Genomic DNA, 55,188 nt, shown 5'->3' with positions numbered 1-55,188 from the left:
TACTACAACCAAGACCGCATAAGCCTCAGACTGAATGGCTTGAGTCCGGTACAATTTCGTATCCAGACGCTGAATCAATAGCGTCCCTGTCCAACATTCGGGGGGCAGTTCACGTAAGGGCGGAACCCTAAGTGGCCGTGACCGCAGCAACGGATATGTACACAACCCCAGAAAGGAGTTGTGTAGATACCTATAGCCACCGCAGGCAAGCTCGCCCTCACCGTGTGAACCTTACAAACTGATCTGCCCCCGCTCCTCATCCGTCAGCCGTGCCTTGGCCTGTTCGCTCAACGGCCCCGCCCCCAGCACCTGCACCGGGCTGTCGGGGTTGTAGGTCGGCGCCCGGCGTGCTTCTTCCTCCCGGCGTTGCACCGGCTCGGTGCCAAACCCCAGCACTTCCACCGTGACGATCGACGCCCGGCCCTGGCGCGCTGCAGCCTGTTGGTTGCGGGCCGCGTCTTCGGCGGCCTGGGATGCCGCTGCCCCCGCCGCGCTGGCTGAGCTCATGGCCGCGGTGTTGACCGCCGCCGACACCGGCACCCCGGACGATTTACCCTGGGTCTGGATATTCGCCGCGTTGACCACCCGCAGCGCGGCAATGTTGATATTGCCCGACACACGAATCCCCGCTTCACCGGCGTCGATGGTGCCCAACGGCGCAATCAGGTCGATGTCCCCTGCCGGCACTTCCGGGATCGGGTTAAGCGTGGCGATCCCCGCACCGGTACTCGGCACCGACGGCGACAGGCTGACGTTGCCCCAGTTGTCATACACACGCCGTGGCGGGGTGTAGACCACGGTGGTCTTGGAACCCCGCCCGGCGTTGATATCGCCTGCGGCGGACCAGCCCATGATCGAGCCGCCAAAGGTGGTCATAATCCGGCTCTGGCCCAGCAGGATGCTGTCCAGGGAATACAGCTGGATATCCCCCGCGCCCTGGGTAATGACCCCGGCGGTGGACGGCGGTGCCGCCCCCTCGATGCCGAATGTCTGGCCACCACCCGGGGTGAGCATCTGGATCGAGCCACCGAAATTGGTGTGCACCCCGGCACCGCCGAACAGGGTGATATCGCCCTTGTAGGCGATGGCATTGCCGGCCACGTCCTTGTCCGGGAACAACCCGGCAATCGCCGCCCGCCCCCGCACATAGCTGCCCTCGCGCACGCCGCCAGCCTGGTTGTATTCGCGACCGGCGGCCTTGAGTTCGGCAAAGTACACCTCACGGGCAAACACCCGCTGCTGCTGCGCCGACAGCGCCGCGTAGTAGGCGCGGGCCTGTTCACTGTCACCGACAAACCCGAAGCGCTCGGCCAGCCACCCGGCCAGTTCGCGTTCGTAGGTCTTGGCGACTTTGCCTCCCAGCAGCGTCAAAGGCTCGCCCGTCTGCAGTTGGTTCTCAGGATTCAGGTAAGTCTCGACAAAGCGCCGGTAGTCCGGACCGTTGGGGCCAACACCCGCCAGCATGACGATGCTCGCGCCGGGACGGCTGTCACCTGCGGCCACGGCGCCAAGGCTGTTGACGCTGACCTTGTCCTCCATAAGGAGGTTGCGCCCTGCCGTCAACTCCAGGGTGCCGGGCCCTGCGACATTGAAGTTGCTGTAGAGCATGTCGCGCCCGGCACTGACAATGGAGATGTCAGTCAGGCCGTTATGCACGAACAGGTTGGCGTCGAAGGCATATTCACCGGTATCCACTTCGCCACCGCTGGCGCCCCCCAGGCGCGTGCCGCTGCTGACGATGTCACGCCCCGCCCGCATCCAGACCGGGCCTGCGCCCTCATAAAACGTTTGCCCCACACGCGGGTCTCCGGCGCTGGTGATGGTCAGGGCACGCCCACTGTTGACGCCCAGCAGGTCACCGCTCAACGCATAAAAACGCGCAGGTTCCAGGGTATCGCCCCACGACGTGCTGGCCGTGTTGGCACCGAAGGTGAACAGCGGGAAAAGCCCCAGGCGCGCAATGTTGCTATCGCCGGAAAGGTTGCCGCTGCCCGCGATGGGCAGGGAGTTGACGAAGCCCAGGAACGCCGGGTTGAGGATCGTCGCCATGCTGTCCGGCGCGGCGCTGGAACGGCTGACGGTGAGGTCGCCGCCATAGATCGAATCCCCAGCCAGCAATTGCAATTGACCGTTGGCCGATGGCGCCAGCACCAGTGCCGCCAGCGGTGGCAGCGAGCCAGGGTTGGCGGTCGCGGCACGCCCGTAATACAGGCTGCCGCTGGCGGCCACCGCGCGCAATGTGGCGGGATAGACCGCCGCCATATCCGTCTCCAGCGTTTGCGTCAGCGGCGTAAGGTTGCCACCGGCCGAAAACAGGTCCACTGCCGTGTTGCGGGTCCACAGGCTGAACCAGCTCTGCCCTACGCCGTTGACCCCGTCGTTAACGTAGGCCAAGGCATTTGTCTGCGCGACGCGCCCTGGATCGGCCACATCCTGCAGCACCAGGTCGCCACGGGTGGCCAGGTTGAAGGTGGCATCACCGGGTAACAGGCTCAAGCCACCGGCCGCCGCGGCTGACGTGGCGCGCAGTGGATCATAGGCGCGGACTTCGCCGGGGCTCTGGTCGATCACCCGGCTGCCATAACGCAAGGTCAGGCTGCCCAGGGCGCCGCCGGTCAGTTGCACGTGCCCACGCAGGTTTACCAGCGTGCCGTTGAGGTGGTCCTGGGTAATCTGACTGCCTGGGTTCACGGCACCGCCGACCCGCAGGTTCAAGTCGCCACCGCCGGTCAACTGCAGGCTGCCGTCAGGCGCCACGCGCCCGGTGCTGCCCACCGCCAACACCAACCCCTGGCTGCGCAAGTTCACCGCCTGGGGCACATAACCGGCAGCCAATGGCCGGATGATCCCGGCATCGCCGCCCACGTCGACATTCAGGTTGCCCCCGCCCAACGTACCGAAGCCGGTGAAGCCCACCATCTGGTCGGCGCCCCCCGCCAGGGCAAGGTTGCTGGCGTAGGTACCAAAATTGATCCACCAGGCCGTCGCTTGTGCCGCCGAGCCACTCAAACCATTGCCCTGGCGCCATAACCAGTTGCCGACATTCGCCGAATCCTGGCCGCGATCGTTGCGGACCGGACGCCCCGAGGCACTGAGTGACGGGCTGGTGATGTTACCGGTCAGGTTCCCACCCACTTTCAACGACAGGTTGCCGCCTGCCTCCGGATACCAGGCGCGGTACACACTGTCTGCGCTGCCATTGACCAGTTTCTCGTTGCCACCCACGCTATTGCCCAACACCTTGGCGTTTTCGCCAAGCGCCCGCGGCAGGTTGTAGGGGTCGTTGGCCGAGGTACCCGTGGAAGAACTGCCAGCGGTGTAGACCCCGTACAGCGATTCCATGCTCAGATTGCCAGCGGCCAGCAAGTCCAGGTCGGCGGCGCCGGTGCGGACCACGCTGAAACGGCTACTGCCCCCCGCCACCAGGCTGTAGGCATCACCGCCCGACTCACAGGAGCCGGGGTAGTCCGTGCAGGTTCCAAGGTTGCCAGGGCTCACGGGCTTGCCGACCATGCTGGTGTCGCCGTAATTGTCGATGGAACCCTGCTCGGTCCAGACCAGCACGCCCTGGGCGAACATGCCGTAATGGCTGTCGGCCAGACGCAGGTTGCCGGTCACTGGAGAAACTTGCAGCCTGCTACTGTCGGCCGCCTGGGTGTCGGCCCCGGCCACCAGGCGGATCTCCCACGCCTGGGAGCCTTCCGTCAGCATCGGCGCAACGCCCCAGTTCTTGCCCTGGCGGCCGGCCTCCTCGACCCGCAATTTCACCGACTTCGCATTGCCTGCCAACTTCACATTGGTGCCGGCCGGCAACAAGGCGCCACGGGGCAGTGCCTTGCTGCCATTGAGGGTCACGAACGCAGTGCTGCCCAGACGCCCGGGCAATGGCACGCCCTTGGGCCAGATCATCGCCCTGACACTGGTGTTGCTGGTCAACAGGGTACCGGCCCCCAGAACCGTGCCGGCCTCCAGGGTCTGGCTCTGGCTCAGCAGCGTCCCCGCCGCGAACAGCTGCGTGCCCGAGCCGTCGAGTATCGCCGCCGCCAGTACCGTACCGGCAGGCAGTACCAGGGGCTGGCTGAGGGTCACCGGCACCGGCAACCGCGTACCGTTCGCCAGGCTCAGGGCCTTGATCGACACATCGAAGTTGAGGATCGCGCCCGCCGGAAACCTGGTGCCGTCGGCCAGGGTCACGCCCGTGCCTGGCACTACTTGGGTGCCGCCGGTGTAATTGATCCCGGGGAGCAGCACCCAGCCGTTGTCATCGTCGCTCGGCGGTGGCGGGGCAAAGCCGTCGTTGATGCTGCCGTAGATATTCAAGTCGCCGCCGGCGCGCAGGGTCAAGCGGCCGACTTCGCCGGAGCCATACACATCCGGGTTTTTCTGGGTATGTGGGTTGAGGCTGGCGTAGCGATAACCGGACAGGTCCAGGTCGCCCTGCACCACCAGGTCACCCTGGGGCGTCTTGCTGACAATCTCCACCCCCGGCCGCAGATGCAAGGCGTCGGCGTACGTGGCGTTATTCAGGCCCGCGAGCTTGTTATTCAGTAGGTCGTGGTTGCTGAGGGCTGCGTTGATAAACAGCACGCTCAGCTCATGTTTTTTGTCCAGGTACTTCTGGTCGATCACCTGGTACGGACGCCCACTGGCCGTGGCATCGGTCTTGGTCGGCGCATCGTCGTAGCTGATCATGCCGTTGAGGGCAATCGAGCGCGCGCCCTGGATATCCAGGCGGCCACGGGCATCAATGGCAATGTCATCACTGTTCAAGCGCGGAGCATTGAGCTCCAGGGTGCCACGGCTGCGACCGTCATGGCCCACGCCCCCATCGGTCCCATGGCGCAGGTCGATACGCGCGCCATCGGCCAGGGTCAACTGGCCCTGGCCCGAACCCAGCACCACCATGGCGCGGTTCGGCGCGTCGATGATCTGGCCATGGCTGTCCACCCGCAACTGGCTGCCATGGGCATCGAGCACGGCGCTGCCGTCCAGGGTCAGGCCGGTCTTGGCCGTCAGGTTGATGCTGCCCACCCGCTCGCCACTGGCATCCACCCGCCCGGTGACGCGCAGGCTGCCATTGTCCAGCGAGACACTGACGCTGTTGGCCTTGACCTCATTGCCGATGCTCAGGTCGCCCTGCTTGAGCTGGAAGCTGCGCGCCCCAAACACCTGGCCTTGGTTGAGCCGTTGGTTGAGGGCGGCAAACTGTTCGTCCAGGATGCCGCTGGTGCCCAGGCGCTGGGCCTGGATTTCAACCGTACCGGCCAGGTACGGCACTCGGGTGCCGCCGGCATCGTAATAACCGCTGCTGCCTGCCAGAAGCTTGCCTGCCAGGTCAACCACACCGCCTGTGTCACCCACGGCCACGGCCCGCAGCTTGCCCGCCTGGTTGTGCTGCGCCGACAGGTCGATGGTTGAGCCGGTGGCCTGCAGCACATTGCCTTCGCGGCTTTGCAGCGATACCTCACCCCCCACGCCATATTTAGTCAGGTCGTTGAAGACGATGGCGCGACCGGCCACATCAATCAGTGCGTCATCGGTCAACACCACGTCGCCACGGGCGTCGAGGGTGACCTTGCCGCTGGGCAGCACCACCGCGCTGGCCAGGCGAATGCTGTCGCCCTGCAGCGACAGCTCGCCGCCCAGGCCCTCGACCTTGCCCCGGGCCCCCGCCGAGGCGCCGATATCCAGGGTGCCGCCGGCGGTGATGCGGTTTACCGAGCCCGCCTCGCCGGTCAGCAGTGGCGTGAGAATGCTCAAGTCGCCGCCGGTATAGGCAAAGCCCTTGAGCGGATCATAGGCCCCCTGGCGCTGATAGACCGACAGGCTGCCCTTGTGGTTGGCGGTGATGCGCTCACTGGCACTGAGGTTGACGTGGGCAAACCCCAGCGCCAGGCGATCGAAGCGCTTGGTCGTGCTCGGCTGGGCAAAGTCGCCATAGCCGAACTCGATGCGTTCGGCCTGGATATCCAGGCGCCCATTACCGCTGCCGGCGCCGCCGTCGATGGCGGCAACGGCCGGCGTTTCAGCGCCGAGCCAGATCAGGTTGGCGGTGTGGATGCTCGCCACATCACTGGCGCTGCCGGCCCCGTAGATCGCCGGGGCAGCCAGCATCAGGCGGCTGAGCAACGACTTGCCGGTCACCGCGTCATAGGTGTCGAGGGCACTGGAGCCATAGAAGTTGAAGCTGTCGCGGGCCGAGAGTTGCAGGGTTTCCAGGGCCGGCGCGCCGAACTGCGTGTCACCACGCAACAAGCGGTCCAGCACCTGCTGGGTCAGGGTCATGCCGGCCGGCAGGCGATTGCCGGCCGCCGCTGCAGCCAGGGCTTCAGGGCTGCCGACGTTAATGCTCGCCAGCCCCAGGTTGAGGTGACGGGTGCCGTAGCGCACCTCATCCCCCATCTGCAACGTCTTGTCGGTCAGGGCGACGATACTGCCCTCGGAATACAGGGCAGTCTGGCCGCTACAGGGCGCGCTGTTGCACGCCCCCAGATTGATCCCGCCACTGGCTGCGCCGCCGGCTTGCACGGCGTTGACCACGTTGAGCAAACCGTTGGAGACCGCCAGCATATTCGCCACCTGGTAGACGAAACCGTCTCGTGCGTCATAACTGGCCTTGCCCCGGCCAAGGGTATTGATCGAGGCGCCCTGCTCCATGACGATCTCGCCGGTGGAGCTCACCAGGAACACTTCCGGTGCGGCCAGGCTCGCCCCTTCACGCAAGGTAATAGAGCTACTGTTGGCGCCGACCACGTTGATGTAGTTACCGCTCTGGCCATACGAAACCTGGGTCATCCCGCCAATCATCAGGCGTGCCGCGCCCAGCGCATTGAGGCTGGCCGCCCCCACGCTGACGCCCTCGAACCCCTCCGTGGCGGCCTTGCCTGGCGCCATTACTTCGATCCCGCCGGTTCCCATGTTCATCACTGCAACAGTGCCGGCAAAACCGTCGGTGGCCGCCTCAAAGCGGCCGATACCGGCGAACGAAAAGGCGTTCGCCCCACCACCGGGGTGCAACGCCAGTTTCAGGGTCTTGGCATCCACCGGCAGCAACGCCCGTGGCACGCCGAGCTTGGCCGCATCAGCCACGGCGAACTGCGCATAGCCGGTTTCGTTGTACTGGGAGTAGCGGCGCAGGGTGTCGGCCGAGGTCAGGATTACCTGGCTGGCGACCCGGTTACTGATCCCGGTGTTGACGATGGACAAGCGCCCGGCAGCCGACCAGGAGCCATTGCGCAGCGCCTGTGGCACCTCTTCGGTGCCGCGCCCCGCGAGGCCGTTGATTTCGACACGGAACGCCCCCGGCATCAGCGCATAGGTGGAGGGCATCAGGGTATAGGTGCCTGCGGCCAGCCCCGGGACGCCAGCGTCCAGGGTGATTTGCTGGCCGAGCAACGGATCGACTGCGCCCCCCTCCGGGGCCACCGGGGCATAACCCGGTTGCGCGCCGGGCACGATGGCGTACACCGGGTTACTGCCCAGGCCCGGCAGGACAAAGCCGCCGTGGGTGCCGACCTGCATCAGTGGGTTATAACGCGCATCGGTGGAGCCGCCACGGCCGGAAATAAACCCGGCACCGAGCAGTTCGCCGCCGCCGGACAGGTCCAGCGTGGCCTCTGGCAGCACCGCCACCGATTGCCCACCGAGGATTACCCCCACGCTGAGATCGCCATTGAGGTTGGCAATCGCCCCCTGGCCGAGGAACGACACCGTCTTGCCGTTGTACTGGTAGACCTGGCCATCCACCGTGCCGCCGTAGGGCAGCACCAGGCCCTTGCCGCTCACCGAAGTCAGGCTGCCGGGCAGCAGTTCGACCTTGTGGGTGCCCAGGATGCCGACCTCGATCAACCCCAGGGGCGCACGCACCACCCCGCCCTGCCTGATGCTCGGGCCGCCCAGTTGCAGGCGACCGAAGGCCGAGTAAGGCACCGCGCCCGTCTCGTTGCCGGCACGGGCGATGGTCAGGGTGCGCGTCGGGTCGTAACCGTCAACCCCATCCAGGTAACCGGCCAGCACCCGCGCGCCGACTTCGGTGGCCGGGTACAACTGCGCGGCCTGCAGGGTCATGTCGCCCCGGGTCATGATCTGCGTACTGATCCCCTGGGCGACCGCATCGGCGCTGGCCCCCGCGAGAAAACGCAGGTCGCCCTGGCTGCTCAGCTGCACGTCATCGAAACCACGGCGGTCGACGCTCAACTGGCTGTTGTCGGCCTGGGTCAGGTTGCTCTTGTTGCCGAACAACACATTGCCGCGCACCTCCAGCAGATTGGCACTGGCAGTGAACTGCGCCTGGCTGGCGCGTTGCGACATGGCGCTGGTCAACACCGGATGCTGGTATTGGTCCTTGGCCTCCAAGGGCGCAAGGATGCCCGCCAGCAGCAGGTGCGGTGCCGACAGATTGACCCGGGCATTCTGCGCAGCCTGCTCACTCAGCCCCAGAGCGCCACTGTACAGACGCAGGCTCTGGCCCATGTGCAGCGACAGATCACCGTCAACATTCAGCAGACCATTGCTCAGCAAGGCCAGGTTGTCGAACCCGCCGGCGCTGACCTGGTCCACGCCCAGGCGAGCATGCCCGTACTCCAGCTCCGCAGCCGCGGCCTCGGCAGTGCCCGCCAGCGTGCTGGGCTGGTGGGTCTGGCTGAGTAACAGTTCCCGCGCCTTGAGCACGCGGTCGCTGACCGCGCTCCTGAGGTAGTAAGGGCTTTCCAGGGCCAGGGCCAGGCTGCCGCCCGAGGCCCCGGCACCACCGGCCCGGGCCACAAAGCGCCCGTCCAGGTACAGGCCATTGTTGGAGGCAAGGCTGATACTGCCGCCATTGCTGGCCACCGGTACCCGGCCCTGGCCCGGCAGGTCCAGGTCCGCCTGGGCCCCGGACGCCTCCAGGCGCGCACCGTCACGCACCACCACAAACACATCACTGGCCTGGGCAATGCCGGTAGCGAGGTTGATCGTGCCACCGAGGCTGATACTGCCGCCATTGCGTACCAGGCCATAGTGGCGGCCACGATTGTCCACGGCGCTTGCCGCCCGCGCCGCCACGTCGATCAGCGCCTGCTCGCCGACCCAGATCGAACGCCCATGACCTGCGGCATTCACCGCCTCGGAACTGGCCACGTTCAGCCCGCCCAGGCTGACGCTACCGCCCCAGGCGTTGAGCGAACCGTTGACGGTCAACTGGCCGACGCTGCGCAAATTGATGGCCTGGCCCGGATCGACCGTGATAACCGCGCCCTGGCCGACGCTCAGCGCGGTGCTGGCCAATTGCGCAGCGCTGGAGTCGAGGTGCCCGGCCGTGAGGCTCAAGCTGGCACCGCGCCGCTGGCTCAGCACGCTCTTGAGCGCGTCCTGCTGATACAACTCAGGTGTCCACACCTGCATCAGGCTCGCCGGATCAGTGCCACTCGGCAGCGTCTGCACCTGCTCGCCAACCCGGTACACCGGCACCTCGACCCCGACCTGAGTGCCGTCAGCAACAATCAACCCTTCGTTGCCGGTGATGTCATACGCCGAGAACCCTTTCTTGAAAAAGTCCCCCGCCAGGTGCAGGGTGCCCGCGTCCGGGCTGCCTGCATCGCCGATCAATACCTGGCGCGACTGCAACGCCAGGGTGCCGCCACCGCTGACGCCATAACCGCGAATCTCACCGCCCAACACCAGGGCGCCCTGCGCGCCCAACGTCACGCTGCCGCCCTTGCCACCGCTGACCTTGCCATCCTGGCCGACCGTAGCGCCCGAAGACACCTGCACCAGGCTCTGTGCCCCCAGGCTCACATCGCCGGTGCCACGCAGCGCCACCTTGCCGCCATTGGCATAAGCCACACCCTCGGTGAACGACGGCTGCAGGGCCAGGTTGTTCCAACGCCCGGACGCATCCAGCACCACCCCGGCGGCCACCGCGACGTGCCCGCTGCCCGCCAGAATCACCTCTTCAACGGCATTCTGCCGATTGAGGTTGACCTGACTGAGCACGTTGCCGGCGTGGAGGCTGCCACCGTGGGCGGTCAGATTGGCGTTGACCGCCACCTGGGGCCCGTACAGGGTGATATCGCCACCGTCGGCCACCGACAACCCACCATTGACCGTAATCTGCTGCTTGGCGCCGACCTTGATCGCGCCCAACTGGAAGCCGTTGAGTTGCGCGCTGTCGAGCACCAGCGTGCCCTGGCGCCCGGCCGGCAGCGCGGTGCCCAGGTCGAGGCCGGCGGCGATTTTTTGTGTGCCGCCTTCGATCAGCACCTGCTCCATACCCGGCGTCAGGGCGTAACGCAGAGTGCCGGTGCTTTTGTTGAAGATCGGCGTGTACTGGCCAATGATCAGTTGCGCACGTTGGGCCTGGGCCTTCTGCGACTGTTGGTAACCGTCGAGGTTGATGTTCGGCGCCTGGGTCTGGCGCTCGCCCTGGAACACATCACTGATCAACTGCCCTTCAAGCACCGCATTGCCGGTACCGATCACCAGCTTGCCGGCATCGCGGCCCACGGTATAACCGGCCTCGAAACGTCGCTGGGGGGCGATCAGCGGGTTGTAGTACAGGTCGGTACGGCCCCAGCGTTCGCTGGTGTCTGCAAAGCCTTTGTAAAGCCCGGCGTAGAGAATATCGCCCGGTGCCTTCGACAGCTCATACAAGCGCCCGTCCGAGCCCTTGAGCCAGGTTTGCTGGACATAACCGCCCTGCACATCCACGGTGCCGCCCGACAGATTGATCTGCGCACCCTGTTGGGTTACCACGTCATCCCCCGTGAACGTCACGCTACCGCCCTGGGCCATCCACTCGCCCACCGAGTGCCCTTGCGTGCCCAGATAGCCACCGACTTCCAGCAGGCCGCCGGCGGTGTACCAGCGGTCCGTCGCGTAGCCGTTGGTACCCGCCGGTACAAACACCAACTCGCGCAGATCGACCCACACATCGTTGTTGATCAATTGCCCGCCATCGCGGTTGACCGGCGCATCGCGCTGCTCGTTGCCCTGCACGTTGATCTTGATGTTGTTGGCTTGCATCGCCACCTTGACGCCGATGGCGCCGGACACGTCGATCATCGCCCCCTCGCGCACCAGGCTGCGCTGGCCGGCGCTGACCGCGACCTGGCCACCGGTGGCGAGGGTTATCGAGCCTTTCTGGAAGTCCACGGTGCCGCCGCTGACGATCTCGATGCGCGACTGATCGGTACGGTCGGCCACCCTGCCCAGGTTATTGAACTGCCCGCTGGCCTGGGGGTTCACCAGACCGTCGAGATTGACCAGGCCATTTTCGCGCTGGTTGTTGAGCGCGGTGGTGCCGCTGCTGTCGAGCAGGATCGCAGTGGTGCTGCCTTCGCCCAGGCTGACGCTGCCGGTGGTGTCGCTGGCCGAGTTGAGTAAGTGAAGGGTGCCACGGGTGTCCACCGACGTGCTGGCCAGGGCTACGCCGTTTTGCTGCACGGTGTGCCCGGTCAGGGTGATGTCGCCGGTAGCGGCCATGATCAGCCCGCTGTTGGTCACGCTGCCCGCGCTGCTGCCGGCCTTGAGGCTGCTGGCGACTTCATTGCCGCGTGTGGTGGAACGGGCATTGCCGGCGGTACCCACGCCCTTGCGGATGTAAAAACTGTCGCCGGCGGCCAGGGTCGTCTGGCCTTTGGCGGTGATGAGGGTGCCGGCGTTTTCCACTTCCGTACCCAACAGCAAGGCATAGCCACCGGCATCGGTGGACGTCGCCGCGTCATGGGTCTGGATCAGCGCCCCCCGCTGCACCTGGACCTTGCCCGCGGCATCGGTGAACGTTGGCTGGGTGCCAGTGGCGTCGAAGTAGATCCCGCGCTGGGTGAATTGCTCGTCGGTGATCGCCGCCGCCGCCGCCACCAGGTTGCGCACGTTGACCTGGCTGCTGCCGCTGAACACCACGCCATTGCGGTTGATGATCATCACGGTGCCAGCGCCCTTGATCTGGCCCTGGATTTCACTGGGGCGCGCGTTGGGGTCATTGACGCGGTTGAGCAAGGCCCAGTTGGACTGCTGCTGGAAGTCGACGGTGGTGTTGCGCCCGACGTTAAAGGTTTCCCAGTTGAGGATGGCCTTGTCGGCGGTCTGTTCGATGCTCACCGTGGTCTGGCCACCGGCCTGGCTTTGGGTCGGGCCCTTGGCGTTGATCCAGCCTTGGGTCAGGCTGTTATCGACCTGCAAACCGCCCTTGCCCAAGCCGTCGGGAATCGTCGAGACCTGGCCCAACGCGGCCTGGCGCCCGGCCGCCTGGGCAGCCTGCTGGGCGGCAATCGCCGCTACGCTGTTGTTGAGGGTGCTCAGTGAGCGCTGCATCTGCTGGTTGACCCGCGCCTGCTGGGACAACGGCGGCGGCATCCCCGGCACCTGCGCCCCCGGCCGCGCCGCCGTGGCTGCCTGGGACGCGCCCTTGGCGGCAAACCAGCCGGAACTGAACGCCGTAGCCCCCTGGGCACTGCCCGCCACCAGCAACAAGGCAATGGCATGGGCCAGCGGCTTGAGGCGCAAGACAGTCTGGCCGCTCGGGCCGCGGGCATTCAGGTTTACCGGTGGTTTGCAGCGGACCATCTGGAATCATCCTTCTGTGTGGAGATGCACATCACGTATGGGAGGTAGGCGGTTGGCGAGGGGCAGCACTGAACTTCTGTCATGGAAAATTCATCTGGGCTCGGCAGCGGCTACGGGGTGAGCCAATAAAAAATCAGCAACGGCACAGGCCGTTGCTGATCAGGGGTTGCAGGTCGAGGAACGCGGGCGTTACAGCGGACGACCGATACCGTTGCAGACGTCGGTCTTACCGATGCTCAGCGGGTTGCTGGCGGTCAGGAAGCTGCTGCGGATCGCGCTTTTCCAGGAGTCTGGCAGTGGCACGAAACGGTTGGCGCGGATGGCGTCATCGTTGTTCACGGTCTCGCCGTAGTGCTGGGCAAAGAAGTCACGGACCTGGTTGGACTGGGTGCCGTTGATATAGCACTGGCTGAAGATCAGGTTGGTGAAGCCCAGGATCGGGTAGCCCGACGTTGGGTAAGGCACCACGCCGGCCACGCCGTTTTTACCGAACACAGGTACCCACTTGTCCGGGTTGCCACGGTCAGCCACGGCGGGCACCGAAACGTTATCAATCGCCTCGGAAACGTTATCCGGAGCAGGCGATACACCTTCGGTGTTGCTTGCCACGTCCTTGCCGACGCGAGCGACCTTGGTCGCGTCGTCCAGGCCTTCCAGGGTGGTGGCCGCGTAGTCAGGGCTCATGTAGGTGATACGGCCTTCGGCGACAGTCGTATCGTTCAAGGCACTCATCACGCCCTGGCTGCCGGCAGCCGCAACGGCACCGGCCGGCAGGCCACCGCTGTAGCTGTTGGCAAAGGTGGTGGTAACGGCGAAGCTGCCGGTTTCAGCGCACTTGGCGTTCAGGAAGCGCGTGAACAGTTCGGTGGTGCCGCTGCTTTCGCTGCGGTAAACCACGGTGATTGCACCGCTACGGCCAGCGCCGGTGATCTGGCTCCAGTTGTTGATACGCCCGGAGAACACACCGCACAGCTCGTTGACGCTCAGGTCAACCGCATTGGCACCGCTCTTGCGGAAAGGAATGGCCACCGAAGTGGCCACCGACGGCACCTGGATCAGCTTGCCCCAGCCTGGCTGCTTGGCAGAGGCATAGGTGGACAATTCAGTGGCGCTGAGCTTGGAGTCGCTGCCGGCCCAGTGCACGTTCTTGGTGGTCACGCCGGGTACGAGCTTGTCGTATTTGTTTTCCAGGAACGCGGCCTTGCCGTTGCCGCTGCCGACACCGATGTAGGCGGCGAAACCGGCAGTCAGTACGCCGGGCGTCTGGTACAGCGGCTGTGGCAGGGTTGCGCCACCGCCGTTGACATCAGCGAATGCAGCCTGGGCCGAGCAGAGGGCCGCGAGGGTCATGGATACCGCGAGAACGTTGCGCTTAAACATGAAGAAGCTCCTTTCGTCGTATTCATACGTTGAGGTAGATGGCTCTTGCATGACGCCATGGCACTCGGTTCACACGCCGTGATCCAGCGGGCTTGCGGGGCGAGGCCATGGACACGAAGGTCGCAGTTTCCGATGACAGATAAGGGAAAAAACCTCGGGAGGAACAGCTTGATTTTTAAAAAGATTCTCGGGTGTTTTGGCAATGATTGTGGCTTTTATCGGGGTGGGTGACAGCGAGGTTTCAGGGAGTGTTTCGACGATGGCGGGCGGGCCGTGCGCAGGGGGGCAAAGATGACGCAATGACGAACCCGAGGCGGGGTGATGGGCGGGTCGGGTAATTGACTTGCAGCCAGTCACCACCGATACAAATGTGGGAGCTGGCTTGCCTGCGATAGCGGTGGTTCAGTCACTGTTTCTGCCGGCTGATACGCCGCCATCGCAGGCAAGCCAGCGCCCACATTTGCACCGGCGCAATCTTCACAGGTCAGGTAACCAATTGGTTGATCTCGATGATCGGCAACAGCACCGCCATCACGATCACCAGCACCACCGCGCCCATCACCACGATCATCAACGGCTCCAGCAATGCAGTCATGCCCATGGCCCGCCGTTCGATATCCCGCGACAGGGTCTGCGCCGCCCGCTCCAGCATCGGCGGCAGGGCGCCGGTTTTTTCGCCGCTGGCGATCAGGTGGATCAGTACCGGCGGGAAGACCTTTTCCACCGCCAGGGCCGGCGCCAGGTTAACCCCTTCGCGAACCTTGGCCGTGGCATCGCTGACACACTGGCTCAGACGGTCGTTGGACAGGGTCTGGCGCGCCGCTTCCAGGGCGCGCAGCAAGGGCACGCCGGCACCGCCGAGGATGGCCAGGGTCGAGGCGAAACGCGCGGTGTTGAGCCCCAGCACAAACCGCCCGAGCAGCGGCAGGCGCAAGACCCGGCTGTGCCAGTTCAAGCGCGCCACGGGGTTGCGCAGGTACAGGCGCCAACTCCAGAAGCCCGCGACCAGCCCGGTAAAACACAGCCAGCCCCAGGCGCGGATAAAGTCACTGGCGTTGAGCATTGCCAGGGTCAGCCCCGGCAGGTCCTGGCGCGCCTGGGAAAAGGCGCTGACCACCTGCGGCACCACGTAGCTCAGGAGGAAAATCACAATGCCGATGGATACCAACCCCACCACCCCTGGATAGATAAAGGCCGTGAGAATCTTGCCCCGCAGGTTGTTGCGCTCTTCGATGTAGTCGGCCAGGCGCTCCATGACCTGGGCCAGGTCGCCGGACTCCTCCCCCGCCGCAATCAACGCCCGGTAAATCGATGGGAAGTCCCGTGGCCGCGCAGCCAATGCATCGGCCAGGCGCATGCCGCTGCGCACATCGGCGCGCACTGCGCTGAGGGTCTGGGCGATATGCTTTTTTTCCGCCTGCTCCACCGTGGCACTCAGCGCCGCCTCCAGGGGCAGGCTGGCACCGAGCAGGCTGGCCAGTTGGCGGGTGGCCCAGGCCAGGTCGTTGTCCGACAGCTTGGCGCTGAACAGGCTGCTGCCTGCCACGTTGGCGTTGCCTTCGAGCTGCACCAGCAACGCGGTCAGGCCACGGCTGCGCAGGCTGGCAAAGGCCGCGCCCTGGCTCTCGGCCTCGAGGTGCCCGGCTTCCAGTTTGCCGCTGGCATCGGCGGCCTCATAGCGATAGCGATTCATCAGGCGTCCCGTGTTACACGCAAGATTTCTTCCGGCGCAGTGGCACCGCTGCGCACCCAACGCTCGCCATCCTCACGCATGCTGAACATCCCGGCGTGGCGCGCGGCGACGCGTATCTGCTGCTCGCCGGCCCCCTGGTGGATCAGGCCGCGCACCGCGTCATCGACGCAGAACAATTCATGGATGCCGGTGCGGCCGCTGTACCCGACCTGGTTGCACTGGCCACACCCCACCGGGCGCCAGGTGCCGGGGGCCGCCGGGTCAGGCTGTTTGCAGTACGGGCACAGGCGGCGCACCAGGCGCTGGGCCAATACACCGAGCAGCGACGAGGCCAGCAGGAACGGCTCGACCCCCATGTCGATCAGGCGATTGACCGCCGACACCGCGTCATTGGTGTGCAACGTGGCCAGCACCAGGTGCCCGGTGAGTGAAGCCTGCACGGCGATCTGCGCGGTCTCCAGGTCGCGGATTTCGCCGATCATGATGATGTCCGGGTCCTGGCGCAGGATCGCACGCAGGGCCAGGGCGAAGGTCATGTCGATCTTGGCGTTGACCTGGATCTGGCTGATCCCCGGCAGGTCGTATTCCACCGGGTCTTCCACGGTGAGGATATTGCTCGTGCTGGCATCCAGCCGCGCCAGGGCGGCGTAGAGGCTGGTGGTCTTGCCGCTGCCAGTGGGCCCGGTGACCAGAACGATGCCGTGGGGCTGGCGAATCAGGCCATCGAGACGCGCCAGCAGCTGCGGGTCCATACCCAGGGTTTCCAGTTGCAGGCGCCCGGCCTGTTTGTCGAGCAGGCGCATCACCACCCGTTCGCCATGGCCGGTGGGCACCGTCGACACCCGTATATCAATCGGCCGCCCGGCAACCCGCAGGGCGATGCGTCCATCCTGGGGCAGGCGTTTTTCGGCGATATCGAGCTGGGCCATGATCTTGATCCGCGACACCAGCGCGCCATGCAGGGCTTTGCGCGGCGACACCACATCGCGCAGGGTGCCGTCGACGCGGTAGCGCACCACGGAGTGGGTTTCGAAGGGTTCGATATGGATGTCACTGGCCTCGTCGCGGGCGGCCTGGGTCAGCAAGGCGTTGATCATGCGAATCACCGGGGCGCCGTCCTGGGTGTCGAGCAGGTCGGTGATTTCCGGGATGTCCTGCATCAGGCGGTCGAGGTCGACTTCGTTTTCGGCGGCGCCGACCACGGCGGCGGCGCTGCCGGTATCGGCGTAGGCACTGGCCAGCAGGCCGTCGAGCTCATCGTCGCGCACCTGCTCGATGGCGGCCTCGCCGAATTGCCGGTGGACCTCGCTGATCGACCAGCCGGGGGTCGAGGGGCAGATGGTCAGGCGTGGGCCTTCGGGGGTGGGCTGCAAGAGGATGCGTTGGGATTTGGCCCAGGCGTAGGGGAGCAGGCTCATAGGGACCCGCCCTTGCGGCGGCTCAGCGCACAGTAAGCCAGGGCTGCGCCCATGCTCGGCAGCCCGATTCTCGAGGCGACCGCATCCCCCTGTGGGAGCTGTCGAGCCCCACAGGGGGAATGGGTGCGACTCACGGGCGTGTACTCCCCGGCATCGCCTTCTCCACCGCCGGCAACTGCGGCGCCTGCACATCCGGCAGTGCCCAGCTGTGCTGCGGCTGCAAGCCACCCTGGGCGCGGCGCATAAAGTCGTAGCGATTGCGCGTAATGCTGCGCCCCGCGCCGCTGTCGCGAATGATGTAGGGCCGCAGGAACACCATCAGGTTGGTCTTGTTCACACTGCGCGACTCGTTGCGAAACAGCGCGCCCAATCCCGGGATGTCTGATAGCCACGGCACTGCGTCGTTGCTCTGGGTATAGCCATCCTGCAACAGCCCGCCCAGCACCATGATCTGCCCGTCATCCAGCAAGATGCTGGTATCAATCGCGCGCTTGTTGGTCACCGTGCGCGCATCCCCCGACGCCCGGGTATCGACGCTGCTGACTTCCTGGTAGATATCCAGCTTCACCGTACCGCCCTCGGAAATCTGTGGCCGTACGTTCAACTTGAGCCCCACTTCCTCACGCTGCACGGTCTGGAACGGGTTATTGCTGGTGCCGCCCCCGCCGGTCACGTAGCTGCCGGTGATGAAGGGAATGGTCTGGCCGACGAAGATACTCGCCGCCTCATTGTCCAGGGTCAGCAGGTTCGGCGTGGATAACACATTGGTCCCGCCCTTGCTCTTCAACGCCCGCGCCAGGACTTTGAGGTCCAGCACCCGGCCGATCCCTGGAATATCCACGGTACCGTCCACCAGGCCGATGTTCAGGCCCTTGGGCAGCACGTCAATGCTGGTCTTGCTGGTGGGGGTGCCGTTGATCCCGCTGCCGCCCAGGTTGACCCCGCCAAAACCACCCTTGCCCCCCAGGTTGCCGGCCTGCCACTGCACGCCGAATTCGCTGGCATCGTCTTCGTTGACTTCGACGATCAGGCTTTCGATCACCACCTGGGCGCGGCGCTGGTCGAGCATGTCGATGACTTCGCGCAGGTTGCGGTACAGCGGATCCGGGGCGGATATCAGCAGGGTGTTGGTGGTCGCATCGGCCTGGATCGTCACACCGCCGGCACTGAAGGCAGTGTTCTGCTCACTGCCGGCAGTGCTTGCGCCGGTGCTGTCCTTGGCATAACCGCTGGATGGCGCCGCGCTGGCGGTCGGCGTGCCGCTGCTGTTCTGGGTGCTGCCCTGGCTGGTGCTACCCGCGCCGCCCATCGCACTCAACTTGGAGCGGGCCTCGTCACTGACGCCACTTTCGCTCTCTCCGGTCAGCATGCCGCGCAGGGATTGGGCCAGCTTGCCTGCCTGGGCGTTGCGCAGGTACACCACGTGCATGTTGCTGGGGTTGCTCTGGGCATTGTCGAGTTTGTAGATCAGGTTGCGCGCCAGCTCCGTGCGCTCGGGGCTGCCGGCACGAATGATGATCGAGTTGGAACGCGGGTCGCCGATCACGGCGATTTTCTGGGTCTGGTCGTTGCCCTGGGTTTCCAGCAACTCGGCGACCATTGCCGCGATATCCACGGCGATGCCGTTTTGTACCGGCACCACGTCGGTGTCGATGGCGCTTGGGGTGTCGATGCCGGCGATGATTTGCCCTACCCGTGCGAGGTTTTCCGCGTAGTCGGTGATGACGATGCTGTTGTTGCCGGGGTAGGCGTTGATCGGGTTGTTCGGCGAAACGATGGGGCGCAACACCGGGATCAGGTTCACCGCGTTTTCGTATTGCAGGCGGAAGGTGCGCGTCTGCATGCCATTGCCACTGGGGCTGGCGGCGTTGTAGATCGGCCCGCCCAGCAGTTTGGCGTCGGCTTCCGGGACCACCCGGGCCACGCCCCCCACGTCCACCACGCTGAAGCCCTGCATGCGCAGCGCCGCCAGCAGCATGTCGTAGGCCTGGTGCGCCGGGACCTGGCCTTCGCTGACCAGGGTCAGGTTGCCCTTGACCCGGGGGTCTACCAGGAACTGCTGGCCGGTGGCGCGGGACAAGGCGCGTACCACCGCCTGGATCTCGGCGTCGACGAAATTCAATTGCACCGGCTGGTCACCCAGCGGGTTGCGCACCTTGGCCGGCGCGGCGACCGGGCCGCGGGCACGGTTCCTCAGCGGGTGCTGGACCCGCGGCTGGGGGCTGATTTCGCGCTGGCGATCGGGCAACGGCACGCCATTGCGCCGGGTGTCGGCCAGGGGCTGGCCGAGTTCGCTGTCCACCAGCAAGGGCGCAGGTGTAGGCGCCGGGGTGTGGCTGCAGGCACTGAGCGCCAGCAACAGCAGCGGCGCCACCTGGCGAAACGGCGCTGAACGGGGAAGTGACCACTTCATGAAGCTTCCTTAGCGCCAGGCGCCTGATCCATGCGAACGGTCCCGGACACGCTGCCGGCCGGGTTTTCTGGGGTATCGCCCACACGCTGCAAGCGCGCGTGGGACACCTCCAGGGAAAATGCGCGCGGGCTGGTCAGCAGCCAACCAACCAGCGCATCCGCCGGCGCGTCGGTAAAAGTCAGGCGCCAACCGGCGGGCGCCACGCCCTGCAACTGATAGCGGTCTTTAAGTCCGGCAGCGTCGAGCGCCTGGCGCAGCGCGCCTTCCAGGTCTTGCCCGGCGCGCGCACCGGCACTGGCGCCCTGCAGCAGCACCTGCAAGGTGGCGGCCTGGGTGCGCAGCTTGGGGGTTTCGGCCTGCCAGAAATCAATCTGCTGCAAGGGCGGCTCAATCAGCAGCAACCACACCAAAAAGCCCGCCAGTACCGCCCCGCTGCCGCCGAGCAGGCGTTTTTCGCGCAGGGCCAGGCCGCTCCAGAATCCCTGGAGCTGGCCGCGCAGGTGCGGATAGCTGAACTTACTCATCGGCGCCTCCCGTGTTGTCGAGCGGCCCGAGGGTCCAGCCGTGCTCATCGCGGGTGGCAGCGAAACCCGCCTCGGTCAACGCCGCCTGCCACTCCCCTGGGGCGGCCGGGCTGCGACTGTCGGGCAACAGCTCCAGGTGCAACCGGCCTTGATCAAATGCCAACGCCTGGACGCTGCCGACCATAAACGGCAGGTGGTTGCCCGCCAGTTGCAACAGGCTGCTGAAACGCTGGCCGGGATCGGCGGTGGCGCCTTGCCCGGCGGCCAGTTGCTGCCGGGCCTGTTGCAGCGGATTGAGGATCACCGGCAAGTGCGGGAAGGCCTGCTTGACCTGGGCAATCATCCGCGCCTTGAGCTGTTGCCCTTCGTCCACCTGGCGCGCGGCATACAGGTTCAGGCCCAGGGTCCAGACCGCCACCGCCAGGGCACTGAGCCCCAGCGCCCGGCCCCAGCCACCGCTGCTGGCACGCTTGAGGCGGCCATGCAAGCCCCAGGCGGGGACCACACCCTGCCAGCGCGCGGGCGTGTGTTCATCGACCTGATGCAACTGCGCGCCAGCCTGCACCAGTTCCGCCAGGGCCTGTGGGCCCAGGGGATGCAAGGCGCTCTGGTGCAGGCTCTGGCGCAGCAGTAGATGCCCGTCGACGCAGGCCACGCTCAAATGCCCCGCCGGCGGCACAGGCAAGGCATAGGGCGCCGGGTACAGGCCGCGCAAACTGATAGGCACCTGGGCCAGGACCCGCTGCAACTGTTCCAGGCCAGCCGTCGGCAGCCAGCCCACTTGCACCTGGCCGTTGCTCTGCCGTGGGCTGTGGACCACCTGCATTTGCGCGACCGGGCCGAGGATCAGCGCCTGGGCCGCGCAGGCCACGGCTGCCGCCACTTTAGCGGGCGGCAGTTGCGGCAACTCCAGGCTGCTCAGCAAACTGTCCCGGGGATGCAGGAAACACTCGGCCGCCAGGCTCTTGCGCGGTTGCGCCAACTGCCCAAGGCTGGCCTGACCTTGCCGGCTGACCTGCCCGGCGCGGTCCAACCAGGCGTAGTGCACCAGGCTTTCGGCGCTCAGTTGGGCCAGCGGCGGCAAGGCAATGCGCAAGCGCGTCATGCGCCCACCCGCCACCAGATCACTTGGGGTTGCCGGTCTTCAGGGCGATACAACAACGCTTCGACCGCCACCCGCCGCTGCTCGCGCCGCGCGCGGCCGTGCCAGCGGAACCACTCACTGGTGATTCCCACCTGCACCGAGTCCACCAGCAACTGCGGCATGCGCAGGCGGTTGACGAAATCCCCGCGGTTGATAAACCAGCGCCCGCTGTCCCGCTCGGCCACCAGCCCCTGGGCCTGGGACAGGCTGAGCCCCGGCACCACCGCACTGAGCACTTCGGCGCTGGCCGTATTGCCATTGACCCAGGTGTTGTCGGGCAACACGCTGACATAGGCCGCCAGGCGTTGCTGCACCCCCGGCTCAAGGGCAAGGTCGTCAAGGCTGCGCAACATCGGCGCCCTGGCCGGCAGCAAGGTCTGCGCGGCCTCGGGCGAGGTGCTGCGCAGGCTGCTCACGTCACTGCCACCCGCGCGCTGCGCATAGGAGGCAAGCACCCGTTGGCTGATGCGCTGGCTGGTGTTGGGGTCGATGCCGAGCAACTGGCACAGACGCTGGAAACTCTGCAACTGCGCCACATCCGGCTGCTGCTGGCTGACCAGATTGCGCAGGTTGAACTTGCCCTGCTCGTCATCCAGGCGCCCTTCGACCACCCCGGCAAAGGGGCGCGCCCAGGGCTGGTCGAGACGGGTCAGCACCTCTTTGCGCCGCGCGTCCCACAACTGTTGCCGGCTGGCCTGCAGCGCGCCCTGCAACAACCAACTGCCCTGGACCCGCAGTTGTTCGGCCTCAAGGCTGCGGGTGAACACGCTCTGGCGGGTGAGCATGGCCCCGGCAAGCACCGCCACCACGGCGGCGATCAGCAACGCGCTGATAATCGCCATGCCGCGCTGCTTCGCCGCTCTGGGCAAATGGCTGTTCATGGCGCGCCTTACAACTGCCAGGAGCCGATATCGGCATTCACGCCCTCACCGTCCGGTTGGCCGTCGGCGCCCAGGGAGAACACATCGACTTCACCGTTGGCGCCAGGGTTGAGGTACTGGTACGGGCGGCCCCAGGGGTCGTTGGGCAAGCGTTCGAGGTAGGCGCGCCAGTTGCTGTTCTTCCCATCGGCCGGGCGCTCGACCAGGACCTTGAGGCCCTGGGTCTGGTTCGGATAGCTGCCGTGGTCCAGGCGGTAGAGTTTCAGCGCCTGCATCAGGCCACCGATGTCTTGCCGGGCGGCCGTGGCGCGCGCCTGGTCGGGGCGGTCGAGCACCTTGGGCACCACCATGGCGGCGAGGATCCCGAGAATGACCACCACCACCATGATCTCGATCAGGGTAAAGCCACGCTGGCCACGAGCGCCTCGCGGGGTGGATGTGAAGTGCGCGATATCCATCTCGACATTCCTTGGCTTGAGTGCTTTTCGTCGCGCAGTGTTGCAAGACAACATGTCAGGCGTATTGAAAATCCTCGGGAGCTTTGGTCGCCAATCGGTCAAGTGCAAGGGCTAGTCTGCGGGCCTGTTTCCCGGCATTGAGCAAGCCATGCGCGCCCGCAATAGGAACCAAGGTTTCACCCTGATCGAGGTGCTGGTGGCCCTGGCGATTATCGCCGTGGCCATGGCGGCGGCGGTGCGGGTGGCGGGGTTGATGACCCAGAGCAATGGCCTGTTGCGCGACAAGTCCATCGCCATGCTGGCGGCCCAGAGTCGCCTGGCGCAACTGCGTCTGGAGGGCCGCGCCAGCCCCGGGCGCAAGACATTCGAGTGCGACCAGGGCCGTTTGAAACTGCGCTGTGAACAGGTGGTGGCAGGCGCTGGCGACCTGTGGAAAGTCAGCGTGCAAGTGCTGGACGCCACACGCGAGGCGCCGCCCCTGGCGCGCCTTGAGACCCTGGTGGCCCGCGCGCCGGCGTTAAAGCAGGTTACGGCCGAGTGAGCCGGGGCAAGGCCGGGGCATCGGGCAACTTGTCGAGGTTGACCCGGACCTTTTCAGCGCCGCGCTCGATCACCACCCCGTCGCCCTCGATGGCCGCCAGGCGCACGCCGGGACTGAGGCGTTCACCCGCTAGAAAGCTGCGCGGCGGCCCGTCGTTGAGGCTGAGAATCGCCACCGCGCCCTGGGCGCCGGCCAGCACCCCGGAGACCTTGATCTGCAGGGCCGCCGGCATGTCGGCAAACCATTGCAGCGCCGGGTTATCACTGCGCGCCGCCAATGCCTGGGGGGCAAGCGCCGGGGTATGGGACTCGGCAGACGTCAGCAGCAACGGTGTCCATGTAGCGACCCCGGCCAGCGTCGCCAGCACGGCCAGGGCCTGGATGCCGTGGGCGGCAGATACGCGATGGATGAATGCCATGGGCGGGACCTCCTGTTTGTCCGTGCAGACAGCCTACAGGGCAATTCTCACGGTTTTATTTCAGTGGCAGATCCCGTTGAGGGCACACCCATGACGAATCGCCGGCAACAGGGGTTCACCTTGATCGAGTTGATGGTGGTGCTGGTGATCATCGGCATTGCCAGCGCGGCCATCAGCCTGAGCATCAAGCCCGACCCCTTGCACCGCTTGCGCAAGGACGCCGAGCGCCTGAGCCAGGTGCTGCAGATCGCCCAGGCCGAAGCCCGTGCCGATGGCCGCACGATCACCTGGCGTGCCGATGCCAAGGGCTACCATTTGAGCCGCCGCCGCGACGATGGCCGGGGGCTGGAGGACTTCAAGGATGACCCACAACTGCGCCCACGGGCCTGGGATACCACGCCGATGCTGGTGCGGATCGAACCCCGGCAGACCCTGGTGCTGAATGCCGAATGGATCACTCCGCCGCTGCAGGTGTGGCTCTCGGACGGGCAACACGGCCTCAGCCTGCAACGTGATGCAGCCGGCACCTTGCGCGTGGTGAGCCAGCCATGAACCGCGAGCAGCAAGGCTTTACCCTGATCGAAGTGATGGTGGCGATCATGCTGATGGCGGTGGTCAGCCTGATTGCCTGGCGCGGCCTGGACAGCGTAACCCGCGCCGACGCCCACTTGCAGGCCAGCACCGAACAGACCCAGGGCCTGCTGCGCGCCCTGAACCAGCTGCAACTGGACGTCAGCCTGCGCGCCGGGGTGGAACTGGCTGCGCCACCCACCGAGGACCAGCCTCCCGCCGCCGACGCCTTGCCGGCGGTGACCGTGCGCAGCTCCGACAGCCAGGGCTTTCGTCTGGAGCTGATCCGCAGCGCGCCAACCCCCGGCGACGGCCTGCAACGGGTGCGGTGGTGGCTCAAGGGCGACACCTTGTACCGCGCTGCCGCACCGGCGCGGGATCGCTATCCGCTGCCGGCGCCCAAGGAGGCGGTGGCGGTGTTGAGCCAGGTCAGCGACCTGCAAGTGCGGGTGTGGGACAACGAGAAAGGCTGGCGGCAGTTGAGCGGCAATCGCCAGGACAATCCATTGGGGATGGAAATCACCCTGGTGCGCCAGACGCCCCAGGGGGTGGAGCGCTATCGCCAGGTGCTGGGGCCGTTGGACTGAACCTGTGGCGAGCGGCCCCCCGTCTCCAGGGCTAGCTGAGCAACACCACCCCGCCCGGCAGTTCCGTGCATTTGGCCCCATAGGCATCGCGGATCAGCAACGCCACGCCCGGCAGTTGTTCGAGACTGAAGCGCGCCTGCACCCGGCGCTTGCCCAGTTCGCGGTTGAGCAATACCAACATCCCTGGGCGGTAGCGGTTGATCTCGTCGATCACCGTATCCAGTGTGGCGTTATTAAATACCAGCACCTGTTCCCGCCAGGCGATCACGGCGTCGGTGTCCACCGTCACCACGGGGCCCAGCCCGGCCGCGTCGTAGGTCAACTGGCGCCCGCTGTCCAGGCGCACGCTGCGCCCCTGCACTTCAACCGCCAGCCAGCCTTCAATGCAGGTCACGCACACACTGTGGTCGGTGTTGCGCACATTGAAGCGCGCCTGGCTCGCGCTCAGCCAGCCCGCCCCTGCCTGTACGGTCAGCGGCTGTGCCACCTGCACCTCGACCTCGCCTTCAAGCAATTCGATGCCCTGCTCGCGCCGGCTGATGCGGGTCTGGGTGTTGAGCTCCAGGCTGATGCCCTCGCGCAAGTCCACCCGCCGCTGCTCGCCCACTGCGGTGTGGTAGTCGGCGCCCAAGCCGGCAAAACCACCGGGCACGCTGATGTGCACCATCACCAGGGCCGCCGAGGCCGCAAGCGCCCCGCCGAGGAACGCCCTTCGGCCAAAGTGCCGGGGGGCCTGGGCCTCGGTCAGCGCCGGGGTCAATTGTTGCCACAGTCGCTTGGCCTGTTCGAAGGCCTGGGCATGCTCGGGGCTCTGGGCGCACCACTGGCGCAGGGCCTTGGCATCGGCCACGGTTGCCTGGCCCGAGGTCAGGAGGACCAGCCAGTCGCGCGCTTCACCGTGCAATCGGCTGTCGGGCGTATCCCGGGAAGTGGGAAAGCTAAAAATATTCAAGCGCGCAGGTACTCACGGATTATCAGGGACTCAACACTAAGACGGTTTTCCGGCGCCGGGACCGAACCGCTGGATGACTTTTCTTTCCAGACGCTGGGCGCAATGCCCCAGGGCGGCCTTGATTTCCTTCTCGACCATGCGTGTGGAAATGCCGAAACGCTGGGAGATTTCCAGGTGTGGCGCTTCCTCCAGGCGCGCGGCGATAAGGATCTTGCGCCGCCGGGCAGGCAGTTCGTAGAGGGCTTTGAGCAGGGACTGGATTTCTTTCTGGCCACCCACCACCCGCGAGGGGTCCAGGGCTTCATCGCTGATATTGAGCAACTCCTCGACTTCGCTGCCGGTCAGCAGGCGGGCATCGGCCTGGCGCCGGTCGGCCGCAATGTTCAGGGCCATGCGGTACAGATAGGCATTGGGTTGTTGCAGGTTCGCCGGCATGTCCATGCGGTCGACCCGCAGGTAGGTTTCATGCAGGACGTCATTGGCCAGATCCTCCGACCCCAGGCGCTTGCGCAAACGCACCTTGAAGTCCTCGTAGGAGGCCAGGAACAACCTGACCATTGGCGTGTGCCCGGTATCCTTCATGCCCCGGAAGCTCCTTGCCGTGCTGTGCATTCCATGCGTTTTCCTGTGGTATCGGGCATTAAAAGCAGGGTCAACGGCAACCGCATCGAGCTGGGTGCCGGGCGCTCTATCCATGTGCTGCCGAGGCTGCGCACCAGCGCTTCATCACGCAGTACATCGCCAGTGGAGCTGACCAGGCGGCTGTGTTCAATCAATCCGTCACGGTTGACCCAGACCTGCACCAGCGCCCGGAAACTGCCGGGGCGGGTCAAGGGTGAACGGCACAGGCTGGCTTCGACGGCCTGCTGCACGGCGCTGGCATAACTGCGGTTGAGCCGTGCGGCGTTACGTGGCGATACCCCGCGACTGGCCAGCGGCTGGCTGACTTCAGGCACCTGCAGGGTGAATGCATCACTGCGTGCGTAACGCGCCATCAGGCCACTCCCTGTCAGTAACAGGCCCAGGGCCTGCTGGGCGCTGTAGTGCCCGTGCACACCCATCGAACGTCGTCCATCGCTCAACTCGCGGTCCACCAGCACAGCCATCCCGGTGGCCCGGCTGAAAGCTTCCAGGGCGGGCGCCAGGTCTTGCGCAGGCAGATCCAGGCGCAACAACGGCGGCTCCCCCGCTTGCACCCTGGGCAGTGGCAGCCACATCCAGGCCAACAGCAAGACCAGGCAGCAGTGCGTGCGCCTCCAAGCCCACCGTTCGACCCCTGCTCTGCCTTGTTGCACGGCTGCCGTGTCCTGGGAAAAGCGTCATCCTGAGGCCAATTTATGAACCTGATGTTACGGTGATGGCAAAAAAAACATCACGGTTTCGCCAGCGCCACCGGGCTAGACTGGCAGGCACTAACGGCCCACTCCCCAGGGCCTGCCAGGAGGCTCTGATGAAGCGGTTGCTGATGCTGTTGTTATGCGCGGGCCTGGCGTCGACCGTGCACGCCGAGGAAACGCCGGGCGGTTGTGTCGAGGCCAGGGTGGATGGGTACAAAGCGCCTGACTATGGATGCCTGAGCCAGCAGATGGGCGCTAAGGCAGCGCAGAAAAACCGCGAGGCGCGGGAAAAACCGGTGCACCAGCGGCCGCCGAACCAGATTGGCTTGTCGACGCCGGCGGCGACCAGTGTGCGGATGGGCAATACGTTCGGTACGGGGGTAAAGCCGCAGCGGCCGTGATCTGGGGGCCTTCTAGAAGCGCCACTCCTCGGCCCTAACCAGTTGGCAGAACGGCCCATCCAGCGTGGCATTGTGATGAGCGACGATATGCTCGGCTTTCATCACGGGAGTGTCCGAACAGGTATGGCCATCGGCGATAAGTACCGCATCGAAGCCAAGGTCACGGGCAGCGCGGCAGGTGCTGTCGACGCAGTATTGCGTTTTCATCCCGGTGACCACTACACCGCTAGCGCCGCATGCGCGCAACTGGTCAGCCAGGTCGGTCGACTCAAAGGCGTTGGGCCGGCGCTTTTCGAACACCCTTTCGCCACCGAGCAACTTCAGTTGCGGTACCACCTTCGTCAGCGGGCTGCCGGGTTCGATGGGCGAGCCCACGGGCCCGATATGGCGCGCCAGAAAAATCGGCGCACCGGCGTGGCGGGCCTTATCCATCAGGCTATTGAGTGTTTCCAACAACGCTTCGCAGCGCCATGGTTTTTCCGGGCCGTGAACTAGCCCGACTTGCATATCGAGAATCAACAGGGCGTACATGGGTGCATCTCCTTGCGTTTGAGCCAGCGACACAAGGACAAGAAAAAAGGCCCTGTCCATCGCTGGCGGGCCTTTGAAGTTCGTCTGCTATTGGCTCACGAAACCTCGCACGCTCCGCTTGCAGCGGTCGTGGTGGTGGTCGTCGAGGTGAGGCAATAGGCAGTCATGCATCGACACTAGCAATACCGCAACGCCCTGACAAGCCAGGATCCTGGAGCGCCCCCCCGAGCTGCAAACGTGTTCAGTGCTTAAACCGAAAATGCGGCAATAAAGCGCAATGGATAGGAATATGTCGGGACTTTTGCCAGAATGCGCAACTTAGAAACATTCGCATTCGCAGGAAGATCCCATGCACGCCCCCCACCCGCTCCCCGCTGCGCGCCGCATCCTTGCCGTCGAGGATGACCCGTTGCTCGCCGCCCACCTGCACAGCCACCTGGGCCAGCGTGGCTTCGAGGTCACGTTGCGCCATGATGGTGGAGGGATTGTCGAGCTGGCGCGTACCCAGGATTTCGACCTGATCCTGATGGACATCATGCTGCCCGGCAGCAGCGGCCTGGAGGTGCTCGCGCAACTGCGGCGGCATCAACGGGTACCGGTGATCCTGATGTCGGCCCTCGGTGCCGAGCAGGACCGCATCACCGGTTTCAGCCAGGGCGCCGACGATTACCTGCCCAAGCCGTTCAGCATGTTGGAGATGGATGTGCGCATCGACGCGATCCTGCGCCGGGTGGCCTATGAACATGAGGTGCCTGGCACGGCGCGCAATGAAGATCCGCAACTGACGTTCGACGAACAGCGCACGGATGTGCACCTGGATGAACAGTGGGCCGACCTGACTACCACCGAATACCGCGTCCTGGAAACCCTGGTGGCCCATGCCGACGAGGTGCTGACCAAGGCATTCCTGTATCAGCAGGTCATGCACCGCGCCTATTCGCGACATGATCGCAGCCTGGACATGCATGTCAGCCGTATCCGCCGCAAGTTACAGGCCATCGGCTACACCGCCGGGCGCGTGGAAACGGTCAGGAGCACAGGCTATATGCTGACCCGGCTGGAGCCATGAGGCTGCCCAACCGCCACTCGCTGTTGTGGAAATTGATCGGCTTGCTGGCGGTGTTGTGCCTGCTGGTGGTCAGCCTGCAAGTGGATGTGAGCCGGCGCATCTACGAAGCCACCGCGCGCTTGCCCGCCCCCACCCGTTACATCCTCAGCGAGTACTCACGCCAGGCCGAAATTGCCTGGCGTGAACGCGGTGCAGTGGGGGTCGATGAGTTCCTCAAGAATCTGCGTGCCCAGGAGCAGGTATGGGCGGTGGTAGTGGACGACCACCAGTCGCTGTCCTCCCAGGCCTTGACCACGATTGAGCGGCGCAAGCTGGATTTTGTACGCCAGATCGACTGGCCAGTGGGCCGCCCCGGCGGGCGGCCGACTTTCTATATTCCGTTCAGCGACGGTGCAGCACGCCTGGTCATGGAGTTGCCACTGCACCTGGACCCCCGCCAGGGCCGTGGCCTGTGGGACATTTTGCTGCGCCAGGTACTGCCGACGTGCCTGGCGCTATTGTTTGGTGTGCTGTTGTACCGGGTGCTGATTTCGCCGCTGGTGATCCTGCGGCGCCAGGCCAATGCCCTGAGCGCCGGCGACCTGGCGGCGCGGGTCGGGCCCCAGGTGACGCACCGCCGTGACGAACTCGGTGAATTGGCCCGGGCCTTCGACCATATGGCCGAGCGCCTGGAAAATACCGTGGTCCTGCAACGGCGCCTGCTGCGGGACTTGTCCCACGAACTGCGCACGCCCTTGAGCCGGCTGCGGGTGGCCGGGGAGCGCGAGCCCGATCCAAATGCCCTGCGCCAGCGCCTGGAGCGCGAAGTGCAAGGCATGGAACGCTTGATCGGCAGCACCCTGGAGCTGGTCTGGCTGGATACCGAACGCCCGGCGATGCCCGTGGAAGCAGTCGAGATGGAACCGTTGTGGGACTTGCTGCGCGAAGACGCCTGCTTTGAAAGCGGCTGGCCGCGGGAGCGCCTGCCCTGCGAACTGCCCGCCAACTGTTGGGTCCTGGGCAACCTCAATGGCCTGGCCCAGGCCCTGGAAAATATCCTGCGCAATGCCATCCGCCATTCCCCCGAACACGGTGTGGTGCGCTTGACCGGAGCATTGGAGGGCGATTTCTGGCACTTGTGCATCCAGGACCAGGGCCCAGGGATCGAGCCGGACAAGCTGGAGCAGATCTTCCTGCCCTTCACCCGCCTCAATGCCGCCCGCCCCGGCGGTGACGGCTATGGCCTGGGGTTGTCGATTGCGCGCAGCATCGTGCAGTTGCAAGGCGGCCAGTTGTGGGCACAGAACACCACGCCCGGGCTGTGCCTGCACCTGCGGCTCAAAGTGTATAAGTTGTAAATTGCGTTTACTCACATATGAGAATCACTAGCATTCGAGCCATACGTTTCTTGTGACCCACTCGGTCTATGTGGGAGCTGGCTTGCCTGCGATGCAGACGCCTCGGTCTAGCAGGTCATTCCGAGGAGATGCCATCGCAGGCAAGCCAGCTCCCACACAAGCCTGCCCCCCAGGGCAATGGTGTTGCCTAGTCTGATGCTGATGAGCCCTCCATGAAAAGCAAATCCCCTGCCTGGCCGACCCTCTCGCGGATGGTCGCCGCGCTGATCGGCGGTTACCTGTTTACCTATGCGTTTACCGCCGCCCTGGCGCGCCTGTTGCCCATGGACAAGGTGGATGCCCTGGTGGTCGCCAGCCTGCCGTCCTTCTTGATCTACACCCTGGCGATCCTCTGGGCCTTTGCCTGTCGCAACGCCTGGCGTGCGTGGGCCGGGATGGCCCTGGCGCTGCCCCTGGCTGCCGTCGGTTTCTGGCCACACTGGCGCGAGGTGCTGGGATGAAACACAAGACCCTGACCCAGGCCATGGCCTGGCTGCATACCTGGAGCGGGCTGGTGTTCGGCTGGCTGCTGTTTGCAATCTTCCTGACCGGCACCCTGGCGGTGTTCGACAAGGAAATCGACGGCTGGATGCGCCCGGAAATCCCCACCGCGCCCCTGTCGCAAAGCGCCGCCGCGCAGCAGGCCCTCGACTACCTGGCGCGCCAGCACCCCGAGGCGAAGACCTGGAACATCGGCCTGCCCGGCGAACGCTCCGACACCCTGACGGTATCGGCCGGCGAACAACGACGTGGCGGCGGCACCGCACTCGACCCACACACCGGCGAGCCCTTGGCCGTGCGCGAAACTGCCGGGGGCGGGTTTTTCTTCCGCTTCCACTTTACCCTCAACCTGCCGCGCGACCTGGGGATCTGGACGGTCGGCCTGGCCGCCATGGCGATGCTGGTCGCGTTGGTCAGCGGGATCGTGATCCACAAGAAATTCTTCAAGGAGTTCTTCACCTTCCGCCCCGCCAAGGGCCAGCGCTCATGGCTGGATGCGCACAACGCGACAGCGGTGCTGGTGCTGCCCTTTCACCTGATGATCACCTATACCGGGCTGGTGATCTTCTATTTGATCTACATGCCGGCGGCGGTGGACGTGCTGTTTGACGGTGACCGCGACAACCTCTTCCGCGCCCTGCGTGGCGCGCCCGCCGAACAACAAGTGCGCGGCGAACGCCCCAAACACAGCGAAGCAGCCGAGCTGACGGCACTGGAACCGCTGCTGGCCGAGGCCGAGCGGGCCATGGGGCCGGTGTCCAGCTTGTCGATCCACAACCCCGGCCGCAGCGACGCACGCATCGAGGTACGGCCGGTACTGGGCAACCGCATCGAGCTGACCAAGGGCCAGAGCATGCTGTTTGACGGGGTCAGCGGTGCCGTCCTGCGCCAGCCTGCGGTCAGTCGGCCCAGCCTGTTGACCCAGAAGGTCATGGCCGGCCTGCACTTTGCGCAGTTCGGCGGCTACTCCATGCGCTGGTTGTACTTTGTCTGCGGCCTGGCCAGTTGCGCAATGCTGGCAACCGGCGTGGTGCTGTTTACCGTCAAACGCCGCCGGCGCCACGATGGCGAAGGCGCTCTAGGCGCCCTGCTCTACCACATCGCCGAACGCCTGAATGTGGCGGTGGTGGCCGGGCTGACGGTGGCGTGCGTGGCCTTGTTGTGGGCCAACCGCTTGCTCCCAGTGGAACTGGCCCAGCGCGGTGGCTGGGAAGTGCGGGTGTTTTTCCTGGTGTGGCTGTTGAGCCTGGGCCATGCGATTGTCCGCCCCTGGCGCAGTGCCTGGCGCGAGCAACTGGGCCTGGCGGCAGTGCTGTGTATCGGCCTGCCGGCCCTGAATCTGCTGGGGGAAAGCCTGGGTGATTACGTCTACCTGGAATTGACCAGCGTCGCCCTCGGCCTGCTGCTGACCTGGCCGTGCTGGAAGCTGTACCAGGCGCCCAAGGAACGCAGCACCCGGCGCGTGGCCAAGCACGCTGTGGCAGAGGTCAATTGAGATGGCGTTGATAGTCGCGTTGTTGCTGGCCTGCGCAGGGATGGCGGGGTTATGCCTGGGCTTGGAGCGCCATTACAAACAACTTATGCAGCGCCTGCCCTCGCCGGTGCTACGACGTGGCCTGCGAGTGCTGGGCTGGGGGATGCTGGCGGCGAGTTTTGCCGTCAGCGTACTGGGGTGGGGCTGGGCCATGGGGCCGGTGGCGTGGTTCGGCTTGATTTCGCTGGCTGGGCTTGGCGTGGTGTTTCTGTTGCCCTACACCACCCGCTGATGGGCCAAAAAACCTTGTAGGGGCTGGTTTACCGGCGATTGCGCCGGGTTATCCGATACATGCGGCGACTGATACACCGCCATCGCGGCATAGGTATCTACACAACTCTTTTCTGGGGTTTTGTACATATCCGTTGCTGCGGTTACGGCGGCTATTGGTTCCGCCCTTACGGCGGGTCACTTTTGGAAAAGAGCCCCAAAAGTAACCAAAAGGGCTCTTGCCCCACCACTCGGTGCCTCGCCTAGGCTCGGCATGCCCGCAGTCAGGCATTGCTCCGTGGGCCCGCCGCGATCGGCCATCCATGGCCGTGTCGCGGCTACCCCGGCATCCATGCCGGGGTGCCCACTGCGCAATACCTGCCTGCGGCCATCGTGGTTTAACGGGGCGCCTGAGATCAAGATCAAAAGCCAGATCAAAAGCAGAGCAACAGCAACAGCAACAGCAAAGCTGGGGTGCGAAGCTGCATTCCCCTGTGGGAGCTGGCTTGCCTGCGATGGCGGTGTATCAGTCGATCAATGTATTGGCTGGTACACAGCCATCGCAGGCAAGCCAGCTCCCACAGGTATATGCGCACGCCTCGACGATCAGGTCGGCTGTCAGGCCGCCTCGCTTTGCTTTTGATCTGAGGCGCCCCGTTAAACCACGCTGGCCGTCATGCGATTTTGATTTGGGGGGTAAACCGGCAGGACGCCGGTTTAGCCGCGCTGGGCCATGGATGGCCCAGCGCGGCGGCCCCCCAAATCAATGTCGGATGACGGGCACACCGAGCCTAGGCGAGGTGCCGAGTGGTGGGGCAAGAGCGCTTTGCTTACTTTGGGGCTCTTCCAAAGTGAGCCGCCGTAAGGGCGGAACCAATAGCCGCCATAACCGCAACAACGGATATGTACACAACCCCAACAACCCAAAAAGAGCGCTGCGTAAAGACTCATGACCATCACAAACAACCCAGCGCCCACCGCCAGATTAAGGTCAGGCCGCCTGAATCTCGCGCTTGAGGCTGTCCATGTCGATCACAAAACGGTACTTCACATCGCCCTTGAGCATGCGCTCGTAGGATTCGTTGATGCCCTGGATATCAATCATCTCGATCTCCGAGACGATCCCGTGCCGGGCGCAGAAGTCCAGCATGTCCTGGGTCTCCTGGATGCCACCAATCAATGACCCCGCCAGGCTGCGGCGTTTGAAGATCAGGTTGAACACCGAAGGCGACGGGTGCGGACTGTCTGGCGCGCCCACCAGGGTCATGGTGCCGTCGCGCTTGAGCAGGTTGAGGAACGCGTCCAGGTCATGGGGCGCGGCCACGGTGTTGAGGATGAAATCCAGGCTATTGGCGACCTTGGCCATTTCGTCCGGGTTCTTCGACACCACCACCTCGTCAGCCCCCAGGCGCAGGCCGTCTTCGCGTTTGTTCGGCGAGGTGGTGAACAACACCACATGGGCGCCCATGGCATGGGCGATTTTCACCGCCATATGGCCCAGGCCGCCGAGGCCGACCACGCCGACCTTCTGTCCAGGGCCGACCTTCCAATGGTGCAGCGGCGAGTAGGTGGTGATCCCGGCACACAGCAGCGGCGCCACGGCCGCCAATTGCGCCTCATCGTGGGAAATGCGCAGGACGAACTTCTCCTTGACCACGATATTGTCGGAATAGCCGCCAAAGGTGTTTTCACCGCCAAACACCGGGCCGTTGTAAGTGCCGGTAAAGCCGTTCTCGCAGTACTGCTCCTCGCCCTCGGCGCAGGATGCGCAGTGCTGACAGCTGTCGACCATGCAGCCGACGCCGGCCAGGTCACCGACCTTGAAGCGGCTGACATTGGCCCCCACTGCCGTCACCCGGCCGACGATTTCATGGCCCGGCACCGATGGGTAGAGGGTGTTGTTCCACTCATTGCGCGCCGTGTGCAGGTCGGAGTGACACACTCCGCAGTAGAGGATGTCGATTTGAACATCGTCGGCCCCGGGGGCGCGGCGCTCGAAGGTAAAGGGTTTGAGGGCGTTCTTGGCGTCACGGGCGGCGTAGCTGTAAGTCTTGGCCATTGCGGTCACCTCTTTGCGTCGACATTGAAGGTCAGTTGACCAGCATAGCCGCCCAACCGTTCAACCCACGTAAATCAGCGGTAATTCAAACAAACACATACCCTCTGTGGGAGCGGGCAAGCCCGCTCCCACACGAGCCCGCACGGACTGCGTCAGTGAACAACCGCCCGGGTCACCAAAAAGCTCAGCAACTGCGGCTCGTCATCCAGCTCGATGGCCTGCACCGGGCGCGGCAGGTTGTCCAATACGCTGCGCCAGAACGCCTGGGACGCCTCGTCCTGGTCATAGAACCGCACCAGCCAGTCCGCCTCGCCGCTGGTCAACACCTGGGTGGCCAGGGCGCGGCCTATGCCCTTGCGCCGATAGCGTTTCAAGATAAACAGGTCAGCCAGTTCCAGGGCATTGATCCCCGGCAGCTCGCTGCGCTCGATCAGCAGGAAACCGGCGATGTAACCGTCCACCAGCAGCAGATTGGCGCTCCATTGCGGCTCTTGCCAGTAGCGCGCCAGGTGTTCCTCGTGGATATAGAAACGGCCGTCCTGCTCGACGTCTTCCTGCTCCCAATCGGAGGATTCATAGGCATAAAACTGGTAGAGGTTGCAGATCAGTTCGGCCTGTTCAGGGCCGGTCTGGATCAGTTCGACAGTGGTGTCACTCATGGCGGGGCTCACGCAGGCGGGGCGCCACAGTAGCGAAGGCCGGCGCCCCAGGCAAGCCGCTAGGCTTGCTGTTTGACCTGGGGCAGCGCGCTCAACCATTGCTCAAGCTCACGATGAACCTGGGGCGCCAGCAGTTGCCGATCCGCCATCCATTGGTCGTTGAACACCGTGTCGAGGTATTTTTCGCCGCCATCGCACACCAGTGCCACGATCACGCTGTGGGCCGGGGCATGCCAGGCCTCGCGCAGGGCCTGGTAGATCACCCCGCCGGCCGAGCCGCCGAGCAGCAGACCGTAATGCCGCGCCAGGTAGCGCGCGGTTTCGAAGGCCTGGGCGTCGCTGACAGTCAGGCCTTTGTCGATCAACGCGTAGTCGACCACGGCGCCGATTTCTGCGCCCTCCGGGGTGCCGGTGCCGGACTGATGATACGGCGCACCGGGGCCGCCAAAGATCACCGAGCCGCAGGGTTCGACGCCGATCACCTGCAGGCCATGGGCATGGCGTTTCAAGGCACGCGCAGTGCCGCATAACGAGCCGCCGGTGCCCACGGCGCCCACCAGGTAGTGGATTTCATCGCCCAGCACTGCGCGCAATTCCGCTGCCAGCTGCGTGTAGCCATTGACATTGGCCGGGTTGTGGTGCTGGCGGGTCCAGTAGGCGCCCTGCTCCGTGGCAATACGCTCGGCGGTAGCATCGCGGTCGGCGGTGGACAGCCCGCCACCGGGGTCGCCGACCCGCACCAACTGCGCACCAAAAGCCTGCATCGCCCGCAGTTTGTCGGGGCTGGCGTGTTCGTCGACCACGGCAGTGAAGCGGTAGCCGCGCTCGGCGGCCAGCAGCGCCAGGCCCAATCCGGTGTTGCCCGAGGTCGACTCGACAATCCGCCCACCCGGCTTGAGCTGCCCCGAGGCCTGCGCCTCGTCGAGCATCTGCCGGGCCATGCGGATCTTGGCGGTGCCGGTGGGGTTGAATTGTTCCAGCTTGAGCAGCACGCAGCTGCCGTTTTCAGTGACGCACAATTTGAGCAGCGGTGTATCGCCGATCAGTTCGGACAGGCAAGTCTTGATCATGACAACCTCTGGGCAGTATGAAAAACCGGCGCGGCGCTTACCCGGCCAGGGTCGCGACGGCGCGTTGCAGGCTGGCGAGAAACGCCTGGTTTTGCTGGGCCAGGCCCAGGGACACGCGGATAAAACTGGTGTATCCCGGCTCGCGCCAGGCCTTGACGATGATCCCGTCCTTGAGCAATTCGTCGACCACCTCCAGGGCGTTGCAAGCGGTGTCGATAAACAGGAAATTGGCCTGGGACGGCGCCACGCGAAAACCCGCAGCCTGCAACCCCTGGGTCAGGCGTTGGCGTTCGATGGCGACGAATTCGCGGCTGCGAATCACGTGTTGCGGGTCCAGCCAGGCGGCCTTGGCGGCCTCCTGGGCCGGTTGATTGACGTTGTACGGCGTGCGCACCCGGTGCAGCGCATCAATCAGGCTGCGGTGCGAAGCGATGCCATAGCCGATCCGCAGCCCCGCCAACCCATACGCCTTGGAGAACGTGCGCAGGATGATCCACGGCCGCGACTGCGCGTCGAGGATCGCCAGGGCGTCAGCCGCGTCCTCGACGAATTCAAAATACGCCTCGTCGATCACCAACAAGGTGTCGGGGTGAGCGGCGGCGACCAGCGCCGTCAGTTCAGCGCTGGACAGCGCCGTGCCCACCGGATTGCAGGGGGTGCTCAGCATCAACAGCTTCGCCGGTTGCTCGAGGGCCGTGGCCCAGGCCTGCAGGTTAACGCTGAAATCCGGGTTGAGCGGCACCTTGTCCACCGTCGCGCCCATCATCAATGGCAGGCTTTCATGCAGGCTGAAACAGGGCTGCTGGGTCACCACCCGGTCCTCGGGATCGAGCAGCGCCAGGCACAACAGTTCGAGGATATTTTCCGAGCCGTTGCCGAGGATGACCCGCGCCGGGTCCACATCCAACTGGCCGCCGATCAGCTGCCGCAGGGCCCGGCCACTGGGGTCGGGGTAGCGTTCCAGCCCTGCCCCGCCATGATGCGCCAGCATCGCCGCAGCAGCCGGCGACATGCCCAGCGGGTTTTCGCAGTTGGACAGCTTGATCACCGTCGGCGTACCGAGCTGATGTGGATCGGCGCCCGGGTCGTACAGGGGCAAACGTCGCACGCTGGGGCGCACCAACGCCTCGACGCGGTGTGCAGGGTCGTCTTGATGCATGGAACACCTCCTTGTTATGACAGTGCGACGGCGCCCGCGCGGTCCAGCGCCTTGAGTTGCCGTTCAAACGAGACAATCAGCAGCAACGCGGTAGCCGCCAGGCCTATCGCCAATCCGGCCCACACGCCGAAGATCCCGTAAGGACTGACGATGCCCAGCAGCCAGGCAGCGGGCAGCCCCACCAGCCAGTAGCCGAACAGGGAAATGCGCAGCGGTCCCGCCGTATCGCCGATGCCGCGCAGGATGCCGTTGCCGATGTTCTGGCTGGCGTCGAACACCTGCAGGACGATGGCAATCAACAAACCGGTGGTGGCCAGGCGCACCGCATCCAGGTTGTTGGCGTGCTCGGTGCTGATAAACAGGCCGATGACCTGTTCGGGTAGCAACGCGTAAGGAATGGCAAACAGCAGCATGACCAGCACCCCAAGGCCCAGGCCCAGGCGCCCCAGTTGCCGCGCGCGCTGATACTGCCCGGTGCCGCAGGCCTCGCTGATATGGATCGAGGCGGCATGGGAGATGCCCGCAGAGAACATGAACACGATGTAGATGATCTGGTTAAGCACGGTCTGCGCCGCCAGCGCCTCCATACCCAGGGTGCCGATCAGCAGCGTCAGTACGCTGAAGAACCCGGCCTCGCTGGCATAGGTCCCGGCAATCGGCAGCCCGAGCTTCCACACGGCCTTGATCGCCGCCGGCGAAAAGCGCAAGTGCGCCAGCTTGAAATAACCGGCCAGGCGCCGATGGGTCAGTACCACCGCGAAAAACATCAGGAACGACAGCAGGAACACCACGGCGCTGGTGATTGCCACCCCCGCCAGCCCATAGGCCGGGACGCCGAACTTGCCGAACACCAGCACGTAGTTGAGCGCCGCCGTGAGGAAGATCGACACCAGGGTGATCGCCAGCAACGGCCCGGGGAATTTCAGGCCCACGGTAAAGTGGCGCAGCGCCTGGAACCACAGGCAAGGCAGCAGGCCGGGAGCAATGATCAGCAGGAAGTCCATGGCATTGGCCACCACGCTGGCATCCTGGCCCAGCCAGGTCAGCGGCTGGCGCAACCCCAGCAACACTGCCATAAACACCAGGCCGCTGACGGTCGCCCAGAACAGCCCCGCCACCAGCAACGCCCGCACCTGGGCTTCATCGCCCCGGGCATTGGCCTGGGCCACCAGGTTGCTGACGCCGGTGACCAGCCCGGTGCCGGTGGTGCGCAACTGGTTGAACAGCGCGATGGCCAGGCCACCGGCTGCCAGCTCCTTGGCACCCAGCATGCCGAGCACCACGATGTCGATGGTGGTCAGGGCCACATAGGCCAGGTTGGTCAGGATCAGGGGCAGCGCCAGCAACAGCAGAGCCCGGCTGTCGGCGCGCCAGGCGCCGGGTTGTGCGGCAGTCAGGCCGACCATAGTTGGACCCTCTGCCCACGGTTCTGCGTCAGGGCGCGGTCGGCCATCAAGCGCCCGAGGGCGACGTCGGTCACCACCATGCCGCTGTTGTAGGCGAACACCACATCGTCGGGATGGCGGCGTGCGGGTGCCAGGCCCAGGAGGATGTCCGGCAGCTCGGCGTCCACCGCGGGCAGGCTGCCGTCGGCGGCCGCCAGGTCGGCGCTGGTGACTTGCATCTGCGCGGTGTCGGTAGCAATGCGGTAGTCGGCGCCATGCAACACGTCGGCATCAATCCCATAGCCCACCAGCACCGCCACGGCGCCGGGCTTGAGCCAGGCACGCTGCACTTGCTGGCGCGCCGAAAGCCCGGCGACGCCAAGGATGATATCGGCCTCGCCAGCCGCCGCCGGCAGGTCATCGACCACCACCACATCGCGCAGCGGGTAGTGTTTGTGCAGGGTGTCTTGCACCGCGCGCAGGCCTTCAGCGTAGTGCCCGTAGACATACAAACGTTCCAGGTCCGGCATGGCCGCGAGCAACATGGGCAACGCCACCTGCCCCTGCACGCCGGTACCGACGACCAGGGCACTGCGGGCATTCGGGCAGGCGGCCCTGGCCATCAACGCCGAGGTGGCCGAGGTGCGCAACGGGCCGAGCTTGACCACGTCCATCAAGGCAATCGGGCGGCCGGTGCGGTCATCACACAGAAAGATAAACGAGTGGAACTGATAGGCATCGCGGGTGCGTTGCGGGTCATGCTCGTACACCACCTTGAAGCCCACGGTGTGGCTGGCGCCATCCCGGCCAACCATCGAGTAGCTGATGGAATGGCGGTCCATCGGTTCGACAATGGTCTTGAGCGGGTTCTGCGAGTCGCCATTGCGCAAGGCCTTGTACGCCTGCTCGACTACCTGCAGCACTTCACGGTAACTCACCCCCAGGTCTTCGAGCGCCGCCTGGGGCAGCACCCATAGGTCGGCGGGGGCAGCGGGTTTATTCAAACTGTTCACTCGAGGCTCCTTGTTGAGTGGCTTTACGATTAAGCCAGGCTGTCCAGCTTCCAGCGCAGGTGTGGGTTACGCAGCTCCAGCACCACTTTGTGTGGCAAGGGCGCTTCGTGAAAAGGCGACTCGTTGGAGTCCATCTGATAGCCGGCGGTATTGAGGTAGATAAGCAAGTCACCCGCCTGGATCGGGTAATCAAAGGCGACTTTGCGCCAGGTCAGCATGTCCGACTCCAGGCAGGTGGCCCCGCCAATACACGCGACAAACGGCGACCGCGGCCGTGGCGAGGCCGGCAACAGCAGCGGGTCGGGTAGAAATTCGCTGTTGAACCACTGTTCGGAGAGGTTGAAGCTGCTGCCCTGCACAGTGACCTGGGCATAACCATCACTGGCCGTGCGGTCCTTGACGCCCTGCACGCGGAACACGCTGATACCGGCCTGGTCGAGCAAGGCGCGGCCGGGTTCGATAATCAGCCGCACGCCGTGCTCGATGACCTTTTGCGCCAGGCTCAGGCCGGGGCTGACGGGCGTGGCGAGGATATCGTCAAGGGCCTCGGCCCCCGCGCGCAGCGCGCCGTAGGGATAGAAGCCGGCGAAGCCCTTGTCGTTGTGATAGCGCTCGGCGCAGTCCTCGGCCAGAAAGGCCTGCCACTGCTCCGGGTCGACATAGCGCACGGCAAAGCCACCGCCCAGGTTGACCGTGCGGCAGTTGTCCAGCTCGCTGGCCCGGCACAGGTCGACCAAGTGGCTGGCGACGTGTGCACGCTGGGCGGTGTCGTAGCCGCCCAGATGAAACGAGAAGCCTTGCAAGTCCAGATTCGCCGCGTGCTGGCGGCAGAACACCAGGGCCTGGTCGCACTCCCGTGGGTTGAGGCCGAAACGACTATGGGCCTGGCTGCTGGGGCAATAGCGCAACAACAGACGCGCACGTTGGCGCAGGGATAGCGCCAATTGCTGGATACGCAGCAGCTCCTCCAACGAGTCCACCGCCAGCAGGCATTGATGACTCAGGCCCAGCCCAAGCAGCTGATCGCTCTTACGTGGCCCGGACACGCCGATATCAGTGCCAGCCACCCCACCCGCCAAGGCCTTTTGCAACTCACCGACGCTGGCCACATCCACGCCAATCGCACACTGCGCGCAGGCCTGGATAAAACAGTTGGCCTTGTTGGCCTTTTTCGCAAACAACACGCTGCCACGCACCTGGGCCTGGGTAAAGCTGTGCTGGAAGGCTTCGACATTGGCGTGAAAAACCTGTGGGCATACCAGATGCAGCGGCGAGCCGAGGCCATCGACCAACTCGGTCAACGTGCCCGCGTGCCGCTCAAGCAGGCGCTCGACCCACAGGTGGCGCAGGCCGGGCAATGAACTGGAATACGTCATGGTTCTAGAACTCGAACTTGGCCGACAGGAACACTTCGCGCTCGCGCCCCACATCCAGCCCGCCCAGGTAATAGGCGCTAGCGTAGTAGTACTTGTTGGTCAGGTTCTTGCCGTGCAGGCGGTAGGTCACCGGGGTATCCGCCAGTTTCGAGCGGTAGCTGATACCGGCGTCGAGCAAGGTGTAGCTGGGGATGTAGCCGCTGTTCTGCGCATCCACCGGGCGGCTGCCGACATAGCTGAGGGTGCTGTCCAACGACAGGCCAGGCACAGCGGCCACGGTGTACAGGGCGCCGACCGCGCCTTTCCACTTGGGCACGTTCTCAGTGCGCTTGCCGTCCACGGTGACGTCATCCACATCTTCCATGCGCGTGGTCAGGTAGGCGGCGTTGGCGGTGAGGGTCAGGGCGTCGGTGACGCGATCGGACAGGGTCAGCTCGGCGCCACGGTGGTGGTATTCGCCATTGCTCACATAGGTATTGCTGGTGTTCAGGTAACTGGCCTTGCGCCGGATATCGAATACCGCCAGGCCCAGGTTCAGGCGATCGTTAAGGTCCAGCTTCAGGCCCACCTCATATTGCTGGGACTCGATGGCGTCGGTGGGCTGGTTGGCGTTGGTCGCGTGTTGGGGGGCGTAGTCGCCTTTTTCAAAGCCTTTGGAGTAGCTGACGTAGGTCATCACGCTGTCCCAGGGCCGGTAGATCAGCGCAGCGCTGGGCACGAACACGTCGTGGCTCTGCGAAGGCGCGGTGGCTGAGAGTTTATCCGCGCGGTACCAGATGTAACGCCCGCCTACCATCACCTGGAACTGTTCGGTAAGGGAAATCAGGTCGCTGGCGAAAACCGAGGTCTCCTTGATGGAGGACACAAAGTCAGTGGGCTGTTCCGAGCCGAAGTGCCACTTGGGCGGGTTGACCGGGTGACGGATATTACCCACCGAGACATCGCCAATGCCGATGCCTGGAGTGCCACTGTCGACCAAATCCCAGAACGGGCTGACGTCCTTGAACTGCTTGTAGCCGGTGCCGAAGAACACGTCGTGATAGATGTTGCCGGTGGCGAACTTGCCGGCCAGGTACGACTGCAGCGACCAGGTGCTGAACACTTCGCCACGGGACACGTAAAAGTCGGCCGAGCCGATATCGCCGTTGGGCTTGATCCCGAACAGGTCGTTATAGCCGCCGTGGCGCTCGACCCGCGAGTAGTTGCCCTGGGTCACGGAGGTCCAGTTGTCATCCAGCTCGTACTCGAACTTGGCGTCGAGGTTGGCGCCTTCGGTCTGGTGACGGAACCAGGAGCCGGTCAATAGATCGCGGCGATTGACCTTGGGTGGCAGCACGTAGCTGGACGGGTCCAGAGGGTTAGCGCGGCCGCTCTGGTCGGCACGCAGCAATGGGTCGGCGACCGTGGACTTGCGCGACCAGTCGGCGTTCAACTGCAACAGGGCGCGGTCGCTCAGACGGAAGTCGGTGGCCAGGCCGATAAACTTGCGTTCCATGTCGCGGGCGTGATCGAAGTCGCCGTTTTTCTCGTAGCCGGCATTCAGGCGATAACCAAAGGCGCCGTCGTTGAATGAATCGCTGGTATCAATCGCCACGTAGCGGCCGAGCAACGACGAGCCTTGCACGCTGACATTGAGCAGTGGCTCCAGGGTCGGGCGCTTGAGGATGTAGTTGATGGTGCCGCCCGGCGAGTTGAAACCGTAGAGGAAACCCGATGGGCCCTTGAGCACGTCGATGCGCTCGACGTTTTCCAGGGGTACGTCGTGGTGCGGGGCCAGGGTCAGGCCATCGCGGCGGATGGTGTTGAAGTTGTCCATGGCAAAGCCGCGCAGGCGGAAGTTGTCAAAGCCGCTGCCGCCCGACGAACTGAGCACCGAGGGGTCGAGGCTCAGCACATCCACGGCGGTGCGCGCGGAGCTGTCGGCGATGGTCTTGTTGGAATAACTCTGGATGGCCAGGGGGATTTCCATGGCGTCCTTGGCGCCGAAGCCACCGGCATTCACTTCCAGGGCCTTGTTCAGCGGCGCGCTGACTCGTATGGCTTCAAGCTCGGTGACCGATTCTTCGCGATCTTGCGCTGCAGCAGCAGGTAGGCCGGTGAGCGACGACACCAAGCCCACCGCCAAAAATGTGGGAAACCGCGGAGCTATCCCGTGCAACTGGTTCATCTGCAATCCCTTGAGCCGAAAATAAGCGGGGCGATCTCAAGCGCGACAACGCCTGAGAATCGTTATCAAGAGATACAATATAACGTTTCTTTTAAACTCACAATCGCACGATCATTCAATACTTGCTGCCGCGCTGCATTTAAGGTCTGGCCTTTCCCGGATCAACAGAGATAACGGACATGCCCTCCTATACCGCCATCAACTTTGCGCACAAATACAGCCTGTTCAGCGAGCAATGGACACCCAAGGTCGTCGCACAGATGAACGACTACCAATTCAAGGTGGTGAAGATCGAAGGGGATTTTGTCTGGCACAGCCACGCGGACACCGACGAGACCTTTATCGTCCTCGAGGGCGCGCTGCGCATTGATTTTCGCGATGGCGCGGTACAGCTCGGGGCTGGCGAGATGTTCGTGGTGCCCAAGGGCATCGAGCACAAACCGTATGCCGAGGGCGAGGTAAAGCTGCTGCTGGTCGAACCCTGCGGCGTGTTGAACACTGGCGATCAGGGCGGCGAACGGACCCAGCGCAATGATGTGTGGATCTAGATCACCACGTTGCGGATAAAGCGCACCGCCACTGGCCCGTCATTGCGATAGGCATGGGGCTGATGGCTGGGGAACATAAAGAACTCGCCAGCGGCGATGGTGGTTTCGACGTCACCCACCACCAGGGTCAGGCTACCCTCGAACACGAACAACTGTTCGCTCCAGCCTTCCAGGTCGGGATCCGGGCAATAGCGGTCGCCAGGCTCCAGGCGCCACTCCCACAGTTCCACCTCCCGCCGGGCGGTGGCCTTGGCCAGTAACACGGCCTTGCTGCCATCTATTTCACCGGCCCAGGCCAGTTCGTTGATGCGGCTGTGGTCACGGGCGTCAGGGGCCTGGATCAGGTCGCTGAAGGCCACGTCCAGGGCTTCGGCCACGCGGTCCAGGGTGGACAGGCTGACGTTCTTTTCACCGGCCTCGATGGCCACCAGCATGCGCCGGCTGACCCCGGACTTTTCCGCCAGGGCTGTCTGGCTCAGTTCGGCCGCATGGCGCAGGCGTCGAACGTTCTGGCTGACGTGCTGCAGGACCGAGGCCCGTTGCGGATTTTCTTTGTGCACTATATTGCTCACTCGGTGGGGTTGCGCAGTATACTGCCCAGCTGCGGCGCATTGTGCGTTCCGCGCCCTTCCTGTGCAAGACCAGAGCCGCCATGACCACCTCGACCGCCTCCCCGCTGTTTTCCCGCTTCAGCAAAGCCGAATGCGTGCTGGTGCTGATCACCATGATCTGGGGCGGTACGTTTATCCTGGTGCAACACGCCATGACCGTCAGCGGGCCGATGTTCTTCGTCGGCTTGCGTTTTGCCGCAGCGGCGCTGGTGGTCGGCCTGTTTTCCTGGCGCAACCTGCGCAGCCTGACCCTGTTCGAGCTCAAGGCGGGCGCCTTTATCGGCACGGCGATCATGTTTGGCTACGGCCTGCAAACCATTGGTCTGCAGACCATCCTCAGCAGCCAGTCGGCGTTTATCACCGCGCTCTACGTGCCGTTTGTGCCGCTGCTGCAGTGGCTGGTGCTGGGGCGACGCCCGGGGTTGATGCCAAGCATCGGCATTATGCTGGCCTTCGCCGGCCTGATGCTGCTGACCGGCCCGGCCGGCGCATCACTGAATTTCAGCCCCGGGGAAATCGCCACGTTGATCGGCGCGATTGCGATTGCCGCCGAAATCATCCTGATCAGCGCTTATGCGGGCCAGGTGGATGTACGCCGGGTGACCGTGGTGCAACTGGCCACCGCCTCGCTGCTGTCGTTCCTGCTGGTAGTGCCCACCGGCGAGGCATTGCCGGGCTTTTCCTGGGTGTTGCTGTTCAGCGCCGTCGGCCTGGGCTTGACCAGTGCGGTGATCCAATTGGCGATGAACTGGGCGCAGAAAAGCGTCTCGCCGACCCGTGCCACCCTGATTTATGCCGGCGAGCCGGTGTGGGCCGGGGTGATCGGACGGATTGCCGGTGAGCGCTTCCCGCCGATGGCCATGGTGGGGGCGGTGTTGATTGTGGCGGCGGTGATTGTCAGTGAGATCAAGGCGCGAGAGCGAAAGCCCGTCTCCCTGTAGGAGCCCGCACCTACACCACGACAGATAGGCATTTACGGTCCATCTTGTAGGATCCTGCCACAGGTTGCCGTTTGGTAATCCGGTTTCCGGCACGTATGATGCATCCCAAACCACCGCAGATTAGAAGCCTATGTCCCTGATAGTTCTACTGCTTCTGCCTTTTATCGGCAGCTGTCTGGCGGCCTTGCTGCCGCACAACGCACGTAATACTGAATCCCTGCTGGCCGGCCTTGTGGCCCTGGTCGGTACTGTACAAGTCGCCCTGCTCTACCCCCAGATCGCCGACGGTGGCGTGATCCGCGAAGAATTCTCCTGGGTGCCCGGCCTGGGCCTGGACTTCGTGTTGCGCATGGATGGCTTTGCCTGGTTGTTCTCGATGCTGGTGTTGGGCATCGGTAGCCTGGTGTCTTTGTACGCCCGTTATTACATGTCGCCGAATGACCCGGTGCCGCGTTTCTTTGCGTTTTTCCTGGCGTTCATGGGCGCGATGCTCGGGTTGGTGATCTCCGGCAACCTGATCCAGATTGTGTTTTTCTGGGAACTGACCAGCCTGTTCTCGTTCCTGCTGATCGGCTATTGGCACCACCGTTCCGATGCGCGCCGGGGTGCCTACATGGCGCTGATGGTCACCGGTGCGGGTGGTTTGTGCCTGCTGGCGGGGGTCATGCTGCTCGGCCATGTCGTCGGCAGTTACGATCTGGACCAGGTGCTCGCCGCCGGTGACCAGATCCGTGCCCACTCCCTCTACCCCGTCCTGTTGACGCTGATCCTGATCGGCGCCCTGAGCAAAAGCGCGCAATTCCCCTTCCACTTCTGGCTCCCCCACGCCATGGCTGCACCGACCCCCGTGTCGGCCTACCTGCATTCGGCCACGATGGTGAAAGCCGGCGTGTTCCTGCTGGCCCGCCTGTGGCCCTCGCTGTCGGGTAGCGAAGAGTGGTTCTGGATGGTCGGCGGTGCCGGCGCCCTGACCCTGTTGCTCGGCGCGTATTGCGCGATGTTCCAGAACGACCTCAAGGGCCTGTTGGCCTACTCCACCATCAGCCACCTGGGCCTGATCACCCTGCTACTGGGCCTCAACAGCCCGTTGGCCGCCGTCGCGGCCGTGTTCCATATCCTTAACCACGCCACGTTCAAGGCCTCGCTGTTCATGGCCGCCGGCATCATCGACCACGAAAGCGGCACCCGTGATATCCGCAAGCTCAGCGGCCTGGTGCGCCTGATCCCGTTTACCGCGACCCTGGCCATGGTTGCCAGCGCCTCCATGGCCGGGGTGCCGTTGCTCAACGGTTTCCTGTCCAAAGAGATGTTCTTCGCCGAAACCGTGTTTATCTCCTCGACCCAGTGGGTAGAAATCGCCCTGCCGGTGATTGCGACCATCGCCGGCACCTTCAGCGTGGCCTATGCCTTGCGCTTCACCGTGGATGTATTCTTCGGCCCGGCCGCCACCGACCTGCCGCACACGCCCCACGAACCGCCACGCTGGATGCGTGCGCCGGTCGAGCTGCTGGTGTTTACCTGCCTGCTGGTGGGGATCTTCCCGGCCCAGGTGGTGGGCTCGATCCTCGCCGCCGCTGCCCTGCCGGTGGTCGGCGGCGTGTTGCCCGAGTACAGCCTGGCGATCTGGCACGGCTGGAACGCGCCGATGATCATGAGTCTGGTGGCCATGACCGGCGGTGTGGTCCTGTACCTGCTGCTGCGCAAGCAACTCAAGCGCGGGCGCTTCAAGTACCCGCCGATCATCAGCTACTTCAACGGCAAGCGCATGTTCGAGCGCTGCCTGGTGGTGATGATGCGTGGCGTGCGCAAGATCGAGAAACACATCAGCACCAAGCGCCTGCAGACCCAGTTGTTCCTACTGGTGCTGGTGGCGGTGATTGCCGGGATGATCCCCATGCTGGGCAGCAGCCTGAGCTGGGGCGACCGGCCGAAAATCCCGGGTTCCATCGTGTTCGTCACCCTGTGGCTGTTGGCGATCGCCTGCGCCCTGGGCGCCGCCTGGCAAGCCAAGTACCACCGGCTGGCAGCCCTGACCATGGTCAGCGTGTGCGGCCTGATGACCTGCGTGACTTTTGTCTGGTTCTCCGCACCGGACCTGGCATTGACGCAACTGGTGGTCGAGGTGGTGACGACGGTCCTGATCCTCCTGGGCCTGCGCTGGCTGCCACGGCGGATCGAAGAAGTCTCGCCACTCCCGAGTTCGTTGCGCAAGGCGCGCATCCGACGCTTGCGCGACTTGCTGCTGTCGACCGTGGTCGGTGGCGGCATGGCGCTGCTGTCTTACGCGATGCTGACGCGCCAGACCCCCAACGATATTTCCTCGTTCTACCTCAGCCGCGCCCTGCCTGAAGGCGGCGGCAGCAATGTGGTGAATGTGATGCTCGTCGACTTCCGGGGCTTCGATACCCTGGGCGAGATCACTGTGCTGGGCGCCGTAGCCCTGACCGTCTATGCGCTGCTACGCCGCTTCCGTCCGCCCAAGGAAAGCGAGCAACTGCCCGCGCAACAGCGGCTGTTGGCGCCGGACGTGGACACCGATCTGGTCAACCCACGCCAGGCCAGCGACACCGCCCTGGGCTTTATGATGGTGCCCGCGGTGCTGGTGCGCCTGCTGCTGCCGATTGCCCTGGTGGTGTCGTTCTACCTGTTTATGCGCGGCCACAACCAGCCGGGCGGCGGCTTTGTCGCCGGGCTGGTGATGTCGGTGGCGTTTATCCTGCAATACATGGTCGCCGGTACCCAGTGGGTCGAGGCGCAGATGAACCTGCGGCCGATGCGCTGGATGGGCTTTGGCTTGCTGTCGGCGACACTGACCGGACTGGGGGCGCTGTTCTTCGGCTACCCGTTCCTCACCACCCACACCCTGCACTTGAGCTTGCCGGTGCTGGGCGACATCCATATCGCCAGCGCGCTGTTCTTCGACGTCGGCGTGTACGCCATGGTGGTCGGCTCGACCCTGCTGATGCTCACCGCCCTCGGCCACCAATCGGTACGGGCCCATAAACCCGGCAACCAGGCGAAAGCCGCCGCCACGCCACCACAAGGAGCTGCTGCCTGATGGAAGAAGTCATCGCAATTGCCATTGGGGTCCTGGCGGCCTCCGGCGTCTGGCTGGTGCTGCGGCCACGGACGTTCCAGGTGGTGATGGGCCTGTGCCTGTTGTCCTATGGGGTCAACCTGTTCATCTTCAGCATGGGCAGCCTGTTTATCGGCAAGGAGCCGATCATCAAGGACGGTGTGCCCCAGGACCTGCTCAATTACACCGATCCCCTGCCCCAGGCCCTGGTGCTGACGGCGATTGTGATCAGCTTCGCCATGACCGCGCTGTTCCTGGTGGTGCTGCTGGCGTCCCGAGGCCTGACCGGCACTGACCATGTGGACGGCCGGGAGCCCAAGGAATGAGCTGGATGAACCAACTGATCATCGCGCCGATCCTGCTGCCGCTGCTGACCGCTGCGCTGATGATGATGCTGGGCGAGAAACACCGCCCGCTCAAGGCCAAGATCAACCTGCTGTCGAGCATGACCGGCCTGGGCATCGCGATGTTGATGCTGTACTGGACGCAAAAAGGCGGCCCTGCCTCCATTGGCGTGTACCTGCCGGGCAACTGGCAAGTGCCGTTTGGCATCGTGCTGGTGGTGGACCAGTTGTCGGCCCTGATGCTGGTGCTCACCGGGATCATCGGCGTCAGCGCCCTGCTGTTCGCCATGGCCCGTTGGGACCGCGCCGGCACCAGCTTCCATGCGTTGTTCCAGATCCAGTTGATGGGCCTCTACGGGGCCTTCCTCACCGCCGACCTGTTCAACCTGTTCGTGTTCTTCGAGGTGCTGCTGGCTGCGTCCTACGGCCTGATGCTGCACGGTTCGGGCCGGGCGCGGGTGTCGTCGGGGCTGCATTACGTCTCGATCAACCTGCTGGCTTCATCGCTGTTCCTGATTGGCGCGGCGCTGATCTACGGGGTCACCGGCACCCTGAATTTCGCTGACCTGGCGCTGAAGATCCCGCTGGTGCCAGAAGCCGATCGCGGTCTGCTGCATGCCGGCGCGGCGATCCTCGCCACGGCGTTCCTGGCCAAGGCCGGGATGTGGCCGCTGAATTTCTGGCTGGCGCCGGCTTACTCCTCGGCCAGTGCGCCGGTGGCGGCGATGTTTGCGATCATGACCAAGGTCGGCGTGTACACCGTGTTGCGCCTGTGGACCCTGCTGTTTTCCGGGCAGGCCGGCGCCTCGGCGCTGTTTGGCGGTGACTGGCTGGTGTACGGCGGCATGGCCACCATCCTCTGCGCCGCCCTGGCGATGCTTGCCGCCCAACGCCTGGAGCGCATGGCCAGCCTGAGTATCCTGGTCTCGGCCGGCATCCTCCTGTCGGCGGTGGGTTTTGCCCAGCCCAACCTGACCGCCGGCGCGCTGTTTTACCTGGTCAGCTCGACCCTGGCCCTGAGCGCGCTGTTCCTGCTGGCGGAACTGATCGAACGCTCGCGCTCGGCCAATGAGCTACCTCTGGACGATGAAATCGAAGTGTTGCCACCGCCGGTGGAATCCCTGCATCCACCCAGGGGCACCAACCTCGACGATGAGCAAAAGGCCGTAGTCGGCCAGGTCATCCCGTGGACCATGGCCTTCCTCGGCCTGAGCTTTATAGCCTGCGCCCTGCTGATCATCGGCATGCCGCCGCTGTCAGGCTTTATCGGCAAGCTCAGCCTGCTCAGTGCGCTGGTCAACCCCCTGGGCCTGGGCCATGCCGTGACGGAGCCGATCCGCCCGGCAGCCTGGGGCCTGTTCGCGCTGCTGATCTTCTCGGGCCTGGCCTCGCTGATCGCCTTTGCGCGGCTGGGCATCCAGCGCTTCTGGACCCCGGAAGAACGGCCTTCGCCGCTGCTGCGCCGCTTTGAGTGCATACCGATCTTCGTCTTGCTCGGCCTGGCGATTGGCCTGACCTTCAAGGCAGAAATGCTCATGCGCTTTACCCAGGACACCGCCAACAGCCTGAACAACCCCGAGCACTACGTGATGGCCGTCATGGCCACCCGCCCGGTGCCGGGCCCGCAAGCCCAGGCCGCCGCCGTGGAGGTGCGGCCATGAAACGCCTGTTTCCTGCCCCGTGGCTGTCATTGGCACTGTGGGTGCTGTGGCTGGTGCTGAACCTGTCGATCAGCCCCGGCAACCTGCTGCTGGGGGCGATCCTTGGCTTCCTCGCACCGCTGATGATGGCGCCGCTGCGCCCGCTGCCGGTACGGATCCGTCGCCCAGGGGTGATCATTCGCCTGTTCTTCCTGGTCGGCCGCGATGTCTTCATCTCCAACCTGCACGTGGCCTGGGGCGTCTTGACCTGCGGCTCGCGGCCGCCGCGCTCGCGCTTTGTAAAAATCCCCCTGGACCTGCGCGACGCCAACGGCCTGGCTGTGCTGTCGATGATCACCAGCGTGACCCCCGGTACCGTGTGGTCGGAACTGGCCCTGGACCGTAGCATCCTGTTGCTGCACGTGTTCGACCTGGATGACGACGCGCAGTTTATCGAGCACTTCAAGCAGGCCTACGAGCGGCCCCTGATGGAGATCTTCGAATGAGTGCCCTGCTCGCCAATGCGATCCTGCTCAGCCTGTTCCTGTTTTCCCTGGCCATGGTCCTGACCCTGGTGCGCCTGTTCAAGGGTCCTTCGGCCCAGGACCGGGTCCTGGCCCTGGATTACCTGTATATCCTGGCCATGTTGATGATGTTGGTGCTGGGCATACGCTATGCCAGTGACACCTACTTCGAAGCGGCACTGTTGATTGCGCTATTCGGCTTTGTCGGCTCGTTTGCCTTGGCCAAATTCCTGCTGCGTGGGGAGGTGATCGAATGATCAATGTCAGTGAACTGCCACTGTGGGTAGAAATCCTCGTGGCGATCCTGCTGGTGCTCAGCAGCCTGTTTGCGCTGATTGGCGCGCTAGGCCTGTTGCGCATGAAGGATTTTTTCCAGCGCATGCACCCGCCTGCACTGGCCTCGACCCTGGGCGCCTGGTGCGTGGCGCTGGCGTCGATTATCTACTTCTCGACCCTCAAGTCCGGGCCGGTGCTGCATGGCTGGCTGATCCCGATCCTGCTGTCGATCACCGTACCGGTGACCACCTTGTTGCTGGCGCGCACGTCGCTGTTCCGCAAGCGCATGGCGGGGGAAAATGTACCGGCCGAGGTCAGCAGCCGCAGGACTGACAGCGGTAGCTGATCCCTCTGAATATACGCGCCAAACAATGTGGGAGCGGGCTTGCTCGCTCCCACATTTGGCCCTGCATACCGTCAATCAGGCCCAGGCCACGACCAACAGCCCAGTCCCCAGCATCAGGCACAGCGGCGAATAGAAAAACGTATCCAGCCGCGCAAACCGCGACCCGCCGACTTTCTTGAAGAACCCCACCAGCTCCGAATCACCAATCGCCCGCGCAAACATGATCAAGGCAATCGCGCTGATCCCCCACTGCAGGGCCTGATGCCCCACCGGCTGGAAAAACAGCCCCGCCCGCAGGCTTACCAACAAGGCAATCAGCACCAACCCCACCGCCACCAGGAAGGTGCCCAGCGCTGACGGTTTGAACGCCGGTCGCGGCCCGCTGGCGAACTCGCCGGGCAGTTGCGGGATCGCCGCCGTACTGCCTAGCTTGCCGCCTGCGGCCCAGTACACATGGACCATGCTGATAAACGTAAAGACCCCGACGACCCACCTCGCAATAACAAAGCTCATGGCTGGACACCCCTGGAAAAGTGCGAAAGAGGATAGTCCCTTTCAGATTTTTTGCAGGGATTTTGTCGTCTGATGCTAAAGTGCCGGCCCATGAAACTCGCCCGTGCCGACCGCTCGTTGATTGCCTGGATGCTCTATGGCTGCGTCCTGTTCAACGTGTTCGCCTGCAGTATTGGTCATGGGCAAATGGTCGGCATGCAGCTCAACGGCATTGGCGGCCAGTTCTGTACGGTAGACCCACGCACCCAGGCGCCAGCCCCCGTCAATACGGGCGATGAGTCGCTGCCCACGCTGTCCAAGGCCTTCGGTTGCCCGCTGTGTTCCACCGGCGGCATGGGCCCGGCGCTGAACTCCAGCCTTAACGTCGCGGTCCTTCCCCAGCCCCATGCGCCACCTCCGGCGGTGGTGCTCACCGCTGACATTCCCACCCGTTTTACCTGGCCTGCGGCTAATCCGCGCGCCCCGCCCGCCTACGCCTGATACCTGCGCTTTTTGATCCGCACACCGCGCAGCTTCCCCCCGGAAGCGCGGACGGCTGTGCGCTGCTTCCAAGCCCTGCTTTTCAGGATTTACCGATGAAACATTTACCTCTACTGGCGGGCCTGTTCGGCTGCCTGCCTTTCAGCGCCTGGGCCCTTGAGCTGGCCCCCACCACCATTGACGGCGCCGCCACCAACGAGCCTGGCCTGGCCCTGGACCAATCCAGCGGCATGGCCTCGCGCCTGGGCCTAAGCGTGCGGGAAACCCCGGCTTCGATCAGCATCGCCGACCGCCACGATATCGAACGCCGTGGCGCCAAAACCTTCCAGGATGCGGCCAACACCCTGCCTGGGGTCAACGCCAGTGCGCCGCCGGGGTTTGGCGGGTTTATCTCCTACCGGGGCTTTACCAGCAGCCAGATCACCCAGATGTTCAACGGCATCAACGTCGCCAGTGGCCTGGCGCGACCGGTGGATGCCTGGATTTATGACCGGGTGGAACTGGTGGGCGGCCCCTCCTCGCTGATCAACGGTGCCGGCTCCGTGGGCGGTTCGCTGAACTACGTGACCAAGCTGGCCAACCGCGAAGAACAGGCCGTCGAAGGCCAGATCAACTACGGCAGCTACGACACCACCGGCATCGCCCTGGGCCTCAACCACGCCCTAACCGAGCCCGGCGCCGAGGTCCAGCACTATGCGCGCCTGGATGTCAGCCGCAACACCAACCACACCCATATCGACCGCCAGCAACGGGAGTCCTGGAGCGTGGCGTTTTCCCTGCTCAGCGACCTGACGCCCAACCTGTCCCACACTCTGGCCCTGGAATACCAGGACGAACACGAAGACAGCCCGTACTGGGGCACCCCGGTGCTCAACCCCAAGGCCGGCGAGCTGAAGATCGACAAGCACAACCGTTTCAACAACTACAACGTCGCCGATGGCCGCTACGAACAACGCACGATCTGGGCCCGCTCGATCATCGACTATCGGATCAACGACAGCACCACCCTGCGCAACACCCTCTACCACCTGGACAGCCAGCGCGACTACCGCAACCTGGAGACCTACCAGTACAGCCCAGACAACCGCGTGGTGAACCGTTCGACGGCCTATCAGGTACGGCATCAGGGCGAACAGAACGGCAACCAGTTCGAGCTGCGCCATGACAGCAGTGTGTTCGGCCTGGCCACTACCTGGTCCGGCGGTTTCGAATACAAGGTCAACAGCACCACCAACAGCCCGTTGAACGTATCCCCCAAGAACGCGGTGGACCCCAACCACTACGATCCGGGGCATTTCTACGACCTGCCCGGCACCCGGCCCGGCTTTATCAAGGACAAGACCACCGACGTGACGACCAAGGCGCTGTTTGTCGAAAACCGCCTGGGCCTGACCGACACGCTGTCGCTGCTGACCGGCCTGCGTTATGACGCCATCGATCTGGACGTGACCAGCCACCGCGACAACCTGGGTAACGTCAAGCGCCGTTGGGAGCCGGTCACCGGGCGGGTGGGCCTGACCTACCAGTTCATCCCGTCGGCCAATGTCTACGTGCAATACAGCACCGCCGCCGAACAGCCCACCAGCACCACCCAGGTGTTTGATGTCTCCACCGGCAAGCAATGGGAAGTGGGTAGCAAGTTCGATTATCTGGACGGGCGTGGTTCAGCCACCGTGGCCGCTTACCACATCGAGCGCAAAGACTTTGCCGTGACCGATCCACAAGACCCCACCCGCAGCATTGCGGTGGGTGCGCAGTCGTCCAAGGGCATCGAGCTGGCCAGCTCATTGCGCATCACCCCCAAGCTATTGGCGGAAGGCAACTTCGCCTGGGTCGACGCGCAATACGATGACTTCAACGAGAAAACCGCCAGCGGCGCAGTGGTGTCGCGCAAGGGCAATACACCGACCAACGTACCGAAACGGGTGGGCAACCTGTGGCTGACCTATGACATCGCCCCCGCCTGGCAAGGTGGCGTAGACGCGCGGTACGTGGCGCAGGTGTATGCCGACAATGCCAATACCCTGACGGTGCCGGCGTATACCCTGTTTGGCACGTTCCTGACCTATAAGGTCGATCAACACACCTCGGTGACGGGCCGGGTGCGCAACCTGACCAATGAGGTGTATGCGCAGTTTGCCCATGTGTCGCCAGCGTATTACCTGGGCTCGCCGCGCACCTTTGAATTGGCCGTGCAGACCCAGTTCTAAGGCTGGAATGCAGTTAAAACTGTGGGAGCGGGCTTGCCCGCGATGGCTGAGTGTCAGTCAATACATTGGCTGCCGAACCACCGCTATCGCGGGCAAGCCCGCTTGTATGGTTAGACTTGTAGGGGTGGTGGGACTAAAAGCCAGCATCTGACTCTAGCCAGTACAGACCGTGGGAGACTTCGTCCCACCCCTTCACCAAAGCGCCGATAAGGAATGCATCGGCCATGACCGACGATAGAAGCAAGCCAGCGCAACGGTGAAGCCCCGACAAGCCCGTAAACCCTAACCCGGAGCTTTTCTCATGGCAATG

The 55,188-nt window shown here is 64.5% G+C and carries 44 protein-coding genes; 20 read left to right on the top strand and 24 right to left on the bottom strand.

The window, feature by feature from the left end; genetic code table 11:
• Window positions 1–81: IS3 family transposase (locus JFT44_RS29245; RefSeq protein WP_130898233.1), on the top strand; the 81-nt coding region annotated here is incomplete at its 5' end.
• A gap of 150 nt (window positions 82–231) precedes the next feature.
• On the opposite strand, the gene JFT44_RS26095 is transcribed toward JFT44_RS29245, so the two are convergent.
• The 9 genes from JFT44_RS26095 to gspG form a co-directional block, all read right to left on the bottom strand.
• Window positions 232–12,543: a filamentous hemagglutinin family protein gene (locus JFT44_RS26095; protein ID WP_076965001.1), complete on the bottom strand. Its 12,312-nt coding sequence runs from the start codon at window positions 12,541–12,543 to the stop codon at window positions 232–234.
• Window positions 12,544–12,732: 189 nt separating this feature from the next.
• A complete protein-coding gene (locus JFT44_RS26090) occupies window positions 12,733–13,923 on the bottom strand; it encodes a substrate-binding domain-containing protein (protein ID WP_076965000.1) in 1,191 nt (396 codons plus the stop codon).
• Between the two features lie 484 nt (window positions 13,924–14,407).
• Complete coding sequence (gene gspF, locus JFT44_RS26085; RefSeq protein WP_057445154.1) at window positions 14,408–15,616, bottom strand: type II secretion system inner membrane protein GspF; 1,209 nt, start codon at window positions 15,614–15,616, stop codon at window positions 14,408–14,410.
• Window positions 15,616–17,034, bottom strand: coding sequence for a type II secretion system ATPase GspE (gene gspE, locus JFT44_RS26080; RefSeq protein ID WP_076964999.1), 1,419 nt, complete (start codon window positions 17,032–17,034; stop codon window positions 15,616–15,618). The genes gspF and gspE overlap by 1 nt, the downstream gene beginning before the upstream one ends.
• A 130-nt stretch (window positions 17,035–17,164) precedes the next feature.
• Window positions 17,165–19,447, bottom strand: coding sequence for a type II secretion system secretin GspD (gene gspD / locus JFT44_RS26075; protein WP_076964998.1), 2,283 nt, complete (start codon window positions 19,445–19,447; stop codon window positions 17,165–17,167).
• Window positions 19,444–19,971 (bottom strand): type II secretion system protein GspM, encoded by a 528-nt coding sequence (gene gspM / locus JFT44_RS26070; protein WP_057959140.1) that lies wholly within the window; start codon window positions 19,969–19,971, stop codon window positions 19,444–19,446. Before gspM ends, gspD begins: the two co-directional genes overlap by 4 nt.
• The gene (gene gspL / locus JFT44_RS26065; RefSeq protein WP_057438738.1) at window positions 19,964–21,076 is read right to left on the bottom strand and encodes a type II secretion system protein GspL; all 1,113 of its coding nucleotides are present in this window, start codon (window positions 21,074–21,076) and stop codon (window positions 19,964–19,966) included. The genes gspM and gspL overlap by 8 nt, the downstream gene beginning before the upstream one ends.
• A complete protein-coding gene (gene gspK, locus JFT44_RS26060) occupies window positions 21,073–21,996 on the bottom strand; it encodes a type II secretion system minor pseudopilin GspK (RefSeq protein ID WP_159439761.1) in 924 nt (307 codons plus the stop codon). The genes gspL and gspK overlap by 4 nt, the downstream gene beginning before the upstream one ends.
• A gap of 8 nt (window positions 21,997–22,004) precedes the next feature.
• Entirely contained in the window at window positions 22,005–22,454 is a 450-nt protein-coding gene (gene gspG / locus JFT44_RS26055; protein ID WP_076964997.1) for a type II secretion system major pseudopilin GspG, read from the bottom strand.
• Between the two features lie 148 nt (window positions 22,455–22,602).
• Between gspG and gspI the strand changes: the two genes are divergently transcribed.
• Window positions 22,603–22,995: a type II secretion system minor pseudopilin GspI gene (gspI, locus tag JFT44_RS26050; RefSeq protein WP_076964996.1), complete on the top strand. Its 393-nt coding sequence runs from the start codon at window positions 22,603–22,605 to the stop codon at window positions 22,993–22,995.
• Here gspI and JFT44_RS26045 read toward each other — a convergent pair.
• A complete protein-coding gene (locus tag JFT44_RS26045; protein WP_057438721.1) occupies window positions 22,982–23,413 on the bottom strand; it encodes a type II secretion system protein N in 432 nt (143 codons plus the stop codon). The two genes, gspI and JFT44_RS26045, sit on opposite strands and share 14 nt — an antisense overlap.
• Before the next feature lie 90 nt (window positions 23,414–23,503).
• On the opposite strand from JFT44_RS26045, the gene gspH reads away from it, so the two are divergent.
• On the top strand, window positions 23,504–23,965 hold the full coding sequence (gspH, locus tag JFT44_RS26040; protein ID WP_076964995.1) for a type II secretion system minor pseudopilin GspH: 462 nt from the start codon (window positions 23,504–23,506) through the stop codon (window positions 23,963–23,965).
• Window positions 23,962–24,570, top strand: coding sequence for a type II secretion system protein GspJ (locus JFT44_RS26035; protein ID WP_057438723.1), 609 nt, complete (start codon window positions 23,962–23,964; stop codon window positions 24,568–24,570). Before gspH ends, JFT44_RS26035 begins: the two co-directional genes overlap by 4 nt.
• A 31-nt stretch (window positions 24,571–24,601) precedes the next feature.
• Here the strand turns inward: JFT44_RS26035 and JFT44_RS26030 are convergent, their stop codons facing one another.
• From JFT44_RS26030 to JFT44_RS26020, 3 genes are read right to left on the bottom strand one after another with little or no spacing between them, the layout of a single operon-like run.
• The gene (locus JFT44_RS26030) at window positions 24,602–25,522 is read right to left on the bottom strand and encodes a DUF4880 domain-containing protein (RefSeq protein WP_076964994.1); all 921 of its coding nucleotides are present in this window, start codon (window positions 25,520–25,522) and stop codon (window positions 24,602–24,604) included.
• A 36-nt stretch (window positions 25,523–25,558) separates the two neighbouring features.
• Complete coding sequence (locus tag JFT44_RS26025; RefSeq protein ID WP_057438724.1) at window positions 25,559–26,104, bottom strand: RNA polymerase sigma factor; 546 nt, start codon at window positions 26,102–26,104, stop codon at window positions 25,559–25,561.
• Complete coding sequence (locus JFT44_RS26020) at window positions 26,101–26,739, bottom strand: secretin and TonB N-terminal domain-containing protein (protein WP_057438740.1); 639 nt, start codon at window positions 26,737–26,739, stop codon at window positions 26,101–26,103. Before JFT44_RS26020 ends, JFT44_RS26025 begins: the two co-directional genes overlap by 4 nt.
• Before the next feature lie 233 nt (window positions 26,740–26,972).
• Between JFT44_RS26020 and JFT44_RS26015 the strand changes: the two genes are divergently transcribed.
• Window positions 26,973–27,260, top strand: a complete 288-nt coding sequence (locus JFT44_RS26015) for a hypothetical protein (RefSeq protein ID WP_057959133.1) — start codon at window positions 26,973–26,975, stop codon at window positions 27,258–27,260.
• A gap of 12 nt (window positions 27,261–27,272) precedes the next feature.
• Here the strand turns inward: JFT44_RS26015 and JFT44_RS26010 are convergent, their stop codons facing one another.
• Window positions 27,273–27,791, bottom strand: coding sequence for a cysteine hydrolase family protein (locus JFT44_RS26010; protein WP_076964993.1), 519 nt, complete (start codon window positions 27,789–27,791; stop codon window positions 27,273–27,275).
• A gap of 349 nt (window positions 27,792–28,140) precedes the next feature.
• Between JFT44_RS26010 and JFT44_RS26005 the strand changes: the two genes are divergently transcribed.
• The 5 genes from JFT44_RS26005 (at window position 28,141) to JFT44_RS25985 (ending at window position 32,503) form a co-directional block, all read left to right on the top strand.
• Window positions 28,141–28,860 (top strand): response regulator transcription factor, encoded by a 720-nt coding sequence (locus tag JFT44_RS26005; protein WP_076964992.1) that lies wholly within the window; start codon window positions 28,141–28,143, stop codon window positions 28,858–28,860.
• Entirely contained in the window at window positions 28,857–30,197 is a 1,341-nt protein-coding gene (locus JFT44_RS26000) for a sensor histidine kinase (RefSeq protein WP_076964991.1), read from the top strand. The genes JFT44_RS26005 and JFT44_RS26000 overlap by 4 nt, the downstream gene beginning before the upstream one ends.
• Before the next feature lie 212 nt (window positions 30,198–30,409).
• Complete coding sequence (locus JFT44_RS25995) at window positions 30,410–30,697, top strand: DUF3649 domain-containing protein (protein WP_076964990.1); 288 nt, start codon at window positions 30,410–30,412, stop codon at window positions 30,695–30,697.
• Window positions 30,694–32,232 carry a PepSY domain-containing protein gene (locus JFT44_RS25990; protein WP_076964989.1) on the top strand — a complete coding sequence of 513 codons (1,539 nt, stop codon included), beginning with the start codon at window positions 30,694–30,696 and terminating at the stop codon, window positions 32,230–32,232. Before JFT44_RS25995 ends, JFT44_RS25990 begins: the two co-directional genes overlap by 4 nt.
• Before the next feature lies 1 nt (window position 32,233).
• A complete protein-coding gene (locus JFT44_RS25985; protein ID WP_057438728.1) occupies window positions 32,234–32,503 on the top strand; it encodes a DUF3325 domain-containing protein in 270 nt (89 codons plus the stop codon).
• A 969-nt stretch (window positions 32,504–33,472) separates the two neighbouring features.
• Here JFT44_RS25985 and JFT44_RS25980 read toward each other — a convergent pair.
• The 8 genes from JFT44_RS25980 to JFT44_RS25945 form a co-directional block, all read right to left on the bottom strand.
• Window positions 33,473–34,540 carry an NAD(P)-dependent alcohol dehydrogenase gene (locus JFT44_RS25980; protein WP_076965181.1) on the bottom strand — a complete coding sequence of 356 codons (1,068 nt, stop codon included), beginning with the start codon at window positions 34,538–34,540 and terminating at the stop codon, window positions 33,473–33,475.
• Between the two features lie 152 nt (window positions 34,541–34,692).
• Window positions 34,693–35,199, bottom strand: a complete 507-nt coding sequence (locus JFT44_RS25975) for a GNAT family N-acetyltransferase (protein ID WP_057959217.1) — start codon at window positions 35,197–35,199, stop codon at window positions 34,693–34,695.
• Window positions 35,200–35,258: 59 nt separating this feature from the next.
• Window positions 35,259–36,269 carry a PLP-dependent cysteine synthase family protein gene (locus tag JFT44_RS25970; RefSeq protein ID WP_198831408.1) on the bottom strand — a complete coding sequence of 337 codons (1,011 nt, stop codon included), beginning with the start codon at window positions 36,267–36,269 and terminating at the stop codon, window positions 35,259–35,261.
• A gap of 37 nt (window positions 36,270–36,306) precedes the next feature.
• The gene (hisC, locus tag JFT44_RS25965) at window positions 36,307–37,428 is read right to left on the bottom strand and encodes a histidinol-phosphate transaminase (RefSeq protein WP_057959216.1); all 1,122 of its coding nucleotides are present in this window, start codon (window positions 37,426–37,428) and stop codon (window positions 36,307–36,309) included.
• A gap of 14 nt (window positions 37,429–37,442) precedes the next feature.
• Window positions 37,443–38,834, bottom strand: a complete 1,392-nt coding sequence (locus tag JFT44_RS25960) for an MATE family efflux transporter (protein WP_076965182.1) — start codon at window positions 38,832–38,834, stop codon at window positions 37,443–37,445.
• Window positions 38,822–39,826, bottom strand: coding sequence for a hypothetical protein (locus tag JFT44_RS25955; RefSeq protein WP_198792323.1), 1,005 nt, complete (start codon window positions 39,824–39,826; stop codon window positions 38,822–38,824). The genes JFT44_RS25960 and JFT44_RS25955 overlap by 13 nt, the downstream gene beginning before the upstream one ends.
• Window positions 39,827–39,855: 29 nt before the next feature.
• Window positions 39,856–41,202, bottom strand: coding sequence for an alanine racemase (locus JFT44_RS25950; RefSeq protein ID WP_076965183.1), 1,347 nt, complete (start codon window positions 41,200–41,202; stop codon window positions 39,856–39,858).
• Window positions 41,203–41,206: 4 nt separating this feature from the next.
• Window positions 41,207–43,312 carry a TonB-dependent siderophore receptor gene (locus JFT44_RS25945; RefSeq protein ID WP_159439762.1) on the bottom strand — a complete coding sequence of 702 codons (2,106 nt, stop codon included), beginning with the start codon at window positions 43,310–43,312 and terminating at the stop codon, window positions 41,207–41,209.
• A 236-nt stretch (window positions 43,313–43,548) separates the two neighbouring features.
• Here JFT44_RS25945 and JFT44_RS25940 point away from each other — a divergent pair, with 236 nt between their 5' ends.
• Entirely contained in the window at window positions 43,549–43,917 is a 369-nt protein-coding gene (locus JFT44_RS25940; protein WP_057439047.1) for a cupin domain-containing protein, read from the top strand.
• Here the strand turns inward: JFT44_RS25940 and JFT44_RS25935 are convergent.
• Window positions 43,914–44,477: a helix-turn-helix domain-containing protein gene (locus tag JFT44_RS25935; RefSeq protein WP_076965184.1), complete on the bottom strand. Its 564-nt coding sequence runs from the start codon at window positions 44,475–44,477 to the stop codon at window positions 43,914–43,916. The two genes, JFT44_RS25940 and JFT44_RS25935, sit on opposite strands and share 4 nt — an antisense overlap.
• A gap of 92 nt (window positions 44,478–44,569) precedes the next feature.
• On the opposite strand from JFT44_RS25935, the gene JFT44_RS25930 reads away from it, so the two are divergent.
• From JFT44_RS25930 to JFT44_RS25900, 7 genes are all read left to right on the top strand, one after another.
• Window positions 44,570–45,469, top strand: coding sequence for a DMT family transporter (locus JFT44_RS25930; RefSeq protein ID WP_057959211.1), 900 nt, complete (start codon window positions 44,570–44,572; stop codon window positions 45,467–45,469).
• 130 nt (window positions 45,470–45,599) lie between these two features.
• Complete coding sequence (locus JFT44_RS25925) at window positions 45,600–48,527, top strand: monovalent cation/H+ antiporter subunit A (protein ID WP_057959210.1); 2,928 nt, start codon at window positions 45,600–45,602, stop codon at window positions 48,525–48,527.
• On the top strand, window positions 48,527–48,871 hold the full coding sequence (locus JFT44_RS25920) for a Na+/H+ antiporter subunit C (RefSeq protein ID WP_005789164.1): 345 nt from the start codon (window positions 48,527–48,529) through the stop codon (window positions 48,869–48,871). The genes JFT44_RS25925 and JFT44_RS25920 overlap by 1 nt, the downstream gene beginning before the upstream one ends.
• Window positions 48,868–50,550, top strand: a complete 1,683-nt coding sequence (locus JFT44_RS25915; RefSeq protein ID WP_076965185.1) for a monovalent cation/H+ antiporter subunit D — start codon at window positions 48,868–48,870, stop codon at window positions 50,548–50,550. The genes JFT44_RS25920 and JFT44_RS25915 overlap by 4 nt, the downstream gene beginning before the upstream one ends.
• Complete coding sequence (locus tag JFT44_RS25910) at window positions 50,547–51,035, top strand: Na+/H+ antiporter subunit E (protein WP_057959208.1); 489 nt, start codon at window positions 50,547–50,549, stop codon at window positions 51,033–51,035. The genes JFT44_RS25915 and JFT44_RS25910 overlap by 4 nt, the downstream gene beginning before the upstream one ends.
• Window positions 51,032–51,310 (top strand): K+/H+ antiporter subunit F, encoded by a 279-nt coding sequence (locus JFT44_RS25905; protein ID WP_038440496.1) that lies wholly within the window; start codon window positions 51,032–51,034, stop codon window positions 51,308–51,310. Before JFT44_RS25910 ends, JFT44_RS25905 begins: the two co-directional genes overlap by 4 nt.
• Window positions 51,307–51,675 carry a Na+/H+ antiporter subunit G gene (locus JFT44_RS25900; protein ID WP_057959207.1) on the top strand — a complete coding sequence of 123 codons (369 nt, stop codon included), beginning with the start codon at window positions 51,307–51,309 and terminating at the stop codon, window positions 51,673–51,675. Before JFT44_RS25905 ends, JFT44_RS25900 begins: the two co-directional genes overlap by 4 nt.
• A gap of 75 nt (window positions 51,676–51,750) precedes the next feature.
• On the opposite strand, the gene JFT44_RS25895 is transcribed toward JFT44_RS25900, so the two are convergent.
• Window positions 51,751–52,188: a DUF3995 domain-containing protein gene (locus JFT44_RS25895; protein ID WP_057959206.1), complete on the bottom strand. Its 438-nt coding sequence runs from the start codon at window positions 52,186–52,188 to the stop codon at window positions 51,751–51,753.
• Window positions 52,189–52,278: 90 nt separating this feature from the next.
• On the opposite strand from JFT44_RS25895, the gene JFT44_RS25890 reads away from it, so the two are divergent.
• Window positions 52,279–52,668 (top strand): DUF2946 family protein, encoded by a 390-nt coding sequence (locus tag JFT44_RS25890; RefSeq protein WP_057439055.1) that lies wholly within the window; start codon window positions 52,279–52,281, stop codon window positions 52,666–52,668.
• A gap of 95 nt (window positions 52,669–52,763) precedes the next feature.
• Window positions 52,764–54,878 (top strand): TonB-dependent siderophore receptor, encoded by a 2,115-nt coding sequence (locus JFT44_RS25885; RefSeq protein WP_057959205.1) that lies wholly within the window; start codon window positions 52,764–52,766, stop codon window positions 54,876–54,878.
• Window positions 54,879–55,188: the final 310 nt, after the last annotated feature.

This window comes from Pseudomonas sp. MF5691 (genome assembly GCF_016405645.1).
GTDB lineage: Bacteria > Pseudomonadota > Gammaproteobacteria > Pseudomonadales > Pseudomonadaceae > Aquipseudomonas > Aquipseudomonas shahriarae.
This window is presented reverse-complemented; position numbering and strand designations above follow the sequence as displayed.

Bases quoted from the DNA above. Each gene is read 5' to 3' on its own strand.
- JFT44_RS26045 (WP_057438721.1), bottom strand. From the start codon at position 23,413: ATGGCATTCATCCATCGCGTATCTGCCGCCCACGGCATCCAGGCCCTG.
- JFT44_RS25905 (WP_038440496.1), top strand. From the start codon at position 51,032: ATGAGTGCCCTGCTCGCCAATGCGATCCTGCTCAGCCTGTTCCTGTTT.
- JFT44_RS26020 (WP_057438740.1), bottom strand. From the start codon at position 26,739: ATGTGGCTGCCACTGCCCAGGGTGCAAGCGGGGGAGCCGCCGTTGTTG.
- JFT44_RS26025 (WP_057438724.1), bottom strand. From the start codon at position 26,104: ATGAAGGATACCGGGCACACGCCAATGGTCAGGTTGTTCCTGGCCTCC.
- JFT44_RS25970 (WP_198831408.1), bottom strand. From the start codon at position 36,269: ATGATCAAGACTTGCCTGTCCGAACTGATCGGCGATACACCGCTGCTC.
- JFT44_RS25900 (WP_057959207.1), top strand. From the start codon at position 51,307: ATGATCAATGTCAGTGAACTGCCACTGTGGGTAGAAATCCTCGTGGCG.
- JFT44_RS26015 (WP_057959133.1), top strand. From the start codon at position 26,973: ATGAAGCGGTTGCTGATGCTGTTGTTATGCGCGGGCCTGGCGTCGACC.
- JFT44_RS26005 (WP_076964992.1), top strand. From the start codon at position 28,141: ATGCACGCCCCCCACCCGCTCCCCGCTGCGCGCCGCATCCTTGCCGTC.
- JFT44_RS25915 (WP_076965185.1), top strand. From the start codon at position 48,868: ATGAGCTGGATGAACCAACTGATCATCGCGCCGATCCTGCTGCCGCTG.
- gspK (WP_159439761.1), bottom strand. From the start codon at position 21,996: ATGAACAGCCATTTGCCCAGAGCGGCGAAGCAGCGCGGCATGGCGATT.
- JFT44_RS25895 (WP_057959206.1), bottom strand. From the start codon at position 52,188: ATGAGCTTTGTTATTGCGAGGTGGGTCGTCGGGGTCTTTACGTTTATC.
- gspL (WP_057438738.1), bottom strand. From the start codon at position 21,076: ATGACGCGCTTGCGCATTGCCTTGCCGCCGCTGGCCCAACTGAGCGCC.
- JFT44_RS25975 (WP_057959217.1), bottom strand. From the start codon at position 35,199: ATGAGTGACACCACTGTCGAACTGATCCAGACCGGCCCTGAACAGGCC.
- JFT44_RS25910 (WP_057959208.1), top strand. From the start codon at position 50,547: ATGAAACGCCTGTTTCCTGCCCCGTGGCTGTCATTGGCACTGTGGGTG.
- gspM (WP_057959140.1), bottom strand. From the start codon at position 19,971: ATGAGTAAGTTCAGCTATCCGCACCTGCGCGGCCAGCTCCAGGGATTC.
- gspF (WP_057445154.1), bottom strand. From the start codon at position 15,616: ATGAATCGCTATCGCTATGAGGCCGCCGATGCCAGCGGCAAACTGGAA.
- gspH (WP_076964995.1), top strand. From the start codon at position 23,504: ATGACGAATCGCCGGCAACAGGGGTTCACCTTGATCGAGTTGATGGTG.
- JFT44_RS25940 (WP_057439047.1), top strand. From the start codon at position 43,549: ATGCCCTCCTATACCGCCATCAACTTTGCGCACAAATACAGCCTGTTC.
- gspE (WP_076964999.1), bottom strand. From the start codon at position 17,034: ATGAGCCTGCTCCCCTACGCCTGGGCCAAATCCCAACGCATCCTCTTG.
- JFT44_RS26035 (WP_057438723.1), top strand. From the start codon at position 23,962: ATGAACCGCGAGCAGCAAGGCTTTACCCTGATCGAAGTGATGGTGGCG.
- JFT44_RS25950 (WP_076965183.1), bottom strand. From the start codon at position 41,202: ATGACGTATTCCAGTTCATTGCCCGGCCTGCGCCACCTGTGGGTCGAG.
- JFT44_RS25990 (WP_076964989.1), top strand. From the start codon at position 30,694: ATGAAACACAAGACCCTGACCCAGGCCATGGCCTGGCTGCATACCTGG.
- hisC (WP_057959216.1), bottom strand. From the start codon at position 37,428: ATGCATCAAGACGACCCTGCACACCGCGTCGAGGCGTTGGTGCGCCCC.
- JFT44_RS25930 (WP_057959211.1), top strand. From the start codon at position 44,570: ATGACCACCTCGACCGCCTCCCCGCTGTTTTCCCGCTTCAGCAAAGCC.
- JFT44_RS25995 (WP_076964990.1), top strand. From the start codon at position 30,410: ATGAAAAGCAAATCCCCTGCCTGGCCGACCCTCTCGCGGATGGTCGCC.
- JFT44_RS25980 (WP_076965181.1), bottom strand. From the start codon at position 34,540: ATGGCCAAGACTTACAGCTACGCCGCCCGTGACGCCAAGAACGCCCTC.
- gspG (WP_076964997.1), bottom strand. From the start codon at position 22,454: ATGGATATCGCGCACTTCACATCCACCCCGCGAGGCGCTCGTGGCCAG.
- JFT44_RS25985 (WP_057438728.1), top strand. From the start codon at position 32,234: ATGGCGTTGATAGTCGCGTTGTTGCTGGCCTGCGCAGGGATGGCGGGG.
- gspD (WP_076964998.1), bottom strand. From the start codon at position 19,447: ATGAAGTGGTCACTTCCCCGTTCAGCGCCGTTTCGCCAGGTGGCGCCG.
- gspI (WP_076964996.1), top strand. From the start codon at position 22,603: ATGCGCGCCCGCAATAGGAACCAAGGTTTCACCCTGATCGAGGTGCTG.
- JFT44_RS25890 (WP_057439055.1), top strand. From the start codon at position 52,279: ATGAAACTCGCCCGTGCCGACCGCTCGTTGATTGCCTGGATGCTCTAT.
- JFT44_RS25925 (WP_057959210.1), top strand. From the start codon at position 45,600: ATGTCCCTGATAGTTCTACTGCTTCTGCCTTTTATCGGCAGCTGTCTG.
- JFT44_RS25960 (WP_076965182.1), bottom strand. From the start codon at position 38,834: ATGGTCGGCCTGACTGCCGCACAACCCGGCGCCTGGCGCGCCGACAGC.
- JFT44_RS25920 (WP_005789164.1), top strand. From the start codon at position 48,527: ATGGAAGAAGTCATCGCAATTGCCATTGGGGTCCTGGCGGCCTCCGGC.
- JFT44_RS26000 (WP_076964991.1), top strand. From the start codon at position 28,857: ATGAGGCTGCCCAACCGCCACTCGCTGTTGTGGAAATTGATCGGCTTG.
- JFT44_RS26095 (WP_076965001.1), bottom strand. From the start codon at position 12,543: ATGGTCCGCTGCAAACCACCGGTAAACCTGAATGCCCGCGGCCCGAGC.
- JFT44_RS25885 (WP_057959205.1), top strand. From the start codon at position 52,764: ATGAAACATTTACCTCTACTGGCGGGCCTGTTCGGCTGCCTGCCTTTC.
- JFT44_RS26090 (WP_076965000.1), bottom strand. From the start codon at position 13,923: ATGTTTAAGCGCAACGTTCTCGCGGTATCCATGACCCTCGCGGCCCTC.
- JFT44_RS26010 (WP_076964993.1), bottom strand. From the start codon at position 27,791: ATGTACGCCCTGTTGATTCTCGATATGCAAGTCGGGCTAGTTCACGGC.